50 protein-coding genes (2 of these 50 only partly in view) are annotated in these 56,416 nt (G+C 64.7%); 28 read left to right on the top strand and 22 right to left on the bottom strand.

The window, feature by feature from the left end; all coding sequences use genetic code 11:
* The 4 genes from AB4Y36_RS28225 to AB4Y36_RS28240 form a co-directional block, all read left to right on the top strand.
* A protein-coding gene (locus tag AB4Y36_RS28225) for a TetR/AcrR family transcriptional regulator (RefSeq protein WP_069267360.1) crosses the window boundary here: on the top strand, positions 1-70 show its final stretch. It extends 533 nt beyond the left edge of the window; 70 of the gene's 603 nt are visible here — the last part of the coding sequence; the start codon falls outside the window, past its left edge; its stop codon occupies positions 68-70.
* 148 nt (positions 71-218) lie between these two features.
* Positions 219-902: a type 1 glutamine amidotransferase domain-containing protein gene (locus AB4Y36_RS28230; protein ID WP_368684743.1), complete on the top strand. Its 684-nt coding sequence runs from the start codon at positions 219-221 to the stop codon at positions 900-902.
* A 181-nt stretch (positions 903-1,083) separates the two neighbouring features.
* Positions 1,084-2,181 (top strand): NADH:flavin oxidoreductase/NADH oxidase, encoded by a 1,098-nt coding sequence (locus AB4Y36_RS28235; RefSeq protein WP_069267362.1) that lies wholly within the window; start codon positions 1,084-1,086, stop codon positions 2,179-2,181.
* 42 nt (positions 2,182-2,223) lie between these two features.
* Positions 2,224-2,523, top strand: coding sequence for a putative quinol monooxygenase (locus AB4Y36_RS28240; RefSeq protein ID WP_342946336.1), 300 nt, complete (start codon positions 2,224-2,226; stop codon positions 2,521-2,523).
* 102 nt (positions 2,524-2,625) lie between these two features.
* Here the strand turns inward: AB4Y36_RS28240 and adhP are convergent, their stop codons facing one another.
* On the bottom strand, positions 2,626-3,654 hold the full coding sequence (gene adhP / locus AB4Y36_RS28245) for an alcohol dehydrogenase AdhP (RefSeq protein ID WP_069267483.1): 1,029 nt from the start codon (positions 3,652-3,654) through the stop codon (positions 2,626-2,628).
* 227 nt (positions 3,655-3,881) lie between these two features.
* Here adhP and AB4Y36_RS28250 point away from each other — a divergent pair, with 227 nt between their 5' ends.
* The 4 genes from AB4Y36_RS28250 to AB4Y36_RS28265 all read left to right on the top strand — a co-directional run bounded on the left by AB4Y36_RS28250 (position 3,882) and on the right by AB4Y36_RS28265 (position 13,790).
* Positions 3,882-6,236 (top strand): tetratricopeptide repeat protein, encoded by a 2,355-nt coding sequence (locus tag AB4Y36_RS28250; RefSeq protein ID WP_368684744.1) that lies wholly within the window; start codon positions 3,882-3,884, stop codon positions 6,234-6,236.
* Between the two features lie 224 nt (positions 6,237-6,460).
* The gene (gene uvrA, locus AB4Y36_RS28255; RefSeq protein ID WP_368684745.1) at positions 6,461-12,358 is read left to right on the top strand and encodes an excinuclease ABC subunit UvrA; all 5,898 of its coding nucleotides are present in this window, start codon (positions 6,461-6,463) and stop codon (positions 12,356-12,358) included.
* 305 nt (positions 12,359-12,663) lie between these two features.
* Positions 12,664-12,894 (top strand): H-NS histone family protein, encoded by a 231-nt coding sequence (locus tag AB4Y36_RS28260; RefSeq protein WP_069267441.1) that lies wholly within the window; start codon positions 12,664-12,666, stop codon positions 12,892-12,894.
* Between the two features lie 317 nt (positions 12,895-13,211).
* Positions 13,212-13,790, top strand: coding sequence for an NnrU family protein (locus AB4Y36_RS28265; protein WP_069267442.1), 579 nt, complete (start codon positions 13,212-13,214; stop codon positions 13,788-13,790).
* 169 nt (positions 13,791-13,959) lie between these two features.
* Here AB4Y36_RS28265 and pcaG read toward each other — a convergent pair whose 3' ends face one another.
* Positions 13,960-14,547 (bottom strand): protocatechuate 3,4-dioxygenase subunit alpha, encoded by a 588-nt coding sequence (gene pcaG, locus AB4Y36_RS28270; RefSeq protein WP_368618470.1) that lies wholly within the window; start codon positions 14,545-14,547, stop codon positions 13,960-13,962.
* Positions 14,548-14,550: 3 nt separating this feature from the next.
* Positions 14,551-15,255, bottom strand: coding sequence for a protocatechuate 3,4-dioxygenase subunit beta (gene pcaH / locus AB4Y36_RS28275; RefSeq protein WP_069267444.1), 705 nt, complete (start codon positions 15,253-15,255; stop codon positions 14,551-14,553).
* A 140-nt stretch (positions 15,256-15,395) separates the two neighbouring features.
* Here pcaH and pcaQ point away from each other — a divergent pair, with 140 nt between their 5' ends.
* Positions 15,396-16,412 (top strand): pca operon transcription factor PcaQ, encoded by a 1,017-nt coding sequence (gene pcaQ, locus AB4Y36_RS28280; protein ID WP_069267445.1) that lies wholly within the window; start codon positions 15,396-15,398, stop codon positions 16,410-16,412.
* 40 nt (positions 16,413-16,452) lie between these two features.
* On the opposite strand, the gene AB4Y36_RS28285 is transcribed toward pcaQ, so the two are convergent.
* Complete coding sequence (locus AB4Y36_RS28285) at positions 16,453-17,115, bottom strand: XRE family transcriptional regulator (protein ID WP_342946331.1); 663 nt, start codon at positions 17,113-17,115, stop codon at positions 16,453-16,455.
* 349 nt (positions 17,116-17,464) lie between these two features.
* On the opposite strand from AB4Y36_RS28285, the gene AB4Y36_RS28290 reads away from it, so the two are divergent.
* Positions 17,465-17,668 carry a hypothetical protein gene (locus tag AB4Y36_RS28290; RefSeq protein WP_342946330.1) on the top strand — a complete coding sequence of 68 codons (204 nt, stop codon included), beginning with the start codon at positions 17,465-17,467 and terminating at the stop codon, positions 17,666-17,668.
* A gap of 199 nt (positions 17,669-17,867) precedes the next feature.
* On the opposite strand, the gene AB4Y36_RS28295 is transcribed toward AB4Y36_RS28290, so the two are convergent.
* From AB4Y36_RS28295 to AB4Y36_RS28305, 3 genes are all read right to left on the bottom strand, one after another.
* Positions 17,868-18,374, bottom strand: coding sequence for a metal-dependent hydrolase (locus AB4Y36_RS28295; RefSeq protein WP_069267448.1), 507 nt, complete (start codon positions 18,372-18,374; stop codon positions 17,868-17,870).
* Positions 18,375-18,505: 131 nt separating this feature from the next.
* The gene (locus AB4Y36_RS28300; RefSeq protein WP_256094947.1) at positions 18,506-18,760 is read right to left on the bottom strand and encodes a sugar ABC transporter ATPase; all 255 of its coding nucleotides are present in this window, start codon (positions 18,758-18,760) and stop codon (positions 18,506-18,508) included.
* 296 nt (positions 18,761-19,056) lie between these two features.
* Entirely contained in the window at positions 19,057-20,220 is a 1,164-nt protein-coding gene (locus AB4Y36_RS28305) for a porin (protein ID WP_069267450.1), read from the bottom strand.
* Positions 20,221-20,892: 672 nt separating this feature from the next.
* Between AB4Y36_RS28305 and AB4Y36_RS28310 the strand changes: the two genes are divergently transcribed.
* On the top strand, positions 20,893-21,414 hold the full coding sequence (locus AB4Y36_RS28310) for a hypothetical protein (RefSeq protein WP_069267451.1): 522 nt from the start codon (positions 20,893-20,895) through the stop codon (positions 21,412-21,414).
* Between the two features lie 18 nt (positions 21,415-21,432).
* On the opposite strand, the gene AB4Y36_RS28315 is transcribed toward AB4Y36_RS28310, so the two are convergent.
* Entirely contained in the window at positions 21,433-21,867 is a 435-nt protein-coding gene (locus AB4Y36_RS28315; RefSeq protein WP_069267452.1) for a hypothetical protein, read from the bottom strand.
* 212 nt (positions 21,868-22,079) lie between these two features.
* On the opposite strand from AB4Y36_RS28315, the gene AB4Y36_RS28320 reads away from it, so the two are divergent.
* The 7 genes from AB4Y36_RS28320 to AB4Y36_RS28350 all read left to right on the top strand — a co-directional run bounded on the left by AB4Y36_RS28320 (position 22,080) and on the right by AB4Y36_RS28350 (position 29,794).
* A complete protein-coding gene (locus AB4Y36_RS28320; RefSeq protein WP_368684768.1) occupies positions 22,080-22,781 on the top strand; it encodes a CDP-alcohol phosphatidyltransferase family protein in 702 nt (233 codons plus the stop codon).
* Complete coding sequence (locus tag AB4Y36_RS28325) at positions 22,778-23,587, top strand: 2OG-Fe(II) oxygenase (RefSeq protein ID WP_342946328.1); 810 nt, start codon at positions 22,778-22,780, stop codon at positions 23,585-23,587. Before AB4Y36_RS28320 ends, AB4Y36_RS28325 begins: the two co-directional genes overlap by 4 nt.
* Positions 23,584-24,594, top strand: a complete 1,011-nt coding sequence (locus AB4Y36_RS28330; protein ID WP_368684746.1) for a flippase-like domain-containing protein — start codon at positions 23,584-23,586, stop codon at positions 24,592-24,594. The genes AB4Y36_RS28325 and AB4Y36_RS28330 overlap by 4 nt, the downstream gene beginning before the upstream one ends.
* Positions 24,595-24,621: 27 nt before the next feature.
* The gene (locus AB4Y36_RS28335) at positions 24,622-25,401 is read left to right on the top strand and encodes an NTP transferase domain-containing protein (RefSeq protein ID WP_368684747.1); all 780 of its coding nucleotides are present in this window, start codon (positions 24,622-24,624) and stop codon (positions 25,399-25,401) included.
* 230 nt (positions 25,402-25,631) lie between these two features.
* On the top strand, positions 25,632-27,035 hold the full coding sequence (locus tag AB4Y36_RS28340) for an MFS transporter (protein WP_368618474.1): 1,404 nt from the start codon (positions 25,632-25,634) through the stop codon (positions 27,033-27,035).
* A gap of 135 nt (positions 27,036-27,170) precedes the next feature.
* The gene (gene ggt, locus AB4Y36_RS28345; RefSeq protein ID WP_069267488.1) at positions 27,171-28,901 is read left to right on the top strand and encodes a gamma-glutamyltransferase; all 1,731 of its coding nucleotides are present in this window, start codon (positions 27,171-27,173) and stop codon (positions 28,899-28,901) included.
* 350 nt (positions 28,902-29,251) lie between these two features.
* Entirely contained in the window at positions 29,252-29,794 is a 543-nt protein-coding gene (locus AB4Y36_RS28350; protein ID WP_069267457.1) for a LuxR family transcriptional regulator, read from the top strand.
* A gap of 18 nt (positions 29,795-29,812) precedes the next feature.
* Here AB4Y36_RS28350 and AB4Y36_RS28355 read toward each other — a convergent pair whose 3' ends face one another.
* The 3 genes from AB4Y36_RS28355 to AB4Y36_RS28365 form a co-directional block, all read right to left on the bottom strand.
* Positions 29,813-30,004: a hypothetical protein gene (locus tag AB4Y36_RS28355; protein WP_069267458.1), complete on the bottom strand. Its 192-nt coding sequence runs from the start codon at positions 30,002-30,004 to the stop codon at positions 29,813-29,815.
* 34 nt (positions 30,005-30,038) lie between these two features.
* Positions 30,039-31,742 carry an FAD-dependent oxidoreductase gene (locus AB4Y36_RS28360; protein WP_368684748.1) on the bottom strand — a complete coding sequence of 568 codons (1,704 nt, stop codon included), beginning with the start codon at positions 31,740-31,742 and terminating at the stop codon, positions 30,039-30,041.
* Positions 31,743-31,919: 177 nt separating this feature from the next.
* The gene (locus AB4Y36_RS28365; RefSeq protein WP_368684749.1) at positions 31,920-32,738 is read right to left on the bottom strand and encodes a helix-turn-helix transcriptional regulator; all 819 of its coding nucleotides are present in this window, start codon (positions 32,736-32,738) and stop codon (positions 31,920-31,922) included.
* A gap of 229 nt (positions 32,739-32,967) precedes the next feature.
* Between AB4Y36_RS28365 and AB4Y36_RS28370 the strand changes: the two genes are divergently transcribed.
* Positions 32,968-33,990, top strand: coding sequence for a VTT domain-containing protein (locus AB4Y36_RS28370; protein WP_069267461.1), 1,023 nt, complete (start codon positions 32,968-32,970; stop codon positions 33,988-33,990).
* Between the two features lie 42 nt (positions 33,991-34,032).
* Here AB4Y36_RS28370 and AB4Y36_RS28375 read toward each other — a convergent pair whose 3' ends face one another.
* Positions 34,033-35,460 (bottom strand): MFS transporter, encoded by a 1,428-nt coding sequence (locus AB4Y36_RS28375; RefSeq protein WP_368684750.1) that lies wholly within the window; start codon positions 35,458-35,460, stop codon positions 34,033-34,035.
* A gap of 287 nt (positions 35,461-35,747) precedes the next feature.
* Between AB4Y36_RS28375 and AB4Y36_RS28380 the strand changes: the two genes are divergently transcribed.
* On the top strand, positions 35,748-36,773 hold the full coding sequence (locus AB4Y36_RS28380; protein ID WP_368684751.1) for an aldo/keto reductase: 1,026 nt from the start codon (positions 35,748-35,750) through the stop codon (positions 36,771-36,773).
* 27 nt (positions 36,774-36,800) lie between these two features.
* Here AB4Y36_RS28380 and AB4Y36_RS28385 read toward each other — a convergent pair whose 3' ends face one another.
* The 7 genes from AB4Y36_RS28385 to AB4Y36_RS28415 form a co-directional block, all read right to left on the bottom strand.
* The gene (locus AB4Y36_RS28385) at positions 36,801-36,977 is read right to left on the bottom strand and encodes a hypothetical protein (RefSeq protein ID WP_154677984.1); all 177 of its coding nucleotides are present in this window, start codon (positions 36,975-36,977) and stop codon (positions 36,801-36,803) included.
* A 574-nt stretch (positions 36,978-37,551) separates the two neighbouring features.
* The gene (locus tag AB4Y36_RS28390; RefSeq protein ID WP_069267464.1) at positions 37,552-38,253 is read right to left on the bottom strand and encodes a carbonic anhydrase; all 702 of its coding nucleotides are present in this window, start codon (positions 38,251-38,253) and stop codon (positions 37,552-37,554) included.
* A gap of 341 nt (positions 38,254-38,594) precedes the next feature.
* Positions 38,595-39,428 carry an ABC transporter ATP-binding protein gene (locus AB4Y36_RS28395; RefSeq protein WP_368684752.1) on the bottom strand — a complete coding sequence of 278 codons (834 nt, stop codon included), beginning with the start codon at positions 39,426-39,428 and terminating at the stop codon, positions 38,595-38,597.
* 37 nt (positions 39,429-39,465) lie between these two features.
* Entirely contained in the window at positions 39,466-40,299 is an 834-nt protein-coding gene (locus tag AB4Y36_RS28400) for an ABC transporter permease (RefSeq protein ID WP_368684753.1), read from the bottom strand.
* 48 nt (positions 40,300-40,347) lie between these two features.
* Complete coding sequence (locus AB4Y36_RS28405) at positions 40,348-41,211, bottom strand: ABC transporter permease (RefSeq protein WP_069267467.1); 864 nt, start codon at positions 41,209-41,211, stop codon at positions 40,348-40,350.
* 21 nt (positions 41,212-41,232) lie between these two features.
* Positions 41,233-42,309, bottom strand: a complete 1,077-nt coding sequence (locus AB4Y36_RS28410) for an ABC transporter substrate-binding protein (protein ID WP_368684754.1) — start codon at positions 42,307-42,309, stop codon at positions 41,233-41,235.
* Positions 42,310-42,599: 290 nt separating this feature from the next.
* Positions 42,600-43,847: an MFS transporter gene (locus tag AB4Y36_RS28415; protein WP_342946318.1), complete on the bottom strand. Its 1,248-nt coding sequence runs from the start codon at positions 43,845-43,847 to the stop codon at positions 42,600-42,602.
* Between the two features lie 106 nt (positions 43,848-43,953).
* On the opposite strand from AB4Y36_RS28415, the gene AB4Y36_RS28420 reads away from it, so the two are divergent.
* Both AB4Y36_RS28420 and AB4Y36_RS28425 read left to right on the top strand, forming a co-directional pair.
* Complete coding sequence (locus AB4Y36_RS28420; protein WP_069267470.1) at positions 43,954-44,835, top strand: LysR substrate-binding domain-containing protein; 882 nt, start codon at positions 43,954-43,956, stop codon at positions 44,833-44,835.
* 481 nt (positions 44,836-45,316) lie between these two features.
* Positions 45,317-45,715, top strand: a complete 399-nt coding sequence (locus tag AB4Y36_RS28425) for a BON domain-containing protein (protein WP_069267471.1) — start codon at positions 45,317-45,319, stop codon at positions 45,713-45,715.
* 157 nt (positions 45,716-45,872) lie between these two features.
* Here the strand turns inward: AB4Y36_RS28425 and AB4Y36_RS28430 are convergent, their stop codons facing one another.
* The gene (locus AB4Y36_RS28430) at positions 45,873-46,826 is read right to left on the bottom strand and encodes a LysR family transcriptional regulator (protein ID WP_069267472.1); all 954 of its coding nucleotides are present in this window, start codon (positions 46,824-46,826) and stop codon (positions 45,873-45,875) included.
* A 345-nt stretch (positions 46,827-47,171) separates the two neighbouring features.
* On the opposite strand from AB4Y36_RS28430, the gene AB4Y36_RS28435 reads away from it, so the two are divergent.
* Entirely contained in the window at positions 47,172-48,698 is a 1,527-nt protein-coding gene (locus AB4Y36_RS28435) for a CoA-acylating methylmalonate-semialdehyde dehydrogenase (RefSeq protein WP_368684755.1), read from the top strand.
* A 51-nt stretch (positions 48,699-48,749) separates the two neighbouring features.
* Positions 48,750-49,640 (top strand): 3-hydroxyisobutyrate dehydrogenase, encoded by an 891-nt coding sequence (gene mmsB, locus AB4Y36_RS28440; RefSeq protein ID WP_368618479.1) that lies wholly within the window; start codon positions 48,750-48,752, stop codon positions 49,638-49,640.
* Between the two features lie 62 nt (positions 49,641-49,702).
* Here the strand turns inward: mmsB and AB4Y36_RS28445 are convergent, their stop codons facing one another.
* Entirely contained in the window at positions 49,703-50,758 is a 1,056-nt protein-coding gene (locus AB4Y36_RS28445) for a phytoene/squalene synthase family protein (RefSeq protein WP_368684756.1), read from the bottom strand.
* A 71-nt stretch (positions 50,759-50,829) separates the two neighbouring features.
* On the opposite strand from AB4Y36_RS28445, the gene AB4Y36_RS28450 reads away from it, so the two are divergent.
* The 3 genes from AB4Y36_RS28450 (at position 50,830) to bamA (ending at position 54,664) form a co-directional block, all read left to right on the top strand.
* The gene (locus tag AB4Y36_RS28450; RefSeq protein WP_368618481.1) at positions 50,830-51,573 is read left to right on the top strand and encodes a hypothetical protein; all 744 of its coding nucleotides are present in this window, start codon (positions 50,830-50,832) and stop codon (positions 51,571-51,573) included.
* Positions 51,574-51,811: 238 nt separating this feature from the next.
* Positions 51,812-52,210, top strand: a complete 399-nt coding sequence (locus tag AB4Y36_RS28455; protein ID WP_069267477.1) for a hypothetical protein — start codon at positions 51,812-51,814, stop codon at positions 52,208-52,210.
* A 138-nt stretch (positions 52,211-52,348) separates the two neighbouring features.
* Positions 52,349-54,664, top strand: coding sequence for an outer membrane protein assembly factor BamA (gene bamA, locus AB4Y36_RS28460; RefSeq protein WP_083245500.1), 2,316 nt, complete (start codon positions 52,349-52,351; stop codon positions 54,662-54,664).
* 597 nt (positions 54,665-55,261) lie between these two features.
* On the opposite strand, the gene AB4Y36_RS28465 is transcribed toward bamA, so the two are convergent.
* A complete protein-coding gene (locus tag AB4Y36_RS28465) occupies positions 55,262-56,212 on the bottom strand; it encodes a LysR substrate-binding domain-containing protein (RefSeq protein ID WP_028205070.1) in 951 nt (316 codons plus the stop codon).
* A gap of 121 nt (positions 56,213-56,333) precedes the next feature.
* Here AB4Y36_RS28465 and AB4Y36_RS28470 point away from each other — a divergent pair, with 121 nt between their 5' ends.
* Positions 56,334-56,416 carry the start of a M20 aminoacylase family protein gene (locus tag AB4Y36_RS28470; protein WP_368684757.1) on the top strand. Its footprint extends 1,093 nt past the window's final position, so only the first 83 of its 1,176 coding nucleotides appear in the window; its start codon is at positions 56,334-56,336; its stop codon lies beyond the right edge, outside the window.

Raw genomic sequence — 56,416 nt, forward strand, 5'->3', positions numbered from 1 at the left:
CGACCGCAAGCCGCTCGACGCGGCCATGGCGACCACGCGCATCCTGTTGAACCTGCCTCCGGGCAACTAACCGAACGCGAAGCGGCGGCGGCGTGTGAAGTGCGCGCGATTGTCGCGTTTTGCGCAGAAGTGCTAGACGACCGGTCTAATAGAGGATGAAGAGACTGGTTTCCGAAGGGCGTGCAAGCGCCCGAACCTAACGCAAAAAAGGAACGCCGATGAAGGTACTGATCGTTTTGACCTCGCACGAGGACCTCGGCAACACGGGCAAGAAGACGGGTTTCTGGCTCGAGGAGTTCGCCGCGCCGTACTACGCGCTGCGCGACGCGGGCGCTGAGCTCACGCTCGCATCGCCGAAGGGCGGCCAGCCGCCGCTCGATCCGAAGAGCAGCGATCCCTCTGCGCAGACCGATGCGACACGGCGGTTCGCATCCGATAGCGTGGCGCAAACGGCGCTAGCCAGTACGAAACGTCTCGCCGAGATCGACGCGAGCGCGTTCGACGCCGTCTTCTATCCGGGCGGCCACGGCCCGCTCTGGGACCTGGCCGAAGATCCGGTTTCGATCGCGCTGATCGAAAAGACGATCGCCGCGGGCAAGCCTGTCGCTGCCGTTTGCCATGCACCGGGCGTGCTGCGTCACGTGAAGGGGGCAGACGGCAAGCCGCTCGTGGCCGGCAAGTCGGTCACCGGGTTTTCGAATGACGAAGAAGCCGCCGTGCAGTTGACGGACGTCGTGCCGTTCCTCGTCGAGGACATGCTGAAGGCCAACGGCGGCCAGTACTCGAAGGCCGCCGACTGGCAGCCGCATGTCGCAACCGACGGCCTGCTCATCACGGGCCAGAACCCGGCTTCGTCGGAGCCGGTTGCCGAAGCCCTGCTCGCGGCGCTGCGACGCGCTTGATGTTGCGCGAACGCGCGCGTCTTTGGCGAGCGCGTTCGCTTCCCTCGATTTCCTTTCGGCAACGCTGCGAGGCGCGCTCGCAGCGCGTGCGCGGCTGCGCGTTGCCGCAAGGAAATCGCGTTTTTGCCAACCGGCGCAGGTGCCGCGCGACGCGCGACCCGTGCCAGGAAAGGAGCTGTAGATGTCCGCATTGTTCGAACCGTTCAAGCTCAAGGGCGTGTCCCTGCGCAACCGCATCGCCGTGCCGCCGATGTGCCAGTACATGGCCGTCGATGGCGTGATCAACGACTGGCACCACGTCCACTACGCGCAAATCGCGCGCGGCGGCGCGGGTCTCGTGATCGTCGAGGCGACGGCGGTTTCGCCCGAAGGCCGCATCACGCCGGGCTGCACGGGCCTGTGGAACGACGCGCAGACGGAGGCGTTCAAGCCCACCGTCGCGGCGATCAAGGCAGCGGGCGCCGTGCCCGGCATCCAGATTGCGCACGCGGGGCGCAAAGCGAGCGCGAACCGCCCGTGGGAAGGCGACGACCACATCGCCGAAGGCGACGCGCGCGGCTGGCAGACCATCGCGCCCTCGGCAACGGCGTTCGGCGCGCATCTGCCGAAGGTGCCGATGGCGATGACGATCGACGACATCGCGCGCGTGCGCGAGGACTTCGTGGCCGCGGCGAAGCGCGCGCTCGAAGCCGGCTTCGAATGGCTCGAACTGCACTTTGCGCACGGCTATCTCGGCCAGAGCTTTTTCTCGACGCATTCGAACCAGCGCGACGATATCTATGGCGGCAGCCTCGAGAACCGCAGCCGTTTCCTGCTGGAAACGCTGGCCGCGGTGCGCAAGGTCTGGCCGGAGCATCTGCCGCTGACGGCGCGCTTTGGCGTGATCGAGTACGATGGCCGCGACGAGGAGACGCTCGCCGAATCGATCGAACTGGCCAAGGGCCTCAAGCGCGAAGGCCTCGACATGCTGGGTGTGAGCGTCGGTTTCTCGACGCCCGCCGCGCAGATTCCGTGGGCGCCCGCGTTCCTTGCGCCGATCGCACAAAAGGTGCGTCGCGCAAGCGGTCTGCCGGTGTCGTCGGCATGGGGGATCGGCACGCCGGAACTGGCCGAGCGCTCGGTGGCGAAGGAGCAACTCGATATCGTGATGGTCGGGCGCGCGCATCTCGCGAATCCGCACTGGCCGTATTTCGCGGCTCAGGAACTGGGTGTCGAACGCGCCGCATGGACCTTGCCGGCGCCTTACGCGCACTGGCTCGAGCGCTACAAGGTCGGCTGAAATGTGCCGACCGGTTCAACCGTTGACGATGAGGGAATACCGATGACCGTCTATCTATTCGCGAGCATTACGCCCAAGCCCGAGCATGTCGCCGAAGTGGAGACGCTGATGCGCGATATGGTTTCGCACACGCGCAAGGAGCCGGGCAACTTGCGCTACGACCTGCTGCGCCGCGCCGATGGTGCGCCGGGCTTTTACCTTTACGAAACCTATGTCGACGAGGCCGCGGTGCAGGCGCATCGCGAAAGCGCACACTTCGTGGCATACCGCGCGAAGATCGGTGCGTGGGTGACGGAGCCGCCCGAAGTGAAGCTGCTGAAGGGCGTGGACGTCGCGGACTGAGGCCGCGCTTCTTGCCGCAATCGTTGCGGCGATCCATTGACGCGCCGGATATCGCTTCGCAGCGGTGTCCGGCGCGTTTTTCATTGAGCGGCCGCGCGCCGCCTAGCCCGCCATATCGAGCACGACGCGGCCTTCGATCGCGCCGCGCTCCATGCGCGCGAACACGTCGTTGATGTTCTCCAGTTTTTCCGTGGAGACGGTCGCCTTGACCTTGCCTTCCTGCGCGAACATCAGCGACTCTTCGAGGTCGAGACGCGTGCCGACGATCGAGCCGCGCACCGTCACGCCGCCCAGCACCATGTCGAAGATCGGCAGCGGAAAGTCACCGGGCGGCAGGCCGTTCAGCGACACCGTGCCGCCCCGGCGCACCATGCCAAGCGCCTGCGAAAACGCAACGGGCGAGACCGCGGTCACGAGCACGCCGTGCGCGCCGCCAATCTCCTTCTTCAGATACGCCGCGGGGTCGGTGGTTTTCGCGTTGACCGTCACGGTCGCGCCGAGGCGTTTCGCCAGTTCGAGTTTCGTATCGTCGACATCGACGGCTGCGACGTTGAGCCCCATCGCGCGCGCGTACTGCACGGCCATGTGGCCGAGGCCGCCCACGCCGGAAATCACGACCCAGTTGCCAGGGCGCGTGTCGGTGACTTTCAGGCCCTTGTAGACCGTCACGCCCGCGCAGAGCACGGGTGCGATTTCGATGAAGTCGATATTTTTCGGCAGCAGGCCGACGTAATTCGCGTCGGCTTTCGCGTATTGCGCGAAGCCGCCATTGACCGAATAGCCGGTGTTCTGCTGCTGCTCGCAAAGCGTTTCCCAGCCGCCGAGGCAATGTTCGCAATGGCCGCATGCCGAGTAGAGCCACGGAATGCCCACGCGATCGCCTTCCTTCACGTGCGTGACGCCCGCGCCCACACCCACCACATAGCCGACGCCCTCGTGACCGGGAATGAACGGCGGCTGCGGCTTCACGGGCCAGTCGCCGTGCGCGGCGTGCAGGTCCGTGTGGCACACGCCGCAGGCTTCGATTTTCACCAGCAGCTCGCCTGGCCCCGGAGTGGGGACGGTCACTTCCTCCAGCACGAGGGGTTTGCCAAATGCGCGGACTACCGCGGCTTGCATCGTCTTGCTCATCGTCGGGCTCCTGTCGAAGCTGAGTGGCGGCGCGCGGCCGGATGCGTTGCGCATCGCGGTGTCGCCGCACGTCCGCCTGCCTTTCGAGTTTGAAGGAAAGGATTGTCGTGTGCGATGAACTTGCTCAATAGTCGGTAGTAGAACGGCTGTGAAGGTTTCGAAAGAAACTGCCGTTAATATTGAATAAGGTTTGGTAACGACTTCGTTGCACGAATTCAGTGAGCCCGATGCAGAACGACTCCCTTTACGAGCGCGCCAGTGAGCGCCATTTCGCCGGCGACCTGCCGCGCGCGCGTCAGTTGTACACGCAATTGCTCGAAGCCGACGCAGCGCACGCGGGCGCGATGTTTCGCCTCGGCGTGATTGGTCTACAGGAAGGCGCGCCGGCCGATGCGATCGGCTGGCTGCAGCGCGCGCTCGCCATCGAGCCCGGTCAGCGGCGCTATCGCGAAGCCCTGGGGCAGGCCTATGCCATGGCCGCGCGCCACGCCGAAGCGGCGCAGATCTATCGCGGTCTGCTGGCGGACGACGCGTCGTCGGCCGATCTCTGGTGCGGGCTCGGCGCGGCGCTGCAGGCGCAAGGCGCGCTGACGGAAGCGGTGGAGGCGTGGCGCGCGGCGCTGGAGCGCGAGGCGAACCGCGCCGATGCCTGGAACAACCTCGGCAATTGTCTGCGTCTGCTGGGCGATTCCGGCGAGGCTCAGGCCGCTTACCGTCGAGCGCTCGCCTTGCAGCCGGGCGATGTCAACGCATTGACGAACCTCGGCACGCTGCTGCAGGAAGCGGGGCAGGACGAGGAGGCGCTCGAAAGCTTGCGCGCCGCGTTGGCGGCTGCGCCGGAAACCGCCGTCGCGATGATCAACCTTGGCGTGCTGCTGACGCGTCTGGAGCGTCTGGACGAGGCATTGCCCCTGCTCGAACGCGCGGTGGCCATCGAACCGCATATGGCGCATGCGGCCTACAACTATGGCGTCGCGCTGCAGGCGCGCGGCCGTTTGCGTGACGCCGAAGCGCAATATCGCCGCGCGCTGGCGCTCGACGCGGCGCATGCGGAAGCGGCGAACAACCTTGGGAATGTCTGCCGCGATCTCGGCGATTACCCGGCTGCACGCGAAGCGTACGAAACGGCTATCCGCGCCCGGCCGGATTTCGTCGACGCGTTCAACAACGCCGCCAACCTGATGCGCACGCTCGGCAGCCTCGACGAGGCGCAAGCGCTCTTGCGCCAGGCCCTCGACCTCGATCCGTCGCGCTCGGCTACGCTCAACAATCTGGGCAACGTGCTCAAGGACTGCGGGGACCTGGACGAAGGCATCGAATGCTTTCGCCGGGCCGTGGCGAGCGAACCCGGCAACCTCATCGCGCACAGCAATCTTCTGTACGCGTTGTCGTTCCAGGCCGAAGACCCGCAGGTGATTCTCGACGAGGCGAGACGCTGGTCCGCGCGGCACGAAGCGCCGCTCGGCGTGCAACGCACGCGGGCGGCTGTCGAACCCGCGGCGGGAAGGCGCTTGCGCATCGGTTACGTATCGGGCGATTTTCGTGAGCATTGCCAGGCATTGTTCATGACGCCGCTGTTTGCCCACCACGACCGCACGCGCTTCGAGATTCACGCATACTCGAGCGTGGTCAGGCCCGATGCGACGACCGCACGTCTCGCCGCGCACGTAGACGAGTGGCACGACGTGCGCACGTTGAGCGACGGGGCGCTGGCGGACCAGATCCGTGCGGACGGCATCGATATCCTGGTCGATCTCACGATGCACATGTCCAATGGCCGGCCTCTGCTGTTCGCTCGCAAGCCGGCACCGGTGCAGGTCGCCTGGCTCGCTTATCCCGGTACGACCGGCATCGGCGCGATGGACTGGCGGCTCACCGATCCGTGGCTCGATCCGCCTGCACACGATCGCCACTACAGCGAAAAGTCGTGGCGTCTGCCGCACACGTTCTGGTGTTATGACCCGCTTGCTTCGGAGCCCGAAGTGAATGCGCTGCCGGCATCGAGCGCGGGATACGTCACGTTCGGCAGCCTGAACAACCCGTGCAAGCTCACCGATACGACGCTGAACCTGTGGGCCCGTGTATTCGCGCGCTTGCCTGCGGCGCGCCTCGTGCTCATGGCCGCCGAGGGCGAAGCGAGGCGCGGCCTCGTACAGCGGCTTGCGCGGGCAGGCATCGCCCCGGCGCGCGTGCGCTTCCTGCCGTTCCGGCCGCGCACGGATTATCTGCGCAGTTATCACGAGGTCGATCTCGGGCTCGACACGTTGCCGTACAACGGCCACACCACCTCGCTCGACGCGCTGTGGATGGGGGTGCCCGTCGTCACACGCATCGGGCCGACCGTGGCTGGGCGCGCGGGCTTGAGCCAGCTCGCGAACCTCGGTCTTACCGAATTGGCCGCCGATTCCGACGAGGCATTCGTGGAGACGGCGGTGAGTCTCGCGAACGACTTGCCGCGCCTCGCGAATCTGCGCGCGACGCTGCGCGAACGCATGGTGCACTCGCCGCTCATGGACGGAGAGCGGTTTGCGCGCGGCGTCGAAGCGGCGTACGACGCCATGTGGCGCGCTGCAGCGCAATAGGGCCATCTGGCGCGTAAATACGGGCAACTGGCGGCCGAGACCCAGCCGAACGGCCATCCAGCGTGCTGTATAAATATACAGTAGAATCCTAGCCTGACAGCCAGGGCCGCGCGCCGATTCCCCGCGCGCGCCGCGCTGCAAGTTGCCGGGCCGCGCCGCGTATTTGCCCCATTTCGCGCGCCGTCCGGCCCCACGCGTGTGATCCAGCCGGAATGCCAGCGCAAGTGAGCGAAAACCGATCCATCCGAATCCGTGGTGCCCGCCAGCACAACCTCAAGAACCTCGACCTCGACCTGCACACCGGCGAAATGACGGTCGTCACCGGGCCTTCGGGCTCGGGCAAGTCGAGCCTCGTCTTCGATACGCTTTACGCGGAAGGCCAGCGCCGTTACGTCGAAACGTTCAGCGCCTATGCCCGTCAGTTCCTCGACCGCATGGACCGGCCGCAGGTCGATCGCGTGGACGGTGTGCCGCCCGCCATCGCCATCGACCAGACCAACCCCGTGCGCAGTTCGCGCTCCACGGTCGGCACGATGACGGAGCTCAATGACCACCTGAAGCTGCTGTACGCGCGCGCCGCGAATCTGTTCGACCGCGTCACGGCGCAGCCCGTGCGGCACGACACGCCTGAGACGATTTACGCCGAACTGATGGCGCGTACGGCCGCGGGCGACCCGCGTCTTGTGGTCACGTTTCCGGTCGAGTTGCCCGATACGACCACCGAGGAAGAAGTCGCGCAGTGGCTCTCCGCGAGTGGCTATACGCGCGTGCAGGCGCAGCGCGAGGTGAAGACGGCCGAAGGCACGCGCAAGCTGCTCGACGTGGTCGCCGACCGTTTCCGCATGCAGAACGTGGAGAAGAGCCGCGCGATCGAGGCGATCGAAGCCTCGCTCAAGCGCGGCAGCGGGCGCGTGAACGTCTACGTGCTGGCCAGCAGCGATGACGATGCGCAGGCCGAGCCGCAGATCTGGCGCTTCTCGACGGGGCTGCATTGCCCGGACAGCGATTTGCGCTACGCCGATCCGCAGCCCGCGTTGTTCTCGTTCAACTCGGCCTACGGCGCCTGCGACGCGTGCCGCGGTTTTGGCCGCGTGATCGGCGTGGATTGGGGCCTCGTGATCCCCGACGAGCGCAAGACGCTGCGCGGCGGCGCGATCAAGCCGCTGCAAACGCCGGCGTGGAAGGAATGCCAGGACGACCTGATGCGCTATGCCGCGAAAGCCGGCATCCCGCGCGATACGGCATGGTCCGAGCTGACGCAGGCGCAGCGCGACTGGGTCATCAACGGCGCGCCGGACTGGAAGGGCAGCTGGCAAACGCAGTGGTACGGCGTGAAGCGCTTCTTCCAGTATCTGGAGTCGAAGGCCTACAAGATGCACATTCGCGTGCTGCTGTCGAAGTACCGCAGCTACACGCCGTGCGAAACCTGCGGCGGCGCGCGCCTGAAAACCGAGGCCCTGCAATGGCGCCTCGGCACGCAGCAGAACGCGGACGACGTGCTCGCGCCGTCGGGACGTTTCCTGCCGCACGGCGTGGACTGGACACGCGCGCAGCTCGAAGCGTTGCCGGGCCTCACCGTGCACGACGTGATGCTGTTGCCGATCGAGCGCATTCGCCGCTTCTTCGACAATCTTTCGCTTTCCTCAGCATTGCTCGACGATGCACTGAAGCTGCTGCTCGAGGAAGTGCGCACGCGCCTGAAGTATCTCTGCGACGTGGGCCTCGGCTATCTGACGCTCGACCGCCAGAGCCGTACGCTTTCGGGCGGAGAAGTGCAGCGTATCAACCTGACCACGGCGCTCGGCACGTCGCTCACGAAAACGCTGTTCGTGCTCGATGAGCCGAGTATCGGCCTGCATCCGCGCGACCTCAACCGCATCGTCGAAGCGATGCAACGTCTGCGCGACGCGGGCAATACGCTCGTCGTGGTCGAGCACGATCCGTCCGTGATGCTCGCGGCCGACCGCCTCATCGACATGGGCCCGGGCCCGGGCGAGCGCGGCGGCTCGATCGTCTACGACGGCACGCCGAACGATATCCGCTCCTCGGGCACCCTGACGGGCGAGTACCTGGGCGGCCACCGCGCCGTTGCCGACGCTTCGCACTGGGAGCGACGCCCGGTTGACGCGTCCACGCCGAACCTCCTGCTCGAAGGCGCGAGCGAGCACAACCTGCGCGACGTGACCGTGCAGATTCCGCTGCAGCGGCTCGTGTGCGTGACGGGCGTCTCGGGCTCGGGCAAATCCACGCTCGTGCAGGACGTGCTCTATCCCGCGCTCGCGCGGCATCTGGGCAAAGCGACGGAGGCGCCGGGCACGTTCCGCAAGCTGGGCGGCGCGGAGCAGATCAGCGACGCCGTGTTCGTCGACCAGTCGCCGATCGGCAAGACGGCGCGCTCGAATCCGGCCAGCTATGTCGGCGCCTTCGACGAGATCCGCAAGCTGTTCGCCAAGGCGACGCTCGCGAAGCAGCGCGGCTACACGGCGGGCATGTTCAGCTTCAACTCGGGCGAAGGCCGCTGCCCGACCTGCGGCGGTTCGGGTTTCGAGCACATCGAAATGCAGTTCCTGAGCGATGTGTATCTGCGTTGCCCCGATTGCGACGGCAGCCGCTATCGCGCGGAAGTGCTCGAAGTGAAGATCGAGCGCGCGGGCCGCACGCTTTCGGTGGCGGACGTGCTCGACCTCACGGTCAGCGAAGCAGTGCAATGCTTCGCTGAGGATGCCGAAGTATTGCGCGTGCTGCAGCCTATCGTGGACGTCGGTCTCGAATACGTGAAGCTCGGCCAGCCGGTGCCGACGCTGTCGGGCGGCGAGGCGCAGCGCCTGAAGCTCGCGGGGTATCTCGCCGAAACCGCGCAGTCGCGCGGCAAGGAGGCGGGCGGCCGCCTCTTCATGTTCGACGAACCGACTACGGGCCTGCATTTCGACGACATCGCCAAGCTGATGCGCGCCTTCGGCAAGCTGCTCGCGGGCGGTCATTCGCTGCTCGTGATCGAACATAACCTCGACGTGATCCGCGCCGCAGACTGGCTGATCGATCTCGGCCCCGAAGGCGGCGACGCGGGCGGCGAAGTGGTGTGCGTCGGCACGCCCGAAGACGTGATCGCGTGTCCGCGTTCGCATACGGGCGCGGCGCTCGAGCGCTACGAAGCCGCGCTTGGCAGCGGCGTCGAACTGCCGGCGGAAGAAGAGGGCGTGGCGCTGCAAACCGCATTGCGTGCCGCGCAGGCGCGCCGCGACGTGCAGGGCGAGGACGTGGTGCGCATCGTGAACGCGCGCGAGCACAACCTCAAGGCGCTCGACGTCGATATCCCGCACGGCCGCTTCAACGTCATCACGGGCGTGTCGGGTTCGGGCAAGTCCACGCTCGCGTTCGACATCCTCTTTCACGAAGGCCAGCGGCGCTACCTCGAATCGCTCAACGCGTATGCGCGTTCGATCGTGCAGCCCGCGGGCCGCCCCGAAGTCGATGCCGTGTACGGCATTCCGCCGACCGTCGCGATCGAGCAGCGCCTTTCGCGCGGCGGCCGCAAGAGCACGGTCGCCACGACCTCCGAGGTGTGGCACTTCCTGCGTCTGCTTTACGTGAAGCTCGGCGTGCAGCACTGCGTGCATGACGGCACGCCCGTCACGTCGCAGAGCGTCGATGCGATCGTCGCGCAACTGCTGCGCGAGCATCGCGGCCAGCATGTCGGTTTGCTCGCACCGCTCGTCGTCAATCGCAAGGGCGTGTACACCGATCTCGCGAAGTGGGCGAAGGCGCGCGGCAATACGCATCTGCGCGTGGATGGCGAGTTCGTGCCCGTCGCGCCGTGGCCCAAGCTCGACCGCTTCCGCGAGCATACGATCGAGTTGCCCGTGGGCGACCTCGTGATCGAGCCGGAAAACGAGGCGCAATTGCGCACGCTGCTCGGCGCGACGCTCGAAGCGGGCAAGGGCATCGTGCACCTGCTCGCGCCGCTCGACGGCCTCGATCACGTGATTGGCAATGGCGGTTCGACGGCGAGCATCGGCGAGGTGAAGGTGCTGTCGACGCGGCGCGCCTGCCCGGTGTGCGGCACGAGCTATCCCGAACTCGATCCGCGTATGTTCTCGTACAACAGCAAGCACGGCTGGTGCACGACCTGCGTGGGTACGGGCCTCGCGCTCACGCGCGAGCAGCGCGCCGCCTACGACGACACGATCGTCGCCGAAGACGGCCGTGGCCGCGAGCAAACCTTGCCTTCGGAGGAGCAGGAACCCGACGGCATGGTCGACGAGCCGTGCCACGATTGCGGCGGCACGCGCCTGAATCCGGTGGCGCGCGCCGTGACGTTCGACGCGCATGCCATCGTCGACGTCGCGCAGTGGACCGTGGCGGATACGCGCCGCTGGATCGATACGCTGAAGCTTGGCGGCCGCGACGCGCAGATCGCGCGCGACGTGGTGAGCGAGATCCGCAGCCGGCTGCAGTTTCTGGAAGAAGTGGGGCTCGGCTATCTGAGCCTCGATCGCGCCGCGCCCAGCCTTTCGGGTGGCGAGGCGCAGCGCATTCGTCTCGCGGCGCAACTGGGCAGTAACTTGCAGGGCGTCTGCTACGTGCTCGACGAACCGACCATCGGCCTGCATCCGCGCGACAACCAGATCCTGCTCGACGCGCTGCGCAGCCTCGGCGAGAAGGGCAACACGCTCGTCGTGGTCGAGCACGACGAGGACACGATCCGGCGCGCCGATCACATCATCGACATCGGTCCGAGCGCGGGCAAGCGCGGCGGCCGCGTGGTCGCGCAGGGCAGTGTGGCCGATCTCGCGGCGCAGGCCGATTCGCTCACGGGTCGCTATCTCGCACAGCCTATCCGGCACCCGCTGCAGCCGCGCCGCGAAGTGCGTCCGGCGCGCGCGGGACGCGAGGCGGTGCCGGGCCAATGGCTGACCGTGCACGGCGGCAAGCTGCACAACCTGCGCAACGTCACCGCGCAGATTCCGCTCGGACGTCTCGTGGCGATCACCGGCGTGAGCGGCTCCGGCAAGTCCACGCTCGCGCGCGACGTGCTGCTTTCCAATCTGCTCGACGCCGTGGGGCGTTCGGTGCTGTCTTCGCCTGCCGAGCGCCGCGCGCGCAAGGCGGTGAAGGAGAAAGCGCCGAGCGCGGCGGAGCGCCGGTCGAGCGTGCTCGCGCGCACGAGCGCGAAGCCGAAGCTCGAGGTTTGGCATACGTGGCAGGGCTGCGATTCGATCAGCGGATGGGAAAGCATCGACCGCGTGCTCGAAGTCGACCAGACGCCGATCGGCAAAACGCCGCGCTCGTGCCCCGCGACCTATATCGGCGTGTGGGACGCGATCCGCCGCCTTTTTGCCGATACGCTCGAGGCGCGCGCCCGCGGCTATAGCGCGTCGCGTTTCTCGTTCAATACCGGCGACGGACGCTGTCCCGCGTGCGAAGGCCAGGGCGTGCGCACCATCGGCATGAGCTTCCTGCCCGACGTGAAGGTGCCGTGCGACGTGTGCCACGGCCAGCGCTTCAATCCGGAAACGCTGGCCGTGACGTGGCGCGGCCGGAACATCGGCGAAGTGCTGACGATGGAAATCGACGAGGCGGTGGAGTTCTTCGGGTCGATCACGAGTATTTCGCATCCGCTGCAGCTCATGAAGGACGTGGGTCTCGGCTACCTCACGCTCGGCCAGCCTTCGCCCACGCTCTCGGGCGGCGAGGCGCAGCGCATCAAGCTCGTAACCGAACTCTCGAAGGTGCGCGACGACATCACGCGCCGCGGCCAGAAGGCGCCGCACACGCTCTACGTGCTCGACGAGCCCACGGTGGGCCTGCACATGGCGGACGTGGCGCGCCTCATCAGCGTGCTGCACCGGCTTGCGGACGCGGGGCATAGCGTCGTCGTGATCGAGCACGACCTCGACGTGATCGCCGAAGCCGACTGGATCATCGATCTCGGGCCCGAAGGCGGCGTGGGCGGTGGCACGATCGTCGCCGCGGCCGATCCCGAAGCGCTCGCGAAGGTGCGGGCGAGCCACACCGGTGCGGCACTCGCGCCCGTGCTGGCGCGTGGCCAGGCTGACGTGAGCGCCGCCGAAAGCAAGCCTGCACCAGAGCGGCGCGCAACGGGCGCGGCGGCTTCAGGCTAAAGGAATGGAGCGGGCCGCAGAGGCCCGCTCCGCCTTGAAACCGCTTGATCTGTGCCGCGCGCGCAAGGTATCATCGGTTCCGCTTGCAGCAAACGTTCGCTCACCTGTAGCGGCGTCACCTGAGAGCGGAGCAGCGGACTACAGATCCCCTCCGAACCGGTCGCGGGCTCCATACCCAGGCTACCTCATCAGTGCAGCAAGGCTTCGCAGTTCGTGCGCGAAGCCTTTGTCTTTTCAGGGAAGACCATTCTTTGCCGATCGTTGTATCGGTGCCTTGCCCTTGACGAAGCGAGAGGAATTAATCGATGTTCGACCTCGATGGAGAGGCGCGCGAACGGCTCATCGTGTGGATTCGACGCCGCATGGAAGAGTACGGCATTACGTTCGAAGAGCTTGAAGCGTCTATTGCTGAAAGCGAAAAACTACCCAAGTACCGCGACGCATACGGGAATACGTGGAATGGCGAGGGCGATATGCCGGCCTGGCTGTTGCGCTATAAGCACGCGGGACAGGATATCGAGCACTTTCGCTGCTAGCCATGACGGTGCGTGAGTGCGCGCCGGTGTTGCCCGTCGACCGCCAGACCGTTCGCGGCGCATGCCGCAAAGCCGCACATCGGTGCGGCGCCCAGTATTATTCAGCATAGTTTTAAAATGCCTTTCGGCGCGAGCCGGGATTTAATTGCGCCTCCTAATGTGCCGTGCCGGTTTAGGCGCGCAATGATTTATGCATTCTTTTTTGCTGGCATTTGCGCGCGTAATTAGTCAGCTTTTTTGAAAACTCCGGTTGGCTGCGCGATCAAGCTGCGCGACAATCTCGCCCATTGCGTTCTTGCTACGGCAGGGAGGTAGTCATGGCGATACTCGTGCTGGGCCTCGTGATTTTCATTGGTGTCCATTCGATCCGCATCGTGGCAGGGCCCTGGCGCGCCGCGCAGATCGAGCGCCTGGGTCCGCGTGCCTGGCGAGGCGCGTTCGCGTTGCTCTCCATTCTGGGCTTCGTGCTGATCGTCTATGGCTACGGTCTGTCACGCCGCTACCCCGTGCCGATCTGGCTGCCGCCGTTCTGGATGGCGCATGTCACGGCACTCCTCACCGCCATTGCCTTCATCCTGATCGTCGCGGCCTACGTGCCGGGCAATCACTTCAAGCGCGCGCTCGGCCAGCCGTTCGTGAGCGGTGTCGCGCTTTGGGCGTTCGCGCATCTGCTCGCCAACGGCACGCTCAACGACATCATTCTCTTCGGGGTTTTCCTCGTCTGGGCGTTGTTCGAGCTGCGAGGCGAGAACCGGCGCGATCGCGAAGCCGGGGTGGTCTATCCGCCGGGAGAGGTGTCGCGCGATGCGATCGTCGTCGTGGTCGGGCTCGTCGTCTGGGCCGTGTTCGCCTTCTGGCTGCATGGCGTGCTGATCGGCGTGCGGCCGCTCGGCTGAGTGCGCGGCAGGCCGCGAGCGCACTGCAAAAAAAGAAGCCTGCGCATGGCAGGCTTCACAAGGTACAGCTCGGAGTTCCGCGATCAGATCGCAGTGTCACGATCATAGGGCCAGTTCATGAAAGCCGCGTGAAAGTCCGCGCGATTCGTCTCGCGTGTCCGTTGATGCATCAAAGATCGAAGAACACCGTTTCCTGTTCGCCCTGCATGCGGATGTCGAACGTGTAGACGATGCTGCCGGCCTGCTCGCTACGGCGCGCGATGAGCGTGTCGCGGCGCGCCGCCGGCACGGCGGAGAGCACTGGGTCCGCGGCGTTGGCGGCGGCTTCGTCTTCGAAGTAGATGCGCGTAAAGGTGTGCGTGAGCATCCCGCGCATCATCACGATCACATTCAGATGCGGCGCTTCGCCGGCGATCTCGACGCCCGGCTTCACGGTGTGCACGATGAAACGGTGCTGCGCATCCGTGCCCGTGCCCACGCGTGCAAAACCGCGGAAGCCGTCTTTGGCGATTTCCTCGCGCGAAGCCGGATAGCGGCCGTTTGCGTCGACCTGCGAAAACTCGAGCATCGCGTCGAACACGGCGTTGCCGTCGCCGTCGATCACGCGGCCGATCAGCGTGATGTGCTCGCCCGGCGTTTCAGGCCCGACCACGTTGGCCGTGAAGAGGCTCTTCAAATCGAAGTCGTATTGCTGCGGACACAGGCCGTAGGCAAAGTACGGGCCGACCGTTTGCGAAGGCGTTTCCTTGAGGGCCATGGTTCAACGCTCCGTGGGGGTTTGGTTCGGGCCGCGCAGCACGATGTCGAATTCGTAGCCGAGTGCGTAGCCTTCTTCGGTGGTGTCGAGCGAGAAGCGCGAAATCATGCGCTCGCGTGCGTCTTCCGGCGTGCCCTGATAGATCGGGTCGAACGCGAGCAGCGGGTCGCCGGGGAAATACATCTGCGTGACGAGACGCGAGCCGAAGTAGTCGCCGAACAGCGAGAAGTGGATGTGATTCGGACGCCACGCGTTCGGGTGATTGCCCCAGGGATACGCGCCCGGCTTGATCGTGAGGAAACGATAGCGGCCGTCGTTATCGGTGATCGCGCGGCCGGCGCCGAGGAAGTTCGGATCGAGCGGCGCGTCGTGCTGGTCCTGCTTGTGGACATAGCGGCCGGCGGCATTGGCCTGCCAGATTTCGACGAGCGTGTTGCGCACCGGCTTGCCGCCTTCGTCGAGCACGCGGCCCGTCACGATGATGCGCTCGCCGAGCGGCGCGCCATTCCTGGCCGCGTTGCGCGTGAGGTCGTGGTCGAGCGCGCCGAGGTCGTCGGTGCCGTACACGGGTGCGTGCTGGTTGCGCAGCTTTTCCTTCAGGGGGATGAGCGGGAGCGTGGGGCCGCGTTTGACCGACGAACGGTACGGCGGATAAACGTACGCGGGATGCGAGTCGAAGTCGCGCGGCGACAGGATGGACTCGTCCATGGGGTGTCTCCTGGGGTGGATTATTGGGGAAGGGCTCGTTGCCTGCAGCGATTTGTCGCTACGAGCCGATGCAGCCACTTTATCCAAAGCGAAAAGTTATGCAAAATGATGTTTTTTCGCACTTCGTATAACGAATCGTTATGCAAAACCGGCTCGCGGACGGACGCGTCAAATTCCGCCATCTCCAGTGTTTTCTTGCCGTGGCGCAGATGGGGAGCGTGCAGCAGGCTGCCGAGAGTCTTTCGGTCACGCAGCCCGCGGTGTCGAAGACGATCGCCGAGCTGGAGCTCGTGCTGGGCGTGAAGCTGTTCGAGCGCGGTCGGCACGGTGCGGTGCCCACCCGCGAGGGGCAGCTTTTCATGCCGCACGCGAGCGCCTGCGTGAGCGCGCTGCGCCAGGGCGTGGCCTTGCTCGCGCGCGACGAAGGCGCGGTGGCCGCGACGCTTGATATCGGCGTGCTGCCCACGGTGGCGACGGCGTTGCTGCCCGGCGCGTTGCGTCACTTCGGCGAGGAATGGCCGCGGGTGAGCGTGCGGCTCGTGACGGGCGCCAACACGGAGTTGCTCGAGCGGTTGAAGACAGGGGCAATCAGCTTTGCAGTGGGCCGTCTGGCCGACCCCGAGCGCATGGTGGGCCTGAGCTTCGAGCAGTTGTACAACGAGCCGCTCGCCGTGGTGGTGCGCGCGGGACATCCGCTCGCGCCGGGGGCGGGGCTGCCGGCGCAACTCGCATCGTTTCCGCTTGTGCTGCCGCCGTTCGGCACGTTGATCCGCCAGGCGGCGGACAGTCTGCTCGCCGCCTGGGGGGCGCCGCCGCTGTCGGCGTTCGTCGAGTTGCTATCGGTTTCGGTGGGGCGCGCGCTCGCGCTCGAGAACGACGCGGTGTGGTTCGTGCCCGCCGGTGCCGTCGAGTACGACCTGCGGCGCGGGACGCTGGTGCGGTTGCCGTTGCCTTCTGCGGGCGGCGAGGAGCCGGTGGGGGTGATTCAGCGTACCGATACCCAGCCCACGCCTGCCGGTCGCGCGCTGATCGAGGCGGTGCGGCGTGCGGCGCGCGAGCGCGATGTGCGGCCGGATGGCTCAGCGGCTCCGCGGGCGCGGCGTGCGCGTACCGCAAACCCTTCCGCTGGCAAGCGTTCGCCCGACGCCGGGGGGTGAGGCTTTACGGCTCCAGCAGACCCAACGCCGCGCGCCACATCTAGCTGGCCGTGAGCTTCGTCCTGGTGCGTGACTTCGAGGTTGCCGACGCTTCCGGTGCGACGCCGGGCAGGCGCGCACTCGTTGCCATCCATAGCACTTCGGCGTCTTCTTCGCTCGTCGAAATGGCCGCGTGGCCGGTGCGGCTGTCGAAGTAGAGGCTGTCGCCGGCTTCCAGACACGTGGGCGCGTAAAGCTCCGAATACAGGCATACGCTGCCGCTGATCACGTAGAGAAACTCTTCGCCTTCGTGGCGGCCCCAGTCGTCGAACGCATCGAGCGAATGCGCGGTGATGCGGATGCGAAACGGCAGCATGGCCTTGTGCGCGAGATCGGTTGCGAGCAACTCCATTTGATAGCCGCGATAGGCGTGGCGTTGACCCGCGCCATTGCGCGTGAGCGCGCGGCGGCCGCCGGCATTGAGCTTGGGCGGGGTGCCGAACAGCTCGGCCAGGTCGATTCTGAGCCCGCCGACGATCTTTTGCAGCACGTCGAAGGTCGGCGACATGAGCCCGTTTTCGACTTTCGACAGGGTCGAGCGCGAGACGCCGCACAGGCGGCTGGCCGTATCGAGCGTCAGCTCCTGGGCGACGCGCGCGGCGCGCACGCGGCGGCCGAGGTCGGTGGTCGCCGTGCTGGCGGATGGGGTGAGCGTGGAATCCATGGGCTACGTTCGAATGCTGACGAAAAGCCCTGGTTGGGCCCCGCGATGTCTTACCGATCATATCAAACGGTTGCCCGCAAGAAACCCTGGACTGGCCTGGCTGGGCCGCGACGTCGACTCGGCGGTATGGGTTAACCCATCGTGGATTGACGCCCTGTCCAATTGCGAATTAAAACGATTCGACTTAACGATATCTAAAAGTTAATCCGCCGATGTTTTAACAAATTTTAAAGATTTCTGGTTTTGATATTAGAGTGACGCCTCAATATGCGTCCATGCGCCGCGGCTCTCACGGATTTTGATATTTATCATTGTAATCAGATGATGTGGATCAAGTGGAGAGAGCAAAATGCATGACGAACGACTGGAGTTATTGCTGGCAATCTCGCGAAGAACGCTCGGGATCGAGAGCTTCGAACTGACCGGGAAGCCGACCGCCGACGCGCACCTCGTGAGCGCGGAGGATATTGGCCGCGCGCTGGAGTCAGCCTATGACGCCGGGCTGATCGTCGGCTACCGCATGGGACGCGTGGAGTGCGAAGAGAACACCTGATTACCGCATGACGCGATTTAGGAGCGGCGCCCTTTAAAGGGGCGCCGTTTTTATTTTGGTTTTGGTTAATACGATAATAAACGTTGCCTGATTAATGGGCGATGTGGCGCCTGACCGGTTCCGACGATTGTCAATCGACGCTTCATCGGCTGCATGACTCCCAGGGTGCCTGCACCTGTTGCCAGGAAAACCTGACCGATCAGACGAGCCGACGCAATGGCGCGAGCGACCAATCGTGCGGCACGCCATGCACGGCGAAAAACCACGCGGCCACCCATGACGCCGCGACGACGATCAGGTCGCAGCGTCCGCTGCGCCACCAGTTCAGCGAATGCCGTTGAAAGATCCACGGCACACCGAGCGGATTGGGCCAGTCCGCGAACAGGTGGATCACGCCTCCGCAAGCGAAGCCGAACGCGGGCGCCGCGAGCGGCACGTGCCCGAGTTTGTGATACGACCACACGAGCAACGCGATCCAGCCGATGCCCCAGTGCGTGAACGTGCGATGCGTGATCCAGAGGCGCCGCTTCTTGCGCCACCAGGCGACCTCCAGCCAGTCGGGCGCCGATCCGCCCGCGACACCCGCTGCGAACGCGAGCGCGGCGTAGAGATGCCAGGCGCTATCGGCGCCCTGATGCGTGACGATTGCGGCGGCGATGACGCCGGCGGCCCAACCCGTGGCGTGATGTGCGGTGCCTGATGCCATGAAGCGGTGTGTTGCGAAGTCGAAGGGGGCGCAATCTTCGCAGATGTGTCGCCGTTATGACAGGGGTGACATGCGGGCGACTTGCGGTACGTCGTGTGGCGCGTGCGGTGCCCGCGCCAGCCGTTCGCGCGTCAGGTCGTGCAGCGCGCCACGTCGAAGCGCAGTTCTTCTTCAGGCGGATCGTTCGACGCGGACGCGCCGTGCGTGACGCGAATGACCGAGCCGTGGCCATTCGGCGTGAGCGTGACGAAGTACGACGCGTCCGAGCGCGAGCCTACGCTCAGTTCCGTCGTATTGCCGTCGCGCGAACTGTGCACGTGCGGCAAGCGGTCTTCGAGGCAGCTCGCGACCGACGACGCCGAACGCGCCGACGAAGCGTAGATCATCGGTTCGCCATTCGAAGCAGTGCCGGACGGCGGTGTAGAGCCACAAGCGGCGATGAGTGCGAGCGGAGTCGCGGCGAGAAGTCGTTGCGTGAGCGTTTTCATAGGCGGCGTGACAATATCGAAGCAGCGGATTATGCCAATGAGTATACGCACCCTGATCTGAATCAAGGCCTACGCAGACGTAAAAAGATGCAACAGTTCACAAGAAAAAACGCACATGCGCTTGTGGCGCATGTGCGTTTCTCAAAGGACAGGCAGCGTGGCGGGTCGCGCCGGGTTTGCCCAACCGCGAGCGATCAGAAGCGGTGACGCAGACCGACTGTCGCGGCCACCTGGTTGTTCGTTGAAGAAGGCGAGAGCGTATTGATCGCAGCGACGTTTGCGATGCCCGAGCCGTCGGCGTTATAGCCGAGCGAGCCCGAAGCGTGCTGGTAGACGCCGGCGAGGTAGACGTCCGTGCGCTTGCTCAACGAGTAGTCGGTGCCGAGCACCACGGTGTGCCACTTCGGGCTGTTGTTGCTGCCGTTGCCGGTGACCGTGCCGTCGGTGAACGTGTAGGAGCCGACGAACGCGAGGGCGGGCGTCAGATGGTAGGCGCCGTTGATTTCATAGTTGTCGACGTGCAGGTTGAGGCCTGAGAGGCCCGGCAGCGGCGCGCTGCCGCCACTCGAGAGACTCTGCATGCCGTCGATCTGCGAGTGTGTCCACACGAAGCCAACTTGTGCCGGGCCGTAGGTGTAGTTCACGCCCGCGCCAAACGAGCGCTGCAGCCGCGCCGAGATGTTCTGGTCGGCCGAGGCCGCGCTGTTCGCGGCGCCGAGGCCGCCGGAGTTGTTTTGTTGCGAGTAGGCGGCCGCGAAGTTCAGCGGGCCGTTGCCGTACGATGCGCCCACGCTCCACGCGCGGCCATTCGCGAAGCCGTTCGCGTCGTTGCTGAAGCCGTACAGGCCGCCGAACTGGAGGCCCGCGTAGTTTGCGCTGGCGTACTTGACCGAGTTCTTGATCGAATAGCTTTGGGCGAGGTTGTCGTTGTCGAACGGGTGGCCCGCGAGATTGTTGCCGTAGCCCGCGCCGGCTTCCGAGAGCGGCGAGAGGTAGTCGACCATCGAGTCGTACTGCCGCCCGAGCGTGAGCGTGCCGAACTTGTCGCTCTTCAAGCCGACGTAGGCCTGGCGGTTAAAGCCGCTGTCGCCGTTCTTGTAGCCGCCGTTGTTGAGATTGAAGCCGCTTTCGAGGGTGAAGATCGCCTTCAGGCCGCCGCCCAGGTCTTCGGCGCCGCGAAAGCCGAAGTAGTTGTTCGAGAGAGCGCCGCTGCCCTGAGCCCACAGGCTGTGGCCGCCGACGTTGTTCGCGTAGACGATGCCGGCGTCGAGCGAGCCGTAAAGGGTGACGCTGCTTTGCGCATGGGCGCTGATGGCAAATGCACTGAGGACGCCTGCAGCAATGAGTGCTTTTTTCATGTTTTTCTCCGGTCAGAACTTGGGGAATCTCAGGCCGAATATTCTGAAAATCGATTTCGTGCCCGGATGATTCGCAACGAAGTGTAAGCCCGGTATTCGGCGTATTTACGCAAATCGACGCAACAATGCATTCATCTCATTTCGCGATCGGCATTAATCGCCGTAAGTGATTGCATATAAAGACTTTTTCCATTGGATTATCGGGTGCGACAAAATGGTCTATCTGGACAATCCGTTGTGCACCCGCGACGATGCGACAAACCCGCGCAGGAGCTGGCCTAACGCGAATTCAACGCTTTTTCAAGCGCGATTCTTGTCGTTTGGTGAAAGGTACTGTTCCAGATCATGGGCTGAACCCACGCATTGCGCGGCGGTACAATGGCTTCAGCCCTCGACCAAGGGTGGTCTTTTTTCATCTGTTTTTACGCGGCTCTCGGGCCGCGTTTTTTTTGCCCGCAGGAAATTATTTTAAATTAATGCGCAAGGCGGAATGATGCGTTGCGGAAAACGCAATGATTAAAATCACCAGTCGATATTCTGCTTTGGTGGCGCGATAATCCGAACCGGCTGGATAGAAAGACGCGGCGCCCGACGCGCGACGCGATCCGGGTAGAATCCTGCCCTTGCCCCGCGACGGGCAAGTCCCCCGCAGAACCCGATGAAAACCCCGCCATGACCGATTCCTCACCCGCAACCGATTCCGATTTCCCCGCCGATGACCTCGCCGCTGAAGCCGAGGTGATCCAGGAGGCGCGCCTGTGGCGCAAGGACGGCTGGACCGCGCGCGTGATCAAGAATGAGGACGACGACGGCTGGGCCGTCGAAATGATCAAGGACGGCGAGCCTGAGCCTGCACTCGTCGGCCCGTGGACCATGGGCCGTGACAAGAAGAATCCCAAGCCGCTCGACACGTCGGCGTTCAACACGCTCGTGAAGACCGCTTCGGAGGTGCTGCGCCGGCACGAGCAGCAATTGCGCGCACTGCTGCACAAGCGCGTGAGCGTGCAGACCGCCGAAGGCGATGTGGACGTGACGCTCGACATCGTTCCCGACGAGTACGAGCCCTACGGGCTCATCAGCGCGATCGACGCGTTCGGCGAGCAACTCGCTCAGGCGCGCGTCGCGCCGAACTTCAAGCTCACGAAAGCCCGCGCCGAGGCCTGGGCCGAAGGCGGTTTCGGGCGTATCGAATAACGCTCAAAGCCTGCCCGCTTACTCCTGCTTGCAGAAGATCGCTGTTAATAGCGGTCCGGCATGGTGGACGATGGCGTTATTGCCTGCCGCCGTGAGGGCCGCCTGCACCCTGGTCTGGGTGCCGACCACGACGGCGCCGTAGGCGGAAGGGGCGATGGGTGTGCCGTCGCCGGTCTTGAAGAGCGGGTCGTCCTTCTGGAAACCCACGATGGCGAACACGCTGAAGCCATAGGCCGTCATGTGCTGGCCGCGCGCGGGCCAGAATGCGTTGATCGAATTGCTTTCGACCTTCATGGGCTTCGGATCGATCAGGTTTTGCGTGATCAGCCCGGAGATGAAGTCGTGTGCGGACTCGCTGCAGGTCAGCGAATCGTCGATGGCGGCGGCGCGGGCGTTGCCGGCGAGAAGCGTCAGGACAGCGAGAAAAAGGGCGGCAAAGGTAAAGCGTTTCATTACGTGAATGGCGAAAGTGCGTGCGCCGGAGCCGTTGGACGCAAAACGTCCGGGCTGGCGCGAAGGGTTGCACTCTACGCGTGTTCGGGCAACTTCGCTTGCGGCGCCGCGGGAGCCGATCTAGCGCTTTGCCTTACAGAACCACAAGCAAAAAGTGGGACGATCGTCGGAATACCTGCAAGATTTCTGGAAGGCGTATATATTGCGCGGTTATGACCGAAAAAGACAAACCTGTAAAAATGGCTCCGAAAGCGGTGCCGCCGCCGCGCACGTGGGACGCTCGCGCGGCGCGCTGGCTTGTCACTCCGCTTGTACCCACGCGCGTTACCCCGAATCATCTGACCACGCTGCGACTCCTGATTGGCGTTGCCGGCGGCTTTTTTCTGGCGCGCGGAGACTTTCTGCACGTCAATATTGGCGCGTTTCTGATCGTACTGTCGAATTTTGTCGATCATACCGACGGCGAACTGGCGCGTATCGGCGGTAAAACCAGCCGCATCGGGCATTTCTACGATCTCGCGGCGGACGCGCTCGTCACCGTCCTGCTGTTCCTCGGCATGGGCTACGGCCTCGGCGTCGTGGCCGCCCACACCGGCGCCGAATGGCATGTGCCGCCGGCCGTGCTGGGCGGCATCGCGGGCGTCGCGGTCGCCGTGATCTTTTTCCTGCGCATGCGCATCGAGGAAATGGCCGGCAAGGCGGGCACCCAACAGGCGTTCGCCGGCGGCTTCGAGACCGAAGACGTGCTGTATCTGCTACCCCTTGTCACGCTGACGGGCGTCGTGTCGCCGTTCATTATCGCGGCTTCGATCGGGGCGCCGTTGTTCGCCATCTGGGTGGTGCTCGACTATGTGCGCGTGACGCGCCGCCTGCGCCCCGCCAAGGAAACCCGCCAGGTGTGGAGCAGCAGATGAGCCTGCAAGCAGAACAAGAACAGGTCGTAGCGCCGCGCGCCCCCGCGCCAGCCCGCGCCTCACGCGCGGCGGCTGGCGAGCCGGACGGCGCGATCGGCCGCGCGCTGCAACCGCTGAACACCGCGCGCCTGCGCGAGGACTATCAGAGCCAGGGCTCGTTCCTGTATCTCGCCGATTTTCTGCCCGCCGACGCCACGCAACAGTTGATCGACGCGGCCAACGCGCTGCTTCCCGAAGTCAACCGCAACTATCTGCCGGGCCACAAGGCGGGCGGAAGCGTGAGCCGTCACACCATCGACCGCCTCGCGCCGTACATCGCCGAGCTTTACCGCTCGCCGCAGCTCATCGCGTGGCTCGAAAAGATCACGGGCGACCGCCTGCAGCTTTCGCCCGAAGACGACCCGCACGCTTACGCTCTCTATTACTACACGCGCGCCGGCGATCACATCGGCTGGCATTACGACACGTCCTACTACGACGGCCGCCGCTATACGGTGCTGCTCGGGGTAATCGACGAGTCGTCGTGCAAGCTCGACTACGAACTGCACACGAAAGACCCGAACAAGGCGGATGAGCCGGGTTCGGTGCAATACCCGCCGGGCGCGCTCATCGTGTTCGACGGCGACAAGCTTCGCCATCGCGTCACGCCGAGTCTCGAAGGCGAAGTGCGCGTTTCGCTCACGCTCGAATACGTGACGAACCCGAATATGCGCCCGTGGCGGCGTTTCATTTCGAACATGAAGGACGCGATTGCGTACTTCGGTTTCCGCCAGGTGTTCCGCAAGGCATTCGGAGGCAAGGCGTGAGCCGTGCTGCCATCCTGCTGCTGTCGATCGGCACGGCGCTCTTCATTGCGCTGCTCGCCTGGCAGGGGCTCGGCTCGGTCACGGGCGCACTTGCGGCCGCGGGCTGGGGCCTCGTCCTCGTTGCGACGTTCCACGTCGTGCCGCTCGCACTCGACGCGGGTGCGATCGCCGTGCTCTTCGGCCGGGACGAGCGTGTCGATCAGCGCGATGCATTGCTCGCGCGGTGGACCGGCGAATCGGTGAACAGCCTGTTGCCCGCGGGCCAGATCGGCGGCCCCGTGGCGATGGTGCGCCAGCTCGGTCAACGCGGCATGTCGATGCGCAATGCGGCTGCGGCCATCACCGTGAGCACGACGCTGCAAGCCGTCGCGCAGATCGTCTTCGCCGTATTCGGCATCGTGCTTTTTTCGGCCTACGCCGCGAATGGCGCGCCGCGCGACCTCGGCGTCGCCGCGCTGATCGCGACGGCCGTGCTCGGCGGCCTGATCGCGCTGTTTTATGTCGCGCAGCGTCGCGGTCTGTTCGGCCGCCTGCTGCGTCTGGCATCGAAAGTGTTCGGCAAGCGCGACTGGTCGGCGCTTGCCACGCGCGCCGACGCGATCGACGAAGCCGTGAAGTCGCTTTATGCCCGGCGCGGCCGCGTGGCGGCCAGCTTCGCGCTGAGCCTCGCGGGCTGGCTCGTGGGCACGGTGGAAGTGTGGCTCGCGCTGCGCTTTCTCGGCCATCCCACAGGCTGGATCGATGCGCTGCTGCTCGAGAGCATCGGCCAGGCGATTCGCGGTGCGGCCTTCGCCATTCCTGGCTCGCTGGGCGTGCAAGAGGGCGGTTATCTGCTGCTCGCGCCGCTCGTCGGCCTGCCGCCCGAGGCGGCGCTCGCGCTCTCGCTTGCCAAGCGCGCGCGAGAAATCCTGCTCGGCTTGCCGGGCCTTCTGTATCTGCATTTCAGCGAACGTAGCTGGCAACGCCGACGCGCCTTGCGCGTCTCCGCTGTCGAAGTCGCCGATTGACCTTTTTCTTCCAAGGAACGTTTGCGCATGCGCGCCATCATTCTCGCGGCAGGCCTCGGCCTGCGCCTTCAGCAACCCGCTGGAGAACAGTTTCCGAAATGTCTGCTGCAGTTCGAGGGCGTGACGCTGCTCGAACGCCATCTGCAATTCCTGGAAGAGGCGGGTGTCACGGAGGTCGTGCTCGCGCTCGGTTTCCAGCCTGAGCTGGTCGAGGCCGAACTCAAGCGCATCGGCTGGCCGCACAAGGTCGAGGTCGTGATGAATCCGCGCTTCGACCTGGGCAGCGTGCTCACGGTACATCGCACGGCAGAGGCGCTTACGCGCGGCGGCGATGTGCTGCTCATGGACGCCGACGTGCTCTACGACGAGCGCGTGTTCGCACCGCTCGTGGCGGGCGGGGCGCCTGCCAACCGTCTCTTGATCGACCGCGACTTCGAAGCCGGCGACGAGCCCGTGAAGCTGTGTCTGCGCGACGGCGTGCCCGTCGAACTGCGCAAGCAGCTGGCGGTCGGTCTGAAATACGACACGATCGGCGAGTCGGTGGGATTCTTCCGCCTGAACGAAGCGACGGCGCGCCGCTTTGCGCAGATCGTCGAAGGCTATGTCGATACGGGCCGCGCGAACCTGCCGCACGAAGAAGCGCTGCGCGACCTGCTGCTCGAACGCGGCAGCGAGTTCGAAACCGCGGACGTCACCGGCGCGCCGTGGATCGAGATCGACTTCCCCAACGACGTCACGCGCGCCGCGCAGCAGGTGCTGCCGCAACTGCGTCCCGTGGTGAGCCGCGTGAAGCAGGCCGCTATCTAGAGCGCATCTGCGCGGATTGCCTCACGCAGATTGCTTGAATCAGGCCGCGAGGTCTGTCTCCGCATGATGGCGGAGGCGGGCTTCGCGGCTTTTATTTTTTGCGCGCGCGTTTGCTGCGTGGCGCACACGCAAAGGGCGCCGCTTCATCTGTTGCCGGGTTCCCGTTTTCCGCAACAAGGGCCATAATGGCAGCTTTACGCCATCAGCCACGCTGATCGTCGTTCCTGCCCATGCCATTAGCCCTCGGCACATTCATCGTTCCGCTCATTGTCGCGTGCTCGATGTTCATGGAGAACGTGGACGGGACGGTCATCGTCACCGCGCTCCCCGCACTGGCCCGCGATCTCGGCCAGGACCCCATCACACTCAAGCTGGCCGTCACGAGCTACGTGATCGGCCTTGGCGTGTTCATCCCGATCTGCGGCTGGGTGGCCGATCGCTTCGGCTCGCGCAATGTGTTTCGCACTGCCATCGGCATCTTCATGGCAGGGTCGCTGTTGTGCGCGGCTTCGCGCTCGCTCGAGATGTTCGTGGCCGCCCGCTTCGTGCAGGGTATCGGCGGCGCGATGATGGTGCCGGTGGGCCGGATCATCATTTTCCGCTCGCTGCCCAAATCGGACTTCATTCGCGCGGTCAACTATCTCACGGTGCCCGCGCTGCTCGGCCCGGTCGTGGGGCCGCCGCTCGGCGGGTTCATCACCACGTATCTGCACTGGCGGCTGATTTTCTTCATCAACATTCCGATTGGCGTGCTCGGCATCTGGCTCGCGAACCGGCATATCGAGAACATGCACGAGGAGCATCCTGGGCGGCTAGACTGGGTCGGCTTCGTGCTCTCCGCGGGTGGGGCGTCGCTGTTCATGCTCGGCCTCTCGCTCGTGGGCGGCGAGATCGTGGCCACCGGCACCGCGGTGACGATGTGCGTGATCGGCGCGTTGCTGCTGGCGGCCTATTGGTTGTATGCGCAACGTGTCGAGCGACCCGTGCTCGATCTGAAATTTCTGCGCATCCCCACCTTCAATGCGAGCGTGGCGGGCGGGTCGCTGTTTCGCATCGGGCTCGGCGCCGTGCCATTTTTGTTACCGCTCACGCTGCAGGAAGGGCTCGGCATGACGGCGTTCGCTTCAGGCGCCATCACTTGCGCTTCGGCGTTCGGCTCGATCTTCATGAAGGCGATCGTCTCGCGCGTGCTCGGGCGCTTTGGCTTTCGCCGCACGCTGATGGTCAACGCGGTCCTCGCGGGCACGGCCATCGCGATATGCGGCTCGTTTTCGCCGGGCATGCCCGTGTGGCTCATCTGGGTCATCGTGCTCGCGGGCGGGATCTTTCCTTCGCTGCAATTCACCGGCCTCAATTCGCTCGCCTACGCCGATATTCCGACGCGCGACATCGGCCGCGCCACGAGCGTGGCAAGCGTGATCCAGCAGGTGTCGCTCGGCCTCGGCGTGACGATCGCGGGCCTCGTGCTGCAGATCTCGCACCGGGTGCAAGGGCATTCGGCCATTGTCTGGTCCGATTTCTGGCCCGCGTTTCTCGTGGTCGGGCTCTTTTCGGCAGCGTCCATTCCGGTGACGATGCGTTTGCCCGCGAATGCGGGCGACGAAATTGCGCGCGGCCGGCGCGGCGAGGCCTGATCCAGTCCAGAACGGACGCCGTCTTGCACGGCAGCGGAATCAGCGGATCGCCGGATCGCAATCGTTTTCCTGGCGTGCTATAAGGCCAAGGCAGGTTTCTGGTAGGCCAACAAACCGAATCATGGGGTGAACTCGATGAAGCTGGTTGAAAAAACGAAAATTTCCGCTGCCGCTCTCGCACTGCTTTCGCTATCCGCCTTGTCCACGGGCTTCCTCGAAGCCACGCCGGCCTTTGCGAAGGATACGCAGCAACGCCCTGCGGTCCTCAATGCATCCGCCGTGGCCGTTGCCGACAAGTACGCGGCCGACGCCGCCGAGCAGATCCTCAAGGAGGGCGGTAACGCCGTCGACGCGGCGGTCGCCATCGCCTTCTCGCTCGCCGTGACGTACCCCGAAGCCGGCAACATCGGCGGCGGCGGGTTCATGACGCTCTACGTGAACGGCAAGCCGTACTTTCTCGACTATCGCGAGCGCGCGCCGCTCGCCGCCACGCGCACGATGTACCTCGACGACAAGGGCAACGTGATCCCGGGCAAGAGCCTTTACGGCTACGACGCCGTGGGCGTGCCGGGGACGGTCGAGGGCATGTGGGAGGCGCAGAAGCGCTTCGGCAGGCTGCAATGGAAGCAGGTGCTCGCGCCGGCGATCAAATATGCGCGCGACGGCTTCGTCGTGGACGAGCAGCTCGCGAAGCGCCGTGAGGCCGCGGAAAAGGACTTCGCCGGCAAGACCAATTTCGACGACTACTTCGGCAACCTGAAGGAGGGCGTCACGTTCAAGCAGCCCGATCTCGCCAATGTGCTCACGCGCATTGCGAACCAGGGCGCGAAGGACTTCTATGACGGCAAGACCGCGGATCTGATCGCCGCTTCGATGAAGGGTCACGGCCTCATCACGAAGCGCGACCTGCAGGAGTACAAGGCAGTGTGGCGCCAGCCCGTGGAGGCGAAGTGGAACGGCTACGAGATCATCACTGCGCCGCCCCCGAGCTCGGGTGGCGTGGGCCTCGTGCAGCTGCTCAAGATGAAGTCGATGCTGGCGCCGCAATTCAAGGATGTGCAGCTCAATTCGCCGCAGTACATCCATCTGATCGCGGAAATCGAGAAGCGCGTGTTCGCGGATCGCGCGCAATATCTCGGTGACCCCGACTTCTACAAGGTGCCGGTCGCGCAGCTCACCGACGACGCGTACCTCGCGAAGCGCGCTGCCGAAGTCGACCCCGACAAGCCATCCGACACCAAGAGCGTACAACCGGGCCTCGGCACCTCGATGCCTGAGAAGGCGGAGACGACGCACTTCTCGGTGGTCGACAAGTGGGGCAACGCCGTTTCGAACACGTACACGGTCAATGGCTACTTCGGTTCGGGCGTGGTCGTGCCGGGCGCCGGCATCGTGCTCAACGACGAGATGGACGATTTCGCGTCCAAGCCCGGCGTGCCTAACATGTTCGGCGTGGTGGGCAGCGACGCGAACGCGATTGCGCCGAAGAAGCGTCCGCTTTCGTCGATGACGCCGACCATCCTCACGAAGGACGGCAAGGTGGCGCTCGTGATCGGTACGCCGGGTGGCTCGCGCATCTTCACGTCGGTGTTCCAGGTCATCAACAACAACTACGACTTCGACATGCCGTTGAAGGACGCGGTGGCGGCGATGCGCTTCCACCACCAGTTGCTGCCGCCCAACACGATTTTCTGGGAGCCGTATGCGCCGATCGACGGCGAACTCGCCAGGCAGGTCGAGGCGAAGGGCTACGTGCTGAAGGCGCAGGACTTCAACGGCGACATCCAGGCGATCCGTATCAACGGCGATACGCCCGACGCGGTTTCCGATCCGCGCGGCCGTGGCGTCTCGCGTCTGATCCAGTAAAAACCGCGACGCCGATGCGAAACGATGCGCTGCGCATGAAAGCAAACCATTTCGCATCGGCAAGCTGGCATGAGGCGGCAAAAGTTTGCATGACGTGAGCGTTTGTCCTCAAATCTGGGGATGCCGCTCCGTAATTCATCGCGTACTATGCAACCTCCGGCGGAAGACAGCCCTTTGCCGGCGTGTGTTTTTCTTGGGGCGGCATTTGCCGCCCCATTTTCTTTTCGGCATGCCCGCTTCACGCTTCACAGTCGCACTGCATATTGAATCCGTCAGGCGAGATCATTAAGCTCTGATGTTTGCGTCGCCGCGCAAGCGGGGCGCGCGCCCACTTCTCATCGCACCCGAGCATGGACCTGACGAGCCGCGAACTCGCGTTGATCGCCGACGTCTTCAAGCTGCTGGCCGACCCTATCTTGCCCGAGGGTGCCTTGCGTCTCGAAGTGGGGCGGCGCCTGCTCGAACTGCTGCGCGCCGACGGCCTGCATGCGGGCGCGGACCTGTTCGTCTGGTCGGGCGAAGAGTATCTCGATCATCTGCGCATCGGGCGCGGCAAGCGGCGCGAGCATCTTTCCGATCGGGAGCTGGCGCTGTTCGATCTGGTGCGCCCGGCTTTCATCGCCGCGCTGGCGCGCTCGCGCGCGCAGACGGGCCACGTTCAGCCGCCGCCAGCCGACCCATCCACTGCGGATAACGAAGCGATCAACCGCTTGACGCGGCGCGAGCGCGACGTGGTCGCGCTCGTGGTGGAAGGGCTGCTCGACAAGGAGATCGCCGAGCGGCTAGGCATTTCCTATACGACCGTGCGCACCCATCTCGATCGTTCGTTTCAGAAACTCGGCGTCAGCAACCGCTCGCGCCTCGCGCGACTCGTGCAGTCGACGCAGCGCTGAGGCGTGCCGCGCTTCCCCTTATTCCGGCACGGCTGCCGAAACGTTCTTGCCTGCGGCGTCGATCAACCCGAGGCAGGTTTGCGCGTTGCCGATCCGCTCGATCGCGAGCAGCGCGAAGCGCGCAAGAAAGAGCGGGCCGTTGACTTCGCCCAGATTGGTCATGGTCTTGCACAGCTGCGTGTAGACGGTGTCGAGTTCGCTGTCGGTCATGGCTTTCTCCATCTGTACTTGATTCCGCCAGCGCTCAGGCGCACAGCGCATGGTCAAGGGCGGCGAGCGCCTGCGTGGCGACTGTGCCGGCTTCGCCGTGCCAGCGGCCGAGCACGTGGCCGTCCGGGCGCACGAGGTAGAGCGTGCCGGGCTTGGCGCCGTACATCGGGAACAGGCGTCCTATTCGGTCCCAGCCGCTGCGGCGTGATGCGTCGTCGGGCTGGCGCTGTGCGAGCGGCACCAGCGCGAACGGCAGCGCGCGGGCGGCCAGCGTCGTTTCGAGCGCGGCGATCGGGGCGGGCGTCGCGTCATCCTCGCTGAAGTAGAACGCCGTAAAGCATGGCGCGATCAAGTCGGTCATGTGCCCTTCACGCACGCCAGCCTGATCGACGATCGTGAGCGGGCATTCGGGCAGCACCGTGCCCGGCACCGGACCGCTCGCGAATGCGTCGGAGGCCGCGTTGAGCGGCGAGGCCGCGTAGGCGATGGCCGAAGTCTGGCGCGGATTGATCAGCGAGCGCACGGCGGCGTGCTCGCGCGCGAGGCTCAGCACGGCGGTGCGCATCAGGTCGAAGGCGAACGACGGCGGCGCCATGAATTCTGTGCTCTTCGTGCCATAGCTCAGGTTTTCGTGCGCGGCGTAGACGCGCTCATCGGAGTAGCTGTCGAGTAACGCGTCGCTCCCGAGCCCCTTCACGACATACGCGAGTTTCCACGCCAGGTTGTCGGCGTCGTCGATGCCGGAGTTCGCGCCGCGTACGCCGAAGATCGGCACGAGATGCGCCGCGTCGCCCGCGAACAGCACGCGGCCGTGGCGATAGCGCTCGAGCGTGAGCGCGTTGGCCTTGTAGATCGTGATCCAGACCGGCGACCACGATGCCTTCTCGCCCATCATGTCGAGCAGGCTCTGCACGCGCGGCATGACGTTTTCGGGCTTGATCGCTTCGTCGGCGTCCTCGCCGTCGCGCAGCTGATAGTCGATGCGCCAGACGTTGTCGGGCTGCTTGTGGACGAGCACGGTCGAGCCGGGATTCGACGGCGGGTCGAAATACGCGAGCCGTTCCGTCGGCCGCGCGCTGTCGAGCAGGATGTCGACGATCACATAACGGCCCTCATAGCTCGTGCCCTGAAGCTTCAGGCCGAGCGACTCGCGCACCGTGCTGCGGCCGCCGTCCGCGGCGACGAGCCAGTCGGTCTGCGCGGTGTAATCGCCTGCGGGCGTGGAGAGCGAGAGCGTGGCGCCATGCGCGTCTTCGTGCAGGGCCGTCACCTTCGTGCACCAGCGAATGTCGATGAGATCGGCGTGCCGCTCCGCTGCGTCGAGCAGGAACTGCTCGATGTGGTACTGCGCGAGGTTGACCATCGGGGGGAGCTTCTGGTTTTCGTCCTGCGGCATCGTGAAGTGCAGCACTTCGTCGTTGCGATAGAAGCTGCGCCCACCGGTCCACGGCAGACCTTTGGCGAGAAAGCCGTCGAGCGCGCCGAGGCGCTCGATGATTTCGAGGCTGCGGCGCGAGATGCAGATCGCGCGGCTGCCGTAGCAGACCGATGCGTCGGCTTCGATCAGCACCGAGCGCACGCCGTGCTTCGCGAGGCCGAGCGCGATGGCGAGCCCCACTGGACCGCCGCCGACGATCGTCACGGCGTGGCGTTGCGCTTCACGGCCGCCTTCGAGTTCGGGCAGGCGGGCGGCGTACTGCCTGGCCTCGAACGGATAGGGTTTGAATCCGGCGCTCATGGGGATTGCGTCTCCGATACGTAAGTCTTGTGCTTGCCGGCATGCCCCGAGCGGGGGCGCTGGCGATGAAGTCAGTATGGAGCGCGAGACGCGGCCCGCTGTCCTCAATTTGGGTACAGGGGGCTTACGGGGGGGAATTTTGCGCAGTGGTTTTTTGCGCGCGCTTGCGGCGGGTGTTTAACCGTGATCCGTCGCGAGACAAAGCGCAAAAAGCTGCCGCTGGCTCGAAATGCCCAGCCGCTGATACGCGCGTTTCTGATAGGTCACCACACTGCTGGGCTTCACGCCCATGCACTCGGCGATTTCAACCGCGCTACGCCCTTCGAGCACCCCGCGCAGGGCGTCGAGTTCGCGTTTGGAGAGCGTGGGGCAGAGCCCGCGCAGGCGCGCGAGCATCATCTGAGGAATGCCGAGCTGGCTCTGGCCGCGAATCGTGTAGTGATGCCGGGCCGACTCGCCGATCAGCGGCGCGAGCGATTCGACCAGTTCCACTTCGCCCGGCTGAAAATTGCCGGCGTCGCTTTCGCGGTACAGATTCACGGAGAGCCAGATGTCGGCGGCGGGCTGCAGCAGCAGCGAGAGCCGGTCGGACACGTTGGGCGTGGCGTAACACGCGGTGCGATAACCATCGTGCGCGATGTCCGCGCTGCTTTGCCAGTGCAGCACGAGCGACGAGCCGGGCTTGTCGGCCGAGGCGCCGGAAACGATCTGCTGATTGCCGTCGAGCGCGTAGAAGAGGCGCGCGTAGGTATCGGCGACGTCGCGCAAAAAGCGCCCGCCGCGATGATCGGCCACGGAAACCGTGCGCGGCCGGTTGCCGAATTCGTAGGCGAACACGGTGCACTGCGTGACCGACGTCGCCGGGCCGAGCATGTTCAGCACTTCGGCGGCGAGCGCATTGGCGTCGTCGCGGCCGATGGCCGAAACGAGGCTGGTGACGCGCGAGAGGTCGAATTGACCTGTCTGCCTCGGTCGATCGAGATGCCAGTAACGCATGTGTCTTGACGGAAAACGGCTGGAAAAAGCAACTTTTACGAGATTAGCACCGTTTCGCATCGCCGCGAAAGCGCCGGCAGCGGGGCCGGATCGCCCGCCCGATGCCGCCGCGAAGCCTGCGTCAACGAGAGCAAGGAATGGCACGTTGGGGTAATCTCCACCCTCGGCCGGCGCGGTATGCGCGCCACGTTTCCTTACCTGAATATCCCTGCGCGCAGGTTATCTCGAAATGTTGACGCTCCCCACCGCGATTCCACCCGATTTCGGCGCCGGAGCGGTCTTTCTCAGCGTACTCGTGACGCAACTGGGCGTGCCCGTCCCGGCCGCGCCGGTGTTGATTCTCGCGGGCACGATGGCGGCGAGCGGCGAGACGTCCTACGGGAGCCTGCTGGCGGCGGCCGTGATCGCGACGCTGCTCGCGGATTCGCTGTGGTTCGCCGCAGGCCGCAAGCGCGGGCGGCGTCTGCTCAATGGGCTCGTGCGTTTTTCGCTGTCGCTGGACACGACGATCCGCATCGCGCGCAACGTATTCGAGCGCTACGGCGCGCCCATTCTCGCGGTGGCGAAGTTCGTTCCGGGGCTCGGCCTGATTTCCGCGCCGCTGCTCGGCACGACGACGGTGGCGGTTCACGTCTTCCTGCTGTGGGACACGGTCGGCGCGGCGTTGTGGGCGGGCACCTGGCTGCTCGGCGGCGCGGCGCTGCATGCGGAAATCGTGCGATTCGCGGCGTTCGTGCGCGCGAACGGCATGACGATTTTCGACGTGCTCGCCGTGGCGGGCGTGCTGTTCCTCGCCTGGCGCTGGCTGCGGCGCATGCAGTTCCGCCACTGGCTGGCGACGCACCGCATTTCGCCCGATCAGCTCGACGAGATGATGAAGTCGAGTGCACCGCCCATCGTGCTCGACGCGCGTCCGCAAGCCGTGCGTCAGAAGGAGGCTTACCGCATTCCCGGCGCGCGGCCGCTGAATCTCGAATCGAGCGAAGAACTCTCGCCCGAGCTGATCGGGCGTCCGATCGTCGTGTACTGCGTGTGCCCGAACGAGGCGACGGCCAAGCGCATCGTCGATCAGTTGCGCAACAAGCACATCTATCACGCGCGCGCGCTCAAGGGCGGGCTCGACGCGTGGGAGCGCCACGGTTATCCGGTCGAGCCGCTGTCCAACGAGTTCCACGCGGCCCATGCCCATGCCGATGAGCTCGAAGCGGGCGAGGAAGCCGAATACACCGTGCGGGCAAGTCTTTCCAAATAACGGTGGTCCTGCCGCCGCGCGTTGTCAGGCGCGCGGCGGGACCTACGCGCGCTGCCTGCGCGAGCCGCCGCCCACGTTCTGTCCCGCATCGCGCGCCATCTGCGCATAACCCCACACCGAGATCAGCGTGAGCACGCCGGCCGCGAGGAAGGCGAGCCGGAAGTCGTCGAGCGTGAACACATGGCCCGTGGTTTCGCCGTTCAGGTTCGCGGCCACGCGCAGCGCGAGCGCGCCGAACGCAATGCCAAGGCCGATCGTCATCTGCGCCGCGGCGCTCCAGAGCGTGCTGGCCGCGCTCATTTGCGGCTGCGCGACGTCGGCGTAGGCCAACGTGGCGAGGGTGGAAAACTGCATCGAGCGCGCCATGCCGTAGACGAACACGACGATCAACACGATAACGAGCGGCGTGCCGGGCGTGAGCAGGCCGCACGCGATCAACGAGACACCGGCAACGCTGACGTCGACGACGGAAACGAGCCGGAAGCCCCAGCGTTCGAGAATGCGCGTCGTGAGCGCCTTCATGCCGAGATTGCCGAGCGCGCTCGCGAGCAGCAGCAGGCCGGACTTGAACGCGGAAAGACCGAAGCCGATCTGGAACATCAGCGGCATCAGATACGGCGCCGCGCCGATGCCGATACGCGTGATCGAGCCGGTCACGATCGTGACGGAAAAGGTCGGAACCTTCAGTGTGGAAACATCGACGAGCGGGTGCGGATGACGTTTCGCATGCACGAACGCGACGACCCCGATCGCGACGCCTGCCGCCACGAGCGCCATTGCGCGCCACGGATTCTGGCCGACCTGGCTCGCGAGTTCCGCGCCGTAAAGGATGGCGGTCAGCGCGGCGCCGCTCAGCACGAGCCCCGCGACGTCGAGCGGCCGGCGCTGTTCGCCGCGCAGGTTCGGCACGATGGCGGCGATGGCCGCGAGCACGGCGATGCCGAACGGCACGTTCAGCAAAAAGATCCAGCGCCACGACGCGTAGGTCGTGATGAAGCCGCCGATGGGCGGTCCCACCACGGGCGCGGCGATGGCGGGCCAGGTGATCGTCGAGATCGCCTGCATGAGCTTGCTTTTCTCGGTGCTGCGCACGACGATCATGCGCCCGACCGGCACCATCATCGCGCCGCCAATGCCCTGCAGGATGCGCGCGGCCACGAACTCGTCGACGTTCTGCGAGATCCCGCACAGCACGGACGCCACCGTGAACGTGACCACGGCGCTGAAGAACACGGTGCGCGCGCCGCAGCGGTCCGCCACCCAGCCGCTGGCCGGAATGAAGATGGCGAGCGCGAGCATGTAGGCGGTCACGCCAAGACTCAGGCTGTTCGGGCCGATGCCGAACGAGCGCGCCATCTGCGGCAGCGCCGTGGCGATCACGGTCGTGTCGAGGTACTCCATGAAGAACGTGGCGGCGACGAGGTACGGCAGCCAGCCGACGCCGGGGGAACGTTGTGCGGGAGCGGTCATTGCGCCTCCACGCAGCAGCGGAGAATCAATGCGATCTTGTTACGGAGCATGGGCAGGCAGCGGAGATATTGCCGATCGGTACGTTGCGGACCGGATTGTGAAGCACAAAGCCCGCGGCGAAAGGCGACAGTTTCCATCAGGCAAAAGCATCTGTACAGCCGCGCGGCGGTCCGCGGCGCGGCGAGCCGTTCGCCGTGTGACCCGCGCGGCAAGCCCGAATCGAAGCGCGTAGACTCGTCCGCTGTCGGCATCACATCGTCAACCCGTTGATTAATGGAGAGTCGGAAATGGAATACCGTTTTCTGGGTGCGTCCGGAATGAAGGTGCCGGTGCTGAGCTTAGGCACCGGCACGTTCGGCGGCAAAGGCGAGTTCTTCGAGGCCTGGGGCGCAACCGATGTCGCCGAAGCGCGCAAGCTCATCGACATTTGCCTCGACGCTGGGGTCACGATGTTCGATACGGCCGATATCTATTCGAGCGGCGCGTCGGAGTCGGTGCTCGGCGAGGCGCTCAAGGGGCGCCGCGACAAGGCGATCATCTCGACCAAGGCGACCTTCCGGTTCGACGACGAACCCAACAACGTGGGCTCATCGCGCTTCCACCTGAAGCGCGCGGTCGACGCGGCGCTCAAGCGCCTGCAGACCGACCATATCGACCTGTTCCAGTTGCATGGATTCGATGCGCGCACACCGGCCGAAGAGGTGCTGTCGACGCTCGACGAACTGGTACGCGCAGGCAAGGTTCTCTACACGGGCGTGTCGAACTTCTCGGGCTGGCACCTGATGAAGTCTCTGGCCGTGGCCGATCGCTACGGCTATCCGCGTTACGTCGCGAACCAGACGTACTACTCGCTGATCGGCCGCGACTACGAGTGGGAGCTGATGCCGCTCGGGCTCGACCAGGGTGTGGGCGCGGTGGTGTGGAGTCCGCTGGGCTGGGGACGGTTGACGGGCAAGATCCGGCGCGGCCAGCCGCTGCCGGAGAAGAGCCGTCTGCACAAGACGGCGGAGCAGGGGCCGCCGGTGCCGGACGAATACCTCTTTCGCGTGCTCGACGCCATCGACGAGATCGCGCAGGAAACCGGCAAGACCGTGCCGCAGATCGCGCTGAACTGGCTGCTGCAGCGGCCGACGGTCGCGACGGTGCTGATCGGCGCGCGCGACGAGGCGCAGTTGCGCCAGAATCTCGGCGCGGTCGGCTGGGACCTCACGCCCGAGCAGGTGGCGAAGCTCGACGCCGCGAGTGCTGTGCGGCCTGTGTACCCCTACTGGCACCAGGAGGGTTTTGCCGAGCGCAACCCGTCACCGGTGTAATGAGTCGCCTCGCCCGGTGAGGCTTCATCAAGCCGCTTCGGTCTGGCGCAGGATCTGGGTCGCGCCCAGATGCAGCGCCAGCGCGAAGAACTCGCGCTCCGCGAGATTGAGGGTCTTCGCGGCGGCCATCGCGCGGTAATGATCTTCCGGGTGCAGGAACAACTTCACTTCGACTTTCGACTGACGGTTCTGCGCGGACTCCATGGATGCTTCTCCTTCGGTAACCGGGCGCTCGGCCCGTGACGGGTGCGAAGCCCATTACCGGGCGTCCATACGCGCAAAAGCGCGCGCCGTTTGCCGCGACGTGAATAGCAGCATGAAAACGGCGATGACGCGGAGTGGGCCTTTCAAGTTCGCCTGCCGCGGCGCGTGCGCGACGGCAGGACACGCGCGCTGAACTAGCGAAGCGTGGGACGACGCAATGCGCCGGTAGTGCGATTGAAGCCGGGATGAGACAGGTGATGCGACGGCGGGGCAACGTGCTGCATAGCGACCAACCTCCGGAATTCTTCTTCTTGTGCGGCAGGGCGCCGCATGTAGTACGGGCCAGAGTGTAGTCGGGTTTTGTCCTAGGGTAAACCCCTAATTCGAAAAGAATTATTGCGCAGATTGAGAAAATCGCCCGACAAGACCCGGAAATGCGCTGTGGACGCACTTCAATTCATGCGGAATGCATAAGGGGGGTGTGAATGGGGCGGCGTGAGTCGCCGCCCCGGCGCTGGCCAGAAGTGAGCCTGGCAGTCAGCGTGAAGGCGTGGGGCGCATCAGCGCCCGGCCATTATTCCTCGACGCGCTTGCGCAGGCGCGCACGCGCTTCGCCGAGCGACAGGAACTTGCCGTGTGCTTCGTCCAGCACAGTGACCTTGCCGTGGCCGATGTCATAGACCCAGCCCTGCAGTTCGAGCTGGCCCTGGGCCACGCGCGCCGCCACGGCGGGGTGCGTGCGCAGGTGCGTGAGTTGCAGGCGGACGTTTTCTTCCACGAGCGCCTGAACGATCTGGTCGTCGTCCAGACCGCGGGTTTTGACCACGCTGCGCGCGGCTTCCGCGTTGCGCAGCCACGCGTGCACGGTGGGCATGTCGGCCGTGGCTTCCGCACCCGAGGCGAGCCCCTTCATCGCGCCGCAATCGGTATGGCCGCACAGCACGATCTGCTTCACGTTGAGCGCGAGCACCGCGAACTCCACGACGGCGGAAACGCCGCCGAGCATTTCGCCGTACGCCGGCACGATATTGCCGATGTTGCGGCACACGAACAGATCACCGGGCTTGGCCTGCGTGATCATTTCCGGCGAAACGCGCGAGTCGGCGCAGGTGATGAAGAGCGTGTGCGGCGCCTGGCTGTGGGCGAGGCTGCGGAACAGCTCCTTGTTGCCCGGGAAAACGTGATGAGTGAATTCTTCCACGCCGTCGAGCAGGTGTAACAGGTCGCAGCCGCACGAATCGGAGTGACCGTCGTGCGAGTGGGTGTTGTCTGGCATGGATGTTTCTCTCTTTATCATGAATCGACACTATCGAATGGCAACAGCGGGAGTTTACGCTGAGCCGACCCCTTGCGGATCGGAAAACTTCGCGTCACGTTGCCCCGGACAGCCGTTTCCCCGGTACTCAATCGTCGAACCCGCGGGATATGCCGATAAACCGGCAGAAAAGACGGCTAGTTACCCGAAAGCGTGCTGCTGCGAAGGCGCTGACGCGTCGTGCGTTTCCGTTCGAAAGGAGATTTTCTCACGCCGGGCGCAATTGGCACACCCGCGGTGTCGCCGGCGATGTCGGGATCATGAGGAAGGAGGAGCCGCGACCGACCAGTCGGTCGGCGCGCTCACCACGCCATGCGCCACTGACCTGAAGATTGGCCAGGGGTGTCGGGCAACAGCGTGCCGCCGGGCGGTGTCGTGGCGTCCGAGAAGTCGGAGAGAATCTCGTCGCGCAGCCGCACGAAGCGCGGATCCGCGCGATCGCGCGGGCGCGGCAATGCCACGTCGACGATGCGACGAATGCGGCCGGGGCGCGGCGCCATCGTCACGACGCGCTCGCCCAGGTAGATCGCCTCGTCGACATCGTGCGTGACGAGGATCATCGTGATGCGTTCGCGTTCCCAGATACGCAGCAGTTCGTTTTGCAGACGGCTGCGCGTGAGGGCGTCGAGTGCGCCGAAGGGTTCGTCGAGCAGCAGCACGCGCGGGCGATTGACGAGGCCGCGCGCGATCGCCACGCGCTGCGCCATGCCGCCCGAGAGCTGATGCGGATACGCCCGCTCGAAGCCCGTGAGGCCCACGAGTGCGATGTGCTCGGCCACCGCGTCGTGTTTTTCGCGTGCCGACAGCGGGGCGTTGCGCAGTGCCGCCAGGATGTTCTGTTCTGCCGTGAGCCAGGGAAACAGACGATGATCCTGGAACACGATGCCGCGCTCGAGCGAGGTGTCGCCAACACGTTCGCCGCGCATCATGATGGCGCCGCTATAGCCCGCGTCGAGGCCGGCGATCAGGCGCAGCAGCGTGGATTTTCCGCATCCGCTCGCGCCGAGCACGCTCACGAATTCGCCGGGGCGCACATGCAGCGTCACGTCGTCGAGCACGACGAGCGTGGACTCGCCCGTGCCGTAGCGCTTGCTCACATGCAGAATGTCGAGTCCGGCGGGTTCAGTGGCGCTCATCGGCTTTTCTCCAGTTTCTGTTGATTGGTAGTCCGGATCATTGGGCGGTGATGTGCAGCCGCGCCAGCACCGTTCGCTCCACGCGCCGAGCGAGCGCATTGAGCGCCCAGCCGATCGCGCCGACGACGACGATGCCGCACAGCACGAGGTCCATGCGGAACTGCTCGCTGCCGTCGATCAGAAGATTGCCGATGCCGCTGCCCGCCACGAGCAGATACTCCGCGCCGAGCGTGGCGAGCCACGAATAGATGAGCGCGAGATAAAGGCCCGTAAAAATAGAGGGCAGCGCGGCGGGCAACAGCACGTAGCGGACAAGCTGCAGGCGCGAATAGCGCAACGCCCGCGCGAGTTCGACGTATTTGCGTGGCACGGCGTGAATGCCGTCACACGTATGGGCGGCAACCGGGAGCAGCGCCGCGAGCGAAAGGAAGACCACCTTGGCGGCGTCGCCGAGCCCGAACCATACGGAAATGAGCGGAATCCATGCGAACAGCGAGATCTGCTTGAAGGTGTCGAAGCTCGGCCCCACGACGCGTGCGGCGATGCGCGAAAGACCCAGCGCGCCGCCCAGCAGGAACCCCGCGGTCGCGCCGATGGCAAAGCCGCAGGCTTCGCGGGCAAGCGACGCCGAAAGCGCGCGGAACAATGCACCGCTTTCGATTTGTTCATAAGCGGTGCGAATCACATCGCCGGGACTCACGAGCAGGCCGCTTTTCACGAGATGCGAGGCGCTCAAGGCCCACCACAGCGCGATGGCGGCGAGGGGCAGGGCGGCGCCACGCAAATCGACATTGCGGCGCGGCCTCGCTTCGGTGGCCGCGTCACAGGCGCAATCGGGACGCGCGGATGCTCGTGCAAGCGATATCTTCATGGCGAATTCTCCCTTGTCCTCAATGGCGGTAACCAGGCATCGTCAGCGTCAGCCGCGAAACGCCGAAGGCGTGCCGCGCCGCAAACGTCGCTCGAGCACATCGAGCAGACGATTGATGACGAGGCCGACCGCGCCCACCACGACCACTGACGCCATCACGAGATCGAGCTGAAAGAGCTGGCGGCCATACACGATCAGGTAGCCGAGGCCTTCCGAGGACGCCACGAGTTCGACGACGACGAGCGCGAGCCACGCCTTCGTGAAGGCCAGGCGCACGCCGGTGGCGAGCGTCGGAATCGCCGCGGGCAGCACGAGCCTCACGATGCGTTGCCAGCGGGTGTAGGCGAACACGCGCGCGACTTCATCGAGTGCAGCGGGTGTTTGCCGAAAGCCCTGCATGGTGCTGAGCGTGACGGGCACGAGCGCCGCGTGAGCGATGAGCAAATACTTGAGCGGCTCGCCCACGCCGACGAGCAACAGCAGAAACGGCAGCCAGCCGAGCACGGGAATCTGCACGATCGCGTTGAAGCTGGGCAGCACCCACGCTTCGAGTGTGCGGGAGAGCCCGAGCGCACCACCGATCAGGAAGCCGAGCGCAGTGCCGCCGGCGAAGCCCAGCAGCACGCGTTGCAGGCTGATCAGCGTATTGCGCGCAAGCTCGCCACTCTGGGCGAGGTCGACGAAGGTTTCATAAACGCGCTGCGGCGCAGGCAGGATTTGCGGCGCGATCCAGCCACGCGCGCAGCCGACGCTCCACAGCAGATACAGCATCGCAGGCAGCAGCCAGGGCGCGAGATGCCAGGTGCATGCGCGCAGTACGCTGCGCCAGCGCACGTGCGCGCTCGTCGTGTCGAAACGTGGTGTTGCTGCACGCGGCGCGTCCGAAGCAATCGTGATCGCGGTTTCCGTCATGATGCGGCTCCTCTCGCGTGCTCAGCCCAGCGGCTTGCCGGCGGCGTCGTAGCGGGTCCAGTAGTGTTCGAGCTTTTGCGCACGCAGCGCGTTGTCGAGATAGCGCGGCTCGAACCACGAATCGACGTCCACGGGCTGGCGGATCAGCTTCAGGCGCAACGCGTCCTGCGCAACGGCTTTGTAGCGCGCCACGATGAACGGATCGATCAGCGGCGAATTGCGGTACTTCAGCGGCTGGTCGCCGAATTCGGCTTGCCAGGACGAATAGCTCACGCCGCTCTTCGCCCAGAGCTTGAAGAGCGCGTCGCGGTTTGCTTCATCGGACGACCATTGCGCCGCCTGCACGAAGACATTGACCACGCGTTGCACGATGTCGGGGTGTGCCTTCTCGAAGCCGTCGAGCACGAGCAGATGCGCCTGGCGCGTCAATTGCGGGCCGTCATGCTGCGATTCGTAGACGATGCGGACGAGCCCCTGATCGCGCAGCCGGTAAAGGTGATAGTCGTTCGCCGAGGCGTCGATGCCTTTCGATGCGAGCGCCGCGAGCGAACTTGCGTTGTCGAGGTTGATCACCCGTAGCGCGCGCTCGTCGAGCTGGTTCTCCGCGAGCGCGTTGTCGGCCACGAGTTGCAGATTCGTGCCGCGAAAAATGGCGACGCGCCGGTCCTTGAGGTCCTTGATCGATTTGATGTCGGAATCGGCGGGCACACCCACTTTCACGCCGGAGCGCACGCCCGACTCCAGCAGGATGCGGGTCTTGAGGCCGTTGGCGCGCGCGAGCACCGAGGGCAGGTCGCCTTGATACGCGAAGTCGAGTGCATTGTTGGCAATGGCCTCGTTCACTGCCGGACCCGCGCCTTTGAAGAAGAGCCACTCGACCTTGATGCCGTCGGCGGCGAATTCCTTTTCGAGCAACTGCTGGCCGCGCACTGTGGCAGCGGTCGAACCGCCGAAAGTGGGCGGGTCGCCCGCGCCTTGCTGCGCGACGCCGATGCGGATCACGGCGGGCTTCTCGGCCGCAGCATGCAGGGAGACGAACGAAAGCGCAGCAAAAATCAGAAACTGCGGCAGGTACTGCAGTACGCGATGTGAACGCATGGGCAGGTCGGATCTGGGTGACGAAACGGGGTGCGCGGACTGGCGAGCTTGCTTCGCTGTCGTTGCCGTTGGGTCATTCTTTTCCGGGTTTGCCGATGAGGACAACCAATGATTCGAGATTTGCATTTCTCGACAAAGGCGCTGCGCTTTTCGGGGAAGGTGAACGGCAGGGCGCATTCATGGTAGTGGAACGTGGCCCGTGCAGTAGGAAGAAATCGTGCTATCGATGTGAGCAGAAGCGCAAAGCCGCACCGCGCGTCGGGGCGCGGTGCGGTGTGTGAAACCGCGCCTTAAGGTGTTTCGACCGCGTGGCGCGGTGCAGCGGCACGCCGCGACGGCATGAAGTACCACACGGCGCAGAGCACTTGCAGACCGACGAGTACGGCCCACACGGTCTGATGCGCGACCGCGGGGTAGTGGCCGTCGAGTGCGGGCCAGTGTGCGAGCGCGGCGCCGATCGCGATCTGCAGCAGGAAGATGCCGATGAAGATGACGAGCGTGAACGTGGTGTTCACGCGGCCGATCAGACGCGGCGGGAAATATTCGGCGAGCACGGCATACGTGAGGATGCCGGTGCCCCCGAACGCGCCGTAAGCCGCCCAAAGCAGCGACGCGGGAAGCGGCACGCGCGCCGCGAGCAAGGCTTGCACGAGCACGAACACAAGCATCGTGACGCCGGAAAAGAGCTGGACGCTCACGCCGCGCCGCTCGAAGCTGCGCGCGAGCGCGCCAAAGCCGATGTTGCCGACAATGAAAGCGCCGCCCAGCACGGAAACGAGCGAGGCCGCGCGCGCGCCGACATCGGCGGTGCCGGCCGGCACGACGTCGCGCAGAAACGCGCCGACCCACAACGACTGCATGGCGTAAAACACGGCCTGGGTGAGGCCCGAGAACGTTGCGGTCTTCCAGAATGCATGGCTGCACAGGATATGCGCGGTGCCCTTGAACTGCTCGAGCACGCTCGCCTGGTGGTGGGTGTCGCGCGTACGCGGCCCGCCAATCCAGATGATGGCGGCCACGAGCACCGTCAGCACCGCGAGCCCGATGCTCACCGCGCGCCAGGGCGCGATCGAGAGCAGCCACGAGAGCGGGGCGCCCACGGCCACGCCGCCCAGGCCGCCCACGGCCATCACGAGGCCGTTCACGAGCGTGAGCTGCGCCACGGGAAAGTGCTGCGCGGTGGCTTTGAACGCGCCGCCGAGGCACACCGACACGCCCACGCCGATCAGCAGCCGGCCCACCATCATTGCGGCCATGTTGTGCGAGACGCCGAAGATCAACGCACCCGCCGCCGCCACGAGCATGACGCACGCGGTGACGCGGCGCGGGCCGTAATGGTCGAGCAGCACGCCGCCCGGAATTTGCGCGCCCGCGAAGCCGAGGAAATAAAGGCTCGTGAGCGTGCCGAGATCGGTCGCCGTGAAGCCCATTTCACGCGAGAGAAACGGCGCGAAGCCGAGATTGACGCCGCGAAACAGATACGAAATGAAGTAGCCGAGCGCGAATACGGCGAATACGCGCAGTCTGAGTGAGGTCATGTTGGGGGCGAAAGCGGATTGAATGCCTGGCTGTCGATTATTGGCGATTGCCGTTTGGGAGGCCAGCGAGAGATTTCAGACGGCATTGTGAGTAGAATTTGACGTCATGGCCCGACCTCTCCCTCCTTTGCAGGCGCTGCGCGCCCTTGAAGCCGCTGCGCGGCGCCGCAGTTTCAGCCGTGCCGCGGAAGAATTACATTTGACGCACAGCGCCGTGAGCCATCACCTGCGCGCGCTCGAAACGGAACTGGGCGTCGAGCTGTTCCGCCGCGCGGGCAGCCGCATGATCCCCACGGCGGCGGGCGCGCAGCTGGCCGAGCGCGTGCGCCGCAGTCTGGACGACCTGCGCGATGCGCTCGACGCCACGCGCCCCGGCGTGAGCGGCGTCACGCGGCTGGAACTGAGCGTAATGTCCGATTTCGCATCTGTCTGGCTGATTCCGCGCCTGGGCGACTTCTACGATCGCCACCCCATGGTCGACCTCTCGCTGCGCATGCACGCCGACGTGACGCCGCCCGACCCCTATCCTTTCGACATCGGCATCTGGCATCGGCGGGTCGACGAGCCCGGCTTCCAGATCCGCAAGCTGCTGGACGACCAGGTCGTTGCGGTATGCAGTCCGGCCTTGCTCGCACGTCATCCCGACTTTCGCATGGAAGGTCTCGCGAGCATGCCGCTCCTGCGTTTTTCGCGCCGCTCGTGGCGCGACTTCTTCGAAGCCGCGGGCGTGGCCGGCGACGAACCAGAGCGCGGACCGGTGTTCGACGACGCGGGCCTGCTGCTGCAGGCAACGGTGGCCGGGCAAGGGGTGGCTACGGCGCGCCTGCAGCTCGCACGCGGTTTCATCGAGCGCGGTGAGCTGGTGCAGTTGGGGCAGGTCCGCATTCCGGCCTCGCTCGACTATTACTTCACGTGGCGAGAAGGGCATCCGCGCGAAGCGGCGATCCAGCAGTTCTATCGATGGATAAAGGCGCAATTGGCCAATTGATACCGGCCTCTCGTATTGCGCAATGGGTATTCGGGTTAACCGCTGATCGTATTGTCAACGCTACTTGAGTGATGCGCGTTGCTGTTTGAATAAAGCGGCTCAATCCCGCTCTGGATTACGCGATTAGTCATTGTATTCATATCGCATGCACCAAAGCGGATCATGGCTGAAAGCATTGCGCCGGACGTTTAAAAACGGCAATGAAACGCCGGTGAATGGACCGTAAAGCGGGCTTTGAAGCGATTCAATTGCCGTCTTGCGCAATGGCTTCACTATTTGGACTATCAACTGTATTCGTCTGCGGAAAGCGCCAGGAAGTGTGGCGTGGAATCACAGATTGGGCACGCTTCGTGTCAAGAATGAAATAGTTGCGGTATTGTTACTCCCCATCGCCGTTTGGCGCGTGAATGTTTTGTAGTCAATGGTGTAGTTAACGGCCCATTCCTGGGCCTGCAATAAGACTGACAACAGGAGAAACTGCATGAAGGCTATTCAGATGTTCAAGCTTGCCGCAGCCACGGCACTCGTGGCGGCCTCGTTCCAGGTCTACGCGCAGGACGCTTCGGCCCCGGCGGCCGCAGAAACCCCTGCCAGCGGTCCGACGGCCGCAGCCCAGCACAACGTCAATCAATCGAAGGCAGCATTGCGTCAGGCACGTGCAGCGAACCGCGCGCTCGGCCGCAAGGTCCGTGCGGCGCTGGCGCGTGAAAAGAACGTGAGCGTCTCCAACATCACCGTGCGTGCGAAAGACGGCGCCGTCACGCTGCAAGGCACCGTGCCCGATGCGTCGCAGATCCAGCGCGCTGGCGATGTCGCCAAGGGCGTCGAAGGCGTGACGTCGGTGCGCAACGCGCTGACCATCCGCCCGGTTGGGACCTGAGCATTGGCTAGCCGGCGCGCGCCCATCGCCCTTCGAGGTGCGGGCGGCGACGCCGGAGCGGGTGTCTTCCTTCCTGAAGGCCGCACATGCAGTCCCGTTCGTGGACTGCATGTGCGGCTTTTTTAATTGCTTATCGACACTGGAAAGCGCTTTGCGCTCACGGCTCGACGTAATGCATTTCCGGCGATTCGCCCATCAGCAGCGGGCGATTGGCGTCGGCGGCTGCGCGCAGATAGTCCCAGAGCGACGTGATGCGCCGCAGCTTGCGCAAGTCCTCGCGGCTGCACAGCCAGAAGCGCCGCGTCACCACGACTTCGTCGGGCAGGATCGACACGAGGCGTGGGTCCGGTTCGGCCATGAAGCAAGGCAGGATGGCGAGCGCGCTGCCCTGCAGCGCAGCATGGTATTGCGCGATCACGCTGGTGCTGCACAGGTTTGCGCTCACGTTCGGCGCTGTGCGTTCGAGATAGAGCAGTTCGTGGCTGAACGCCAGATCGGCGACATAGCTGATGAAGGCGTGATTGCGCAGATCGGCGGGTGTGCGTATGCGCGCGTGGCGCTCGAGATAGGCCGGCGTGCCGTACAGGCGCAACCGGTAGTCGCATAGCTTCGTGTAGACGTACTGTCCGCGCTCGGGGCGTTCCAGCATGATCGCGAGGTCGGCCTCGCGCTTCGAAAGGCTCACGAAGTGCGGCACCGGCAAGAGGTCGATCGACATGTCGGGATGCTGGCCCGTGAAGCGCGCCAACTGCGGGGCAAGAAAGAAGCAGCCGAAACCCTCCGTCGAACCCACGCGCACATGGCCAGAGAGCGATTGCGCGCCGATCGCGAACTGCTCGCTGGCCGATTGCACCGTGGTTTCCACCGCATCCGCGTAGGCCAGCAGCCGCTGGCCTTCGGCCGTCAGCACGAAGCCGCCCGAACGCGATTTGTCGAACAGGACAGTGCCTAGCGCTGCCTCCAGCTCGCGCACCCGGCGTGCAACGGTGGTGTGGTCGACGCCCAGGCGCTTCGCGGCGCCGCTCGCACGCTGCGTGCGAGCGACTTCCAGGAAGTAGCGCAGATCGTCCCAGTTCAGTGTCTCCATGCTGCTCGTTGTGTTTTTTTGCATATCGGATGGGCTTTTTCATCTATATGCCGTGGATATTCGAATAACTATACTCGTTGGACAAGGCGACTGAAACAGACGCGGTCGCACGACAACAAGGATGGAGACAGACGATGCAAATGCAGTCGTTCCCCGCGCGGGCGCCGCAGGCATGCACACAGGCGCGTCCGTGCTCAGCAGGACTCTCCTTTACCTCGCCCGGCTCCATTCCCGGCACGCTCGATATGTCCGCATGCATTTGCACAGCGTGCTTGCGTGCGTGCTGCGATTGAAGATTTCGCCGACTCCGCATATTTCGCTATATCCGGCCACGGCCGGCCCGTTCGAATCCATCAGGGAGAGTTCAAGATGAACGCAGTGACCCAGGCATCCAACGCGCAAGTTTCCACCGTCAAGCTGCTCATCGACGGCGAGTTCGTCGAATCGAAAACGAAGGAATGGCGCGACATCGTCAATCCGGCCACGCAGGAAGTGCTCGCGCGCGTGCCGTTCGCGACCGTCGAGGAAGTGGATCGGGCCGTGAAGGCCGCGCACGCCGCGTTCGCCACGTGGAAGAACACGCCGCTCGGCGCGCGCCTGCGCATCATGCTCAAACTGCAGGCCTTGATTCGCGAGCATATGCCGCGCATCGCGCAGACGCTCACCGCCGAGCAGGGCAAGACGCTGCCCGACGCCGAGGGCGACATTTTCCGCGGCCTCGAAGTGGTCGAGCACGCCTGCTCGATCGGCACGCTGCAGCAAGGCGGCTTCGCAGAGAACGTCGCGGGCGGCGTGGACACCTATACGCTGCAGCAGCCGCTAGGCGTGTGTGCCGGCATCACGCCGTTCAACTTCCCTGCGATGATTCCGCTGTGGATGTTCCCGATGGCGATCGTTTGCGGCAATACGTTCGTGCTCAAGCCTTCGGAGCAGGACCCGCTCTCGACCATGCAGCTCGTCGAACTCGCCATCGAAGCGGGCATTCCGAAGGGCGTGCTCAACGTCGTGCACGGCGGCAAGGAAGTCGTCGATGCGATCTGCACGCACGAACTCGTGAAGGCGATTTCGTTCGTCGGCTCGACGGCCGTGGGTACGCACGTTTATCGTCTGGGCAGCGAGCACGGCAAGCGCGTGCAGTCGATGATGGGCGCGAAGAATCACGCTGTCGTGCTGCCCGATGCGAATCGCGAGCAGGCGCTCAATGCGCTGGTCGGCGCGGCGTTCGGCGCGGCCGGTCAGCGCTGCATGGCGACTTCGGTGGCCGTGTTCGTGGGCGCCGCGCAGCAATGGGTGGACGAGCTGGTGGAAAAGGCGAAGACCCTCAAGGTCAATGCGGGCCATGAGGCGAAGACCGACGTCGGACCGGTCGTTTCGCGCACCGCAAAAACGCGCATTCTCGGCCTGATCGACTCGGGCGTGAAACAAGGCGCAACGCTCGCACTGGATGGCCGCGACGTGAAGGTGCCCGGCTACGAGAACGGCAACTTCGTCGGCCCCACGGTGTTCACGAACGTGAAGACCGACATGGACATCTACACGAACGAGATCTTCGGGCCGGTGCTCGTGGTGCTCACGGCGAAGACGCTCGATGAAGCGATCGCCATCGTCAATGCGAATCCGTTCGGCAACGGCGTGGGCCTCTTCACGCAGAGCGGCGCGGCGGCGCGCAAATTCCAGAGCGAGATCGACATTGGCCAGGTCGGCATCAACATTCCGATTCCGGTGCCGGTGCCGTATTTCAGCTTCACGGGTTCGCGCGGCTCGAAGCTCGGCGACCTGGGCCCGTACGGCAAGCAGGTCGTGCAGTTCTACACGCAGACCAAGACGGTCACCGCGCGCTGGTTCGACGACGCGACCGTGAGCGACGGCGTGAACACGACGATCAGCCTGCGCTGAAGCGCTGCCCGCGATAAACATGGAGTACTGAACAATAAGGGAGAAAGGCTCATGAAAATCGGATTTGTCGGGCTGGGCCACATGGGCGCGCCGATGGCGCTCAACCTGCTCAAGGCGGGACATACGGTGACGGTGTTCGACTTGAGCGCGAGCGCGATGCAAACGCTCGCCGAGGCCGGTGCGCAGAAGGCCGCATCGGCGAAGGCGGCGGCAAGCGGCGCGGAGTGGGTCATCACGATGCTGCCCGCTGCGGCGCACGTGCGAAGCGTGCTCACTGCGGAAGACGGCGTGCTGGCGGGCGTTGGGAAGGGCGTGACGATCATCGATTCGAGCACGATCGATCCCGCGAGCGTCAAGGAGTTCGCGAAGCTGGCGCAGGCGCAGGGGAACGCGTTCGTCGATGCGCCGGTGTCGGGCGGCACGGGCGGCGCGGCGGCGGGCACGCTCACCTTCATGGTGGGCGGCAGCGCCGCGCACTACGAGAGCGTGAAGCCGGTGCTCCTGGGCATGGGCAAGAACATCGTCCATTGCGGCGAGACGGGCACGGGGCAGGTGGCGAAGATCTGCAACAACCTCGTGCTGGGCGTCACGATGGCCGGGGTGGCCGAAGCGATGGCGCTAGGCGAGGCGCTCGGCATCGATCCGAAAGTGCTGGGCGGCATCATGAACACGTCCACAGGCCGCTGCTGGAGTTCGGATACGTACAACCCGTATCCGGGCGTGATCGAGACGGCGCCTTCTTCGCGCGGCTACACAGGCGGTTTCGGCACGGACCTCATGCTCAAGGACCTGGGTCTCGCCACCGACGCTGCCAAAGGTGTGCATCAGCCCGCGTACATGGGGGCGCTTGCGCAGCAACTGTATCAGGCGATGAGCAGCCACGGCGACGGCAAGCTCGACTTCTCGGCGATCATCAAGCTGTATCGCGCGGAGAAAAGTTGAGGCGCGTTGTTTCGAGTCGCGAAAGGCGCGCTGCGAAGCGCGCTTTTTTTTGACCGTACTTTTCAGGCCTTGATGCGCGCCTCGACACGCGCGAAGAGCCGCTTGAACCAGACACGGAGCAGCGCGTTCGAAGGCGCGAGCGCGGTGGAGCAGGCAAGAATGCGATAGACATCGTTGCGCGTGACCTTCGAGGTCTTCGCGGGATCGAGCCAGTCGTCGTTGTCGACGAGGCGTTCGAGCGTTTCGAGGCCGATGAGAATGGGCCACAGGCAGGCGAGCCGCAGACGCACCGAAAAGCGCGGCAGCGCGAACGTATAGTCGATGGCCGCGCGGAAATGATCGAGCGAGATACGCACGAGTTCGAGCATGATCGGCCGTGCGCGCGCCGAGGCGCCGGGCTGCATCAGGTCCTGCGCGGTGAGCCCCGCCTGGGCCAGCATCGAAGCGGGCAGATAGCAGCGGCCAATGCGCAGATCCTTGCCGCAGTCCCGCAGCACGTTCACCATCTGCAACGCCTTGCCGAAGCGGATGCCGCGCGTGTACATGGTTTGTTCCAGCGAGGGCGCGAGCGTGCCGGGCAAGTGCATGTAGGTCATCTTCGTCCAGAACTCGCCTACGCAGCCCGCCACGAGATAGGTGTAGCGGTCGAGTTCGTCCCACGTGTTGAGCGCGGCCACCTGGCCCGAGCGCTCGTCGGGGAACGTGCGTAGATCGAATTCCATGCCTTCGGTGAGCGTCGTGACGATCGCGCGCACGGCCTGGCGGTCGGCTGGGTCGAGTTGCGCGAGCACGTCGAGCGCGCTGCCCAGCGATTCGAGCAGCAGCTTCTCGTCCGATTGCGTTTGCTGGCCCGCGACCTCTCCCGCGAGATCGGCGAGCAGGGTGTCATGGTTCGTCGCGCCGTTCACGCGCTCGCGCAGCGCGAGCAGCAGGGCGAGCCGCCGCTCGGGCGGGATCAGCGCGGTGTCGGCAATGGTGTCGGCGGCGCGCGCGAGCAGATAGGCTTCGCCCACGGGGTCGCGCATGCCGGCGGGCAGCACGCGCATCGTGAGGTAGAACGAACGGGAAACGCCTTTGAGCAACGGGCCCAACAGGAAGGCCCGGGTAGTATTCTGCATGTCGGATAGGGGCAGCGGGGGACGGATCGAACGCAGCCGCATTGTATCGTGGACGAAGGAGACTAGGCCCGTTGAGACCCGAACGCGCGTTTTACGACCTCCAGGTGCGTTTCGCGCGCACGGCGGCGCGCCTCGCGGACATCCCGCTCGCGGCGGCGTTGCTCGACTGCACGAATCTCTATGTGCGCTTCGGCGCGGGACGCACCTTCGATCGCACGCACCCGCTGTGGGCCGGCTATCTCGATGGTCTCGATGAGCACGCAAGCGTTGCTGAGCAGTGCGAGTGGACGTGGCGTTACCTGCAGCGCTGCCCAACGCATCAGGCGGCGCCTGCGGTCGACCAGACGGCTGGCTGTTTCTCTTACGCGCAGGAACCGCATGGCGGGGTGCGCCTGCATTTCAATACTCGAACCGACAACGGCATGTCGCCGCTCGATTCCCGGCAACTTGCCGAGCGGCAAGGCGAGTTGCGGACCTTGATCGACCAGTTGTGCGGGCAACTGCGCGAAAGCGGTCGCGGGTCGAGCGACGTGCTCGTCCACGGCACTTCCTGGCTGTACAACGTGCCCGCTTACCGGCGGATCTTTCCCGCGGCCTATATCGCAAGCGCGCAGCCCGTCGCCCGCCTGCGTGCGCTTTCGCTTTGGGGCCAATTTCTCGACCGTAACGGCTGCGTGCGCAACGGCGCAGCCACGATGCTGCTCGCGCGTATCGAACGCGCAGGTGCCTTCGCCGATCTCTTGTCTTGCTTTCCCTTACAGGCACTCGCGGTACAGGCGAGCGTCGAGGTGTTTGCCGATAGAAAGCGAACGTAACCGGTACGGTTACCAAAAATTCTTCAAGGTGACCGTGACAGTGTGCGAGAGAGAGGAGATCGAAAGCCGCTGCATGTACGCAGGGTATTGGCGTAGCGCGGAAATGGATGCGTGCGAAACGACCGTACAGGGCCGCAGCGCAATATTGATGAAAGTAATCCCTGTAATGCAGGGGTAACGCGAACACCGCGCCCAGCGCACTAGACTCCGCCGATGCTTTTGTAACGGAGCGCCGCACATGTCCTCGTCCCCGGCTCTTGCCATTCATTCCCTGCGCGATTTCGAGCTGACTGCGGACGGCCAGTACCTGATGGTGAACGGCAATCAGCCGGATAGCGTCGCGCTGCATTGCTCGGTGATGCATGAACTGCTCGCCGCGCTTTCCAACGCGATTGGCCGCTCCGAGCGCATCCGCCACAAGACCGCGAGCGTGAAATTCACCATGCCTTGCGAGGCGTGGGAGATCGGCCGCGAGTCGGGCGACGTGCAGCATCTCGTTGTGAGTTTTCGTCTGCCTGGCGGCGCCGAACTGTCGTTCCGTCTGCAGCCTGCGCAGGCCGTGCACATGACCGAGGTGCTCTCGCTCGCAACAGGGCTCGCGAAGATGCGCCTGCCTGGCCGCGCGAGCATGCAATAGGCGTGGCGCGCCGGCCTCGCCTGGCGCACTCGTTGTACACCCCGCATCCGTGGATGCCGGCCGCGCGCGTCTCGCGCCGGTCATGGCGCATTCGGCACTCTCACGGCTCCTTCGTTGGCTTCACATTCGACCTCCCGCATGACGGCATCAACTACCACGGCGCGCTATGCACGCGCACTGACTCTCGCCGGCTTCGGCATCGGCGTGACCGCTGCGGCGCACGCCACCGAGCCCTTCGTGGTCCAGGACATCCGCATCGACGGGCTGACGCGCATCGAGCCGGGCACCGTGTTCGCCTATCTGCCGATCAAGCAGGGCGAGCCCTTCACCGACGACAAGGCCTCCGACGCCATTCGCGCGCTCTACGCGACGAGCCTCTTCAGCGACGTGCGCATTTCCACGCAGGGCGGCACCGTGATCGTGCAGGTGCAGGAGCGGGCCGCCATCGGCACGATCGATTTCGCGGGGATCAAGGAATTCGATAAGGATAACTTGACTAAGGCGCTCAAGTCGGTCGGGCTCGCGCCGGGCCAGAGCTACGACAAGGCGCTCGTCGACAAGGCGGAGCAGGAGCTCAAGCGCCAGTACCTCACGCGCGGCTACTATGCGGCCGAAGTCACGACCACGGTCACGCCGATCGACCGCAATCGCGTCGGGCTGCTGTTCTCCGTGGTCGAAGGGCCGAGCGCGAAGATTCGCCAGATCAATTTCATCGGCAACAACACGTTCAGCGGCGGCACGCTGCTCGATGAAATGCAGCTTTCCACGCCGAACTGGTTCTCGTGGTACACGAAGAACGACCTGTACTCGAAGGAAAAGCTCACGGGTGACCTCGACAACGTGCGCTCGTACTATCTCGATCGTGGCTATCTGGAGTTCAATATCGATTCGACGCAGGTTTCGCTGTCACCCGACAGGAAGGACATGTACCTGACGATCGGGATTCACGAGGGTGAGCCCTATACGATCTCGAGCGTCAAGATGGCCGGCAATCTGCTCGACCGCGAGGCCGAGTTGAAGAAGCTCGTGGGCGTCAAGCCGGGGCAGCGCTTTTCGGCGCAAAAGCTCAAGGACACGACCAAGGCGATCGTCGACAAGCTCGGCGAATACGGCTACGCGTTCGCGACCGTGAACGCGCTGCCGGAAATCGACCAGAAGGACCACACGGTTGCGCTCACGCTGCAGGTCGATCCGAGCCGACGCGTGTACGTGCGGCGCGTGAACGTCACCGGCAACACACGCACGCGCGACGAAGTCGTGCGCCGCGAAATGCGCCAGCTCGAAAGCTCGTGGTTCGATTCGAACCGTCTCGCGCTCTCGAAGGACCGCGTCAACCGCCTTGGCTACTTCACCGACGTGGACGTGACCACGGTGCCGGTGGAAGGCACGCCGGACGAGGTGGACGTGAACGTGAAAGTGACCGAGAAGCCCACCGGCACGCTTTCGCTGGGCCTCGGCTATGGTTCGGGCGAAGGGCCGATCATCTCGGCGGGCATTTCGCAGGACAATGTGTTCGGCTCGGGCAACAGCCTCTCGCTAAACGTGAATACGGCCACGACATACCGTACGCTCTCGGTCACGCAGGTCGATCCGTATTTCACGGTGGACGGCATCAAACGCATTACTGACGTCTACTACCGCACGACCGAGCCGCTTTACTACTCGAGCACGAACGACACGAGCTTTCGCATCATTTCCTATGGAGCGGACATGAAGTTCGGCATTCCGTTCTCCGAGACCGACATGGTGTATTTCGGCCTCGGCGTCGAGCAGGACCGCCTCGATGTCGATGCCAACACGCCGCAGACCTATAAGGACTACGTGAACGATTTTGGCCGCGTCTCGAACACGGTGCCGCTTACCGTGGGCTGGTCGCGCGACAACCGCGACAGCGCGCTGGTGCCGAGCCGCGGCTACTACGCGCAGGCCAATGCCGAATACGGCACGCCGGCGGGCACGCAGTACTACAAGGGCGATGCGCAAATGCAGTATTACTACTCATTTGCGCGCGGCTTCGTGCTGGGGTTGAACTTCCAGGGTGGCTACGGCAATGGTTTGGGTGGCAAGCCGTATCCGATCTTCAAGAACTACTACGCGGGCGGTATCGGTTCGGTGCGCGGCTATGAGTCGGGTTCGCTCGGGCCGCGCGACACTACGACGAACGATCCGATTGGCGGCTCGAAGATGGTGGTGGGGAATATCGAGTTGACGTTTCCGCTGCCGGGCACGGGGTATGACCGCACGCTGCGTGTATTCACTTTCGTGGATGGCGGTAATGTGTGGGGTACCGAAGGCAGCAGCACCGGGGCGAACGGCTTGCGTTACAGCTATGGCGCGGGGCTTGAATGGATCTCGCCGATCGGGCCGCTCAAGCTTGATCTGGGGTTCCCGATCGTCAGGCACGCCGGTGATCAGTATCAGAAGTTTCAGTTTCAGATTGGGACTTCGTTCTGAGTTTTTTTTGCGGCTTTGGCCTTTCCTTGTTTTCGTGGCGGTATGCAGGCGTTGCCCCTGTGCGGGGCGGCACCTACTTTCTTTGCGGCGGCAAAGAAAGTAGGCAAAGAAAGCCGCTCAAACCGCTAGCGCCTGCCACGGTTCACATCTCGACGTACATGGTGAATGGCTCCGGAGCGTCTGTCACCTCGCACCACCCAACTTAGTGACAAGGCAGTCATTCATCCCGCTGCTCGCTACGCGCGCTGCGGTCGGGGCTGCATGGGAAACCAGATGGCACGCGTGAGCATTCGCGAGAATGCACGCGCACCAATGGTTTTAGGTTATGCCCTTCGGCGCGCGTAGCGCCGCCGGAAGGAAGAGCGCCTTGTCACTAACTTTGAAGGTGCGAGATGGCGGACGCTCCGGAGCCATTCACCGTGTACGTCGAGATGTGAACCGTGGCAGGCGCAGGCGGTTTGAGCGGCTTTCTTTGCCTACTTTCTTTGCCGCCGCAAAGAAAGTAGGTGCCGCCCCGCACAGGGGCAACGCCTGCATACCGACGCGAAAACAAGGAAAGGCCAAAGAACCCAGAACAAAGACAAAAAAAGCGGCCAATCAAATCAGCAACTCAAGCGAGTGATAAAGCCGCCTACGCTCAGGATTAGCAGAAGCCTCACCAGCATGAATCGCCTCCTTGAGGCACTCCAGAAAGCACTCAGCCGCAGCAGAAAGCGGCACACCACGCCGGGCAACCACGCTCACCACCGTGCGATCCACTTCCTCCTGAAGCGCGAGCGCACGCAAATTGTCGCGCGCAAACCGCGTTTCCACCAACGGCCACGGAAAAATACTCACCATATCCGTGTTCATGATAAGCCCCATCGCCACCACGAACGAGTGCGCCAAATGCACGTTGTTCGGCATCGGCAGACCGTGACGCAGGAAAACATCGTCGGCGATCATCTCCTTGCTGGCCGGGTCCCAGTTGAGCAACCATTCGCAATCCTGAAGTTCTTTCAGCGATTGCGCATGCGAGAGCGGATGGTCCTTGCGTACCACCACGGCCGACTCCGTGGCGAAGATCGGCGTCTGCGTGAATTCCGCATGCAGCGAAGCGGGCCCGGGCTTGCCTAGCGAAAAGTCGAGCGACCCGTCGCGCAGCCGCGGCATCACGATATTGAGCAGGCCCTCGTAGAACTCAAGCTGCATGCCGGGCATGCGCTCGCGAAACAGCGTGACGGCGTCGGGCAAAAAGGACAGGGCGAGCCACGGCGTCACCCCAATCGCGAGCTTGCCGCCGCCGCGCCCGCGCCGCGCATCGAGTTCGTCCTGGGCGCGCGACATCTGGTGCACGACCAGCCGCGCATGAACGAGCAGCGCCTGTCCCGCCTCCGTGAAGGCGATGCCGTTCGCATTGCGCGTGACGAGCGCGATTTGCTGCTCGGCTTCGAGCTCGCGTACCGCTTTCGTTGCCGCCGCCGGCGAGATGCCAAGCGCACGCGCGGCCGCACGAATGCTGCCGGTATCGGCCATGGCGACGAGCGCGCGGAACTGATGAAACTTCATAGGGATAACCCGAGTGCGCACTTCTGGTTGGCGGGCCAACTATTTTAGGGCTGTCGGCCAAAAGGAGACGTCATTATTCTCAAGCGAATTCACACTCACGCTCGCCCTGGAGGGAATTCGTATGAACACGATGGCTATCCCGGCCGCAATCGCCGCGATCGAAGAGGAGATGATCGCGCTGCGCCACGAGATCCACGCGCATCC

Origin of the sequence: Paraburkholderia sp. BR10936 (genome assembly GCF_040965735.1) — a bacterium.
Lineage (GTDB): Bacteria > Pseudomonadota > Gammaproteobacteria > Burkholderiales > Burkholderiaceae > Paraburkholderia > Paraburkholderia nodosa_A.

Bases quoted from the DNA above. Each gene is read 5' to 3' on its own strand.
- AB4Y36_RS28230 (WP_368684743.1), top strand. From the start codon at position 219: ATGAAGGTACTGATCGTTTTGACCTCGCACGAGGACCTCGGCAACACG.
- AB4Y36_RS28235 (WP_069267362.1), top strand. From the start codon at position 1,084: ATGTCCGCATTGTTCGAACCGTTCAAGCTCAAGGGCGTGTCCCTGCGC.
- AB4Y36_RS28240 (WP_342946336.1), top strand. From the start codon at position 2,224: ATGACCGTCTATCTATTCGCGAGCATTACGCCCAAGCCCGAGCATGTC.
- adhP (WP_069267483.1), bottom strand. From the start codon at position 3,654: ATGAGCAAGACGATGCAAGCCGCGGTAGTCCGCGCATTTGGCAAACCC.
- AB4Y36_RS28250 (WP_368684744.1), top strand. From the start codon at position 3,882: ATGCAGAACGACTCCCTTTACGAGCGCGCCAGTGAGCGCCATTTCGCC.
- AB4Y36_RS28260 (WP_069267441.1), top strand. From the start codon at position 12,664: ATGTTCGACCTCGATGGAGAGGCGCGCGAACGGCTCATCGTGTGGATT.
- AB4Y36_RS28265 (WP_069267442.1), top strand. From the start codon at position 13,212: ATGGCGATACTCGTGCTGGGCCTCGTGATTTTCATTGGTGTCCATTCG.
- pcaG (WP_368618470.1), bottom strand. From the start codon at position 14,547: ATGGCCCTCAAGGAAACGCCTTCGCAAACGGTCGGCCCGTACTTTGCC.
- pcaH (WP_069267444.1), bottom strand. From the start codon at position 15,255: ATGGACGAGTCCATCCTGTCGCCGCGCGACTTCGACTCGCATCCCGCG.
- pcaQ (WP_069267445.1), top strand. From the start codon at position 15,396: ATGCAAAACCGGCTCGCGGACGGACGCGTCAAATTCCGCCATCTCCAG.
- AB4Y36_RS28285 (WP_342946331.1), bottom strand. From the start codon at position 17,115: ATGGATTCCACGCTCACCCCATCCGCCAGCACGGCGACCACCGACCTC.
- AB4Y36_RS28290 (WP_342946330.1), top strand. From the start codon at position 17,465: ATGCATGACGAACGACTGGAGTTATTGCTGGCAATCTCGCGAAGAACG.
- AB4Y36_RS28295 (WP_069267448.1), bottom strand. From the start codon at position 18,374: ATGGCATCAGGCACCGCACATCACGCCACGGGTTGGGCCGCCGGCGTC.
- AB4Y36_RS28300 (WP_256094947.1), bottom strand. From the start codon at position 18,760: ATGATCTACGCTTCGTCGGCGCGTTCGGCGTCGTCGGTCGCGAGCTGC.
- AB4Y36_RS28305 (WP_069267450.1), bottom strand. From the start codon at position 20,220: ATGAAAAAAGCACTCATTGCTGCAGGCGTCCTCAGTGCATTTGCCATC.
- AB4Y36_RS28310 (WP_069267451.1), top strand. From the start codon at position 20,893: ATGACCGATTCCTCACCCGCAACCGATTCCGATTTCCCCGCCGATGAC.
- AB4Y36_RS28315 (WP_069267452.1), bottom strand. From the start codon at position 21,867: ATGAAACGCTTTACCTTTGCCGCCCTTTTTCTCGCTGTCCTGACGCTT.
- AB4Y36_RS28320 (WP_368684768.1), top strand. From the start codon at position 22,080: ATGACCGAAAAAGACAAACCTGTAAAAATGGCTCCGAAAGCGGTGCCG.
- AB4Y36_RS28325 (WP_342946328.1), top strand. From the start codon at position 22,778: ATGAGCCTGCAAGCAGAACAAGAACAGGTCGTAGCGCCGCGCGCCCCC.
- AB4Y36_RS28335 (WP_368684747.1), top strand. From the start codon at position 24,622: ATGCGCGCCATCATTCTCGCGGCAGGCCTCGGCCTGCGCCTTCAGCAA.
- AB4Y36_RS28340 (WP_368618474.1), top strand. From the start codon at position 25,632: ATGCCATTAGCCCTCGGCACATTCATCGTTCCGCTCATTGTCGCGTGC.
- ggt (WP_069267488.1), top strand. From the start codon at position 27,171: ATGAAGCTGGTTGAAAAAACGAAAATTTCCGCTGCCGCTCTCGCACTG.
- AB4Y36_RS28350 (WP_069267457.1), top strand. From the start codon at position 29,252: ATGGACCTGACGAGCCGCGAACTCGCGTTGATCGCCGACGTCTTCAAG.
- AB4Y36_RS28355 (WP_069267458.1), bottom strand. From the start codon at position 30,004: ATGACCGACAGCGAACTCGACACCGTCTACACGCAGCTGTGCAAGACC.
- AB4Y36_RS28360 (WP_368684748.1), bottom strand. From the start codon at position 31,742: ATGAGCGCCGGATTCAAACCCTATCCGTTCGAGGCCAGGCAGTACGCC.
- AB4Y36_RS28365 (WP_368684749.1), bottom strand. From the start codon at position 32,738: ATGCGTTACTGGCATCTCGATCGACCGAGGCAGACAGGTCAATTCGAC.
- AB4Y36_RS28370 (WP_069267461.1), top strand. From the start codon at position 32,968: ATGTTGACGCTCCCCACCGCGATTCCACCCGATTTCGGCGCCGGAGCG.
- AB4Y36_RS28375 (WP_368684750.1), bottom strand. From the start codon at position 35,460: ATGACCGCTCCCGCACAACGTTCCCCCGGCGTCGGCTGGCTGCCGTAC.
- AB4Y36_RS28380 (WP_368684751.1), top strand. From the start codon at position 35,748: ATGGAATACCGTTTTCTGGGTGCGTCCGGAATGAAGGTGCCGGTGCTG.
- AB4Y36_RS28385 (WP_154677984.1), bottom strand. From the start codon at position 36,977: ATGGAGTCCGCGCAGAACCGTCAGTCGAAAGTCGAAGTGAAGTTGTTC.
- AB4Y36_RS28390 (WP_069267464.1), bottom strand. From the start codon at position 38,253: ATGCCAGACAACACCCACTCGCACGACGGTCACTCCGATTCGTGCGGC.
- AB4Y36_RS28395 (WP_368684752.1), bottom strand. From the start codon at position 39,428: ATGAGCGCCACTGAACCCGCCGGACTCGACATTCTGCATGTGAGCAAG.
- AB4Y36_RS28400 (WP_368684753.1), bottom strand. From the start codon at position 40,299: ATGAAGATATCGCTTGCACGAGCATCCGCGCGTCCCGATTGCGCCTGT.
- AB4Y36_RS28405 (WP_069267467.1), bottom strand. From the start codon at position 41,211: ATGACGGAAACCGCGATCACGATTGCTTCGGACGCGCCGCGTGCAGCA.
- AB4Y36_RS28410 (WP_368684754.1), bottom strand. From the start codon at position 42,309: ATGCGTTCACATCGCGTACTGCAGTACCTGCCGCAGTTTCTGATTTTT.
- AB4Y36_RS28415 (WP_342946318.1), bottom strand. From the start codon at position 43,847: ATGACCTCACTCAGACTGCGCGTATTCGCCGTATTCGCGCTCGGCTAC.
- AB4Y36_RS28420 (WP_069267470.1), top strand. From the start codon at position 43,954: ATGGCCCGACCTCTCCCTCCTTTGCAGGCGCTGCGCGCCCTTGAAGCC.
- AB4Y36_RS28425 (WP_069267471.1), top strand. From the start codon at position 45,317: ATGAAGGCTATTCAGATGTTCAAGCTTGCCGCAGCCACGGCACTCGTG.
- AB4Y36_RS28430 (WP_069267472.1), bottom strand. From the start codon at position 46,826: ATGCAAAAAAACACAACGAGCAGCATGGAGACACTGAACTGGGACGAT.
- AB4Y36_RS28435 (WP_368684755.1), top strand. From the start codon at position 47,172: ATGAACGCAGTGACCCAGGCATCCAACGCGCAAGTTTCCACCGTCAAG.
- mmsB (WP_368618479.1), top strand. From the start codon at position 48,750: ATGAAAATCGGATTTGTCGGGCTGGGCCACATGGGCGCGCCGATGGCG.
- AB4Y36_RS28445 (WP_368684756.1), bottom strand. From the start codon at position 50,758: ATGCAGAATACTACCCGGGCCTTCCTGTTGGGCCCGTTGCTCAAAGGC.
- AB4Y36_RS28455 (WP_069267477.1), top strand. From the start codon at position 51,812: ATGTCCTCGTCCCCGGCTCTTGCCATTCATTCCCTGCGCGATTTCGAG.
- bamA (WP_083245500.1), top strand. From the start codon at position 52,349: ATGACGGCATCAACTACCACGGCGCGCTATGCACGCGCACTGACTCTC.
- AB4Y36_RS28465 (WP_028205070.1), bottom strand. From the start codon at position 56,212: ATGAAGTTTCATCAGTTCCGCGCGCTCGTCGCCATGGCCGATACCGGC.